At 48.7% G+C, this 42,250-nt stretch carries 45 protein-coding genes, 1 tRNA gene and 4 pseudogenes (1 of these 50 running past the window's edge); 19 read left to right on the top strand and 31 right to left on the bottom strand.

Going from position 1 to position 42,250, the window contains the following annotated elements:
• Nucleotides 1-3: 3 nt before the first annotated feature.
• The 7 genes from AC5I6P_RS16800 to AC5I6P_RS16770 form a co-directional block, all read right to left on the bottom strand.
• Nucleotides 4-360, bottom strand: a complete 357-nt coding sequence (locus AC5I6P_RS16800) for a Crp/Fnr family transcriptional regulator (RefSeq protein WP_495694921.1) — start codon at nucleotides 358-360, stop codon at nucleotides 4-6.
• 371 nt (nucleotides 361-731) lie between these two features.
• Nucleotides 732-1,019, bottom strand: a complete 288-nt coding sequence (locus AC5I6P_RS16795; protein ID WP_495694920.1) for a hypothetical protein — start codon at nucleotides 1,017-1,019, stop codon at nucleotides 732-734.
• A 156-nt stretch (nucleotides 1,020-1,175) separates the two neighbouring features.
• Nucleotides 1,176-1,856: a hypothetical protein gene (locus AC5I6P_RS16790; protein ID WP_495694919.1), complete on the bottom strand. Its 681-nt coding sequence runs from the start codon at nucleotides 1,854-1,856 to the stop codon at nucleotides 1,176-1,178.
• A complete protein-coding gene (locus AC5I6P_RS16785) occupies nucleotides 1,841-2,101 on the bottom strand; it encodes a hypothetical protein (protein ID WP_495694918.1) in 261 nt (86 codons plus the stop codon). The genes AC5I6P_RS16790 and AC5I6P_RS16785 overlap by 16 nt, the downstream gene beginning before the upstream one ends.
• Nucleotides 2,102-2,129: 28 nt before the next feature.
• Entirely contained in the window at nucleotides 2,130-2,615 is a 486-nt protein-coding gene (locus tag AC5I6P_RS16780; protein ID WP_495694917.1) for a hypothetical protein, read from the bottom strand.
• An 11-nt stretch (nucleotides 2,616-2,626) separates the two neighbouring features.
• The gene (locus tag AC5I6P_RS16775) at nucleotides 2,627-3,031 is read right to left on the bottom strand and encodes a hypothetical protein (protein ID WP_495694916.1); all 405 of its coding nucleotides are present in this window, start codon (nucleotides 3,029-3,031) and stop codon (nucleotides 2,627-2,629) included.
• 127 nt (nucleotides 3,032-3,158) lie between these two features.
• Nucleotides 3,159-3,377: a helix-turn-helix transcriptional regulator gene (locus tag AC5I6P_RS16770; RefSeq protein ID WP_495694915.1), complete on the bottom strand. Its 219-nt coding sequence runs from the start codon at nucleotides 3,375-3,377 to the stop codon at nucleotides 3,159-3,161.
• 305 nt (nucleotides 3,378-3,682) lie between these two features.
• Here AC5I6P_RS16770 and AC5I6P_RS16765 point away from each other — a divergent pair, with 305 nt between their 5' ends.
• The 3 genes from AC5I6P_RS16765 to AC5I6P_RS16755 all read left to right on the top strand — a co-directional run bounded on the left by AC5I6P_RS16765 (nucleotide 3,683) and on the right by AC5I6P_RS16755 (nucleotide 6,798).
• Nucleotides 3,683-3,955, top strand: coding sequence for a hypothetical protein (locus tag AC5I6P_RS16765; RefSeq protein WP_495694914.1), 273 nt, complete (start codon nucleotides 3,683-3,685; stop codon nucleotides 3,953-3,955).
• A 130-nt stretch (nucleotides 3,956-4,085) separates the two neighbouring features.
• Entirely contained in the window at nucleotides 4,086-5,966 is a 1,881-nt protein-coding gene (locus tag AC5I6P_RS16760; protein WP_495694913.1) for an AAA family ATPase, read from the top strand.
• A complete protein-coding gene (locus AC5I6P_RS16755; RefSeq protein WP_495694912.1) occupies nucleotides 5,959-6,798 on the top strand; it encodes a site-specific integrase in 840 nt (279 codons plus the stop codon). Before AC5I6P_RS16760 ends, AC5I6P_RS16755 begins: the two co-directional genes overlap by 8 nt.
• Nucleotides 6,799-6,851: 53 nt before the next feature.
• On the opposite strand, the gene AC5I6P_RS16750 is transcribed toward AC5I6P_RS16755, so the two are convergent.
• A tRNA-Glu gene (locus AC5I6P_RS16750) sits at nucleotides 6,852-6,924 on the bottom strand.
• 254 nt (nucleotides 6,925-7,178) lie between these two features.
• On the opposite strand from AC5I6P_RS16750, the gene AC5I6P_RS16745 reads away from it, so the two are divergent.
• On the top strand, nucleotides 7,179-7,997 hold the full coding sequence (locus AC5I6P_RS16745; protein WP_495694911.1) for a lysophospholipid acyltransferase family protein: 819 nt from the start codon (nucleotides 7,179-7,181) through the stop codon (nucleotides 7,995-7,997).
• Between the two features lie 131 nt (nucleotides 7,998-8,128).
• Here the strand turns inward: AC5I6P_RS16745 and AC5I6P_RS16740 are convergent, their stop codons facing one another.
• Nucleotides 8,129-8,644 (bottom strand): hypothetical protein, encoded by a 516-nt coding sequence (locus tag AC5I6P_RS16740; RefSeq protein WP_495694910.1) that lies wholly within the window; start codon nucleotides 8,642-8,644, stop codon nucleotides 8,129-8,131.
• Nucleotides 8,645-8,713: 69 nt separating this feature from the next.
• A complete protein-coding gene (locus AC5I6P_RS16735; RefSeq protein WP_495694909.1) occupies nucleotides 8,714-9,832 on the bottom strand; it encodes a glycerate kinase in 1,119 nt (372 codons plus the stop codon).
• 276 nt (nucleotides 9,833-10,108) lie between these two features.
• On the opposite strand from AC5I6P_RS16735, the pseudogene AC5I6P_RS16730 reads away from it, so the two are divergent.
• A pseudogene (locus AC5I6P_RS16730) lies at nucleotides 10,109-10,911 on the top strand (IS5 family transposase).
• Between the two features lie 134 nt (nucleotides 10,912-11,045).
• On the opposite strand, the gene AC5I6P_RS16725 reads toward AC5I6P_RS16730, so the two are convergent.
• The 6 genes from AC5I6P_RS16725 to AC5I6P_RS16700 form a co-directional block, all read right to left on the bottom strand.
• Entirely contained in the window at nucleotides 11,046-11,489 is a 444-nt protein-coding gene (locus AC5I6P_RS16725) for a hypothetical protein (RefSeq protein WP_495694908.1), read from the bottom strand.
• A 21-nt stretch (nucleotides 11,490-11,510) separates the two neighbouring features.
• A complete protein-coding gene (locus AC5I6P_RS16720) occupies nucleotides 11,511-12,293 on the bottom strand; it encodes a hypothetical protein (RefSeq protein WP_495694907.1) in 783 nt (260 codons plus the stop codon).
• 52 nt (nucleotides 12,294-12,345) lie between these two features.
• The gene (locus tag AC5I6P_RS16715) at nucleotides 12,346-13,074 is read right to left on the bottom strand and encodes a hypothetical protein (protein ID WP_495694906.1); all 729 of its coding nucleotides are present in this window, start codon (nucleotides 13,072-13,074) and stop codon (nucleotides 12,346-12,348) included.
• A gap of 2 nt (nucleotides 13,075-13,076) precedes the next feature.
• Entirely contained in the window at nucleotides 13,077-13,439 is a 363-nt protein-coding gene (locus AC5I6P_RS16710; protein ID WP_495694905.1) for a hypothetical protein, read from the bottom strand.
• A gap of 74 nt (nucleotides 13,440-13,513) precedes the next feature.
• Nucleotides 13,514-13,828, bottom strand: a complete 315-nt coding sequence (locus AC5I6P_RS16705; protein ID WP_495694904.1) for a hypothetical protein — start codon at nucleotides 13,826-13,828, stop codon at nucleotides 13,514-13,516.
• Nucleotides 13,829-14,082: 254 nt separating this feature from the next.
• Nucleotides 14,083-15,705, bottom strand: a complete 1,623-nt coding sequence (locus tag AC5I6P_RS16700; RefSeq protein ID WP_495694903.1) for an FAD-binding oxidoreductase — start codon at nucleotides 15,703-15,705, stop codon at nucleotides 14,083-14,085.
• Between the two features lie 308 nt (nucleotides 15,706-16,013).
• Between AC5I6P_RS16700 and AC5I6P_RS16695 the strand changes: the two genes are divergently transcribed.
• Nucleotides 16,014-16,400 carry a hypothetical protein gene (locus tag AC5I6P_RS16695; protein ID WP_495694902.1) on the top strand — a complete coding sequence of 129 codons (387 nt, stop codon included), beginning with the start codon at nucleotides 16,014-16,016 and terminating at the stop codon, nucleotides 16,398-16,400.
• 55 nt (nucleotides 16,401-16,455) lie between these two features.
• On the top strand, nucleotides 16,456-16,629 hold the full coding sequence (locus tag AC5I6P_RS16690; protein WP_495694901.1) for a hypothetical protein: 174 nt from the start codon (nucleotides 16,456-16,458) through the stop codon (nucleotides 16,627-16,629).
• A gap of 102 nt (nucleotides 16,630-16,731) precedes the next feature.
• Here AC5I6P_RS16690 and AC5I6P_RS16685 read toward each other — a convergent pair whose 3' ends face one another.
• Nucleotides 16,732-17,829, bottom strand: coding sequence for a sensor histidine kinase (locus AC5I6P_RS16685; protein ID WP_495694900.1), 1,098 nt, complete (start codon nucleotides 17,827-17,829; stop codon nucleotides 16,732-16,734).
• A gap of 208 nt (nucleotides 17,830-18,037) precedes the next feature.
• Here AC5I6P_RS16685 and AC5I6P_RS16680 point away from each other — a divergent pair, with 208 nt between their 5' ends.
• Entirely contained in the window at nucleotides 18,038-18,208 is a 171-nt protein-coding gene (locus AC5I6P_RS16680) for a hypothetical protein (RefSeq protein ID WP_495694899.1), read from the top strand.
• Between the two features lie 292 nt (nucleotides 18,209-18,500).
• On the opposite strand, the pseudogene AC5I6P_RS16675 reads toward AC5I6P_RS16680, so the two are convergent.
• Nucleotides 18,501-19,340: pseudogene (locus AC5I6P_RS16675) on the bottom strand (site-specific integrase).
• 479 nt (nucleotides 19,341-19,819) lie between these two features.
• Here AC5I6P_RS16675 and AC5I6P_RS16670 point away from each other — a divergent pair.
• Nucleotides 19,820-20,233: pseudogene (locus AC5I6P_RS16670) on the top strand (transposase); the annotation flags it as partial.
• 61 nt (nucleotides 20,234-20,294) lie between these two features.
• Nucleotides 20,295-20,876: pseudogene (locus tag AC5I6P_RS16665) on the top strand (IS630 family transposase); the annotation flags it as partial.
• A 163-nt stretch (nucleotides 20,877-21,039) separates the two neighbouring features.
• On the opposite strand, the gene AC5I6P_RS16660 reads toward AC5I6P_RS16665, so the two are convergent.
• Complete coding sequence (locus AC5I6P_RS16660) at nucleotides 21,040-22,083, bottom strand: hemerythrin domain-containing protein (protein ID WP_495694898.1); 1,044 nt, start codon at nucleotides 22,081-22,083, stop codon at nucleotides 21,040-21,042.
• 196 nt (nucleotides 22,084-22,279) lie between these two features.
• A complete protein-coding gene (locus tag AC5I6P_RS16655) occupies nucleotides 22,280-23,287 on the bottom strand; it encodes a nucleoside hydrolase (protein WP_495694897.1) in 1,008 nt (335 codons plus the stop codon).
• 86 nt (nucleotides 23,288-23,373) lie between these two features.
• Between AC5I6P_RS16655 and rbsK the strand changes: the two genes are divergently transcribed.
• The 3 genes from rbsK (at nucleotide 23,374) to AC5I6P_RS16640 (ending at nucleotide 26,718) form a co-directional block, all read left to right on the top strand.
• Nucleotides 23,374-24,294 carry a ribokinase gene (gene rbsK / locus AC5I6P_RS16650; RefSeq protein ID WP_495694896.1) on the top strand — a complete coding sequence of 307 codons (921 nt, stop codon included), beginning with the start codon at nucleotides 23,374-23,376 and terminating at the stop codon, nucleotides 24,292-24,294.
• A 46-nt stretch (nucleotides 24,295-24,340) separates the two neighbouring features.
• On the top strand, nucleotides 24,341-25,843 hold the full coding sequence (locus AC5I6P_RS16645; protein WP_495694895.1) for an alpha/beta hydrolase family protein: 1,503 nt from the start codon (nucleotides 24,341-24,343) through the stop codon (nucleotides 25,841-25,843).
• 158 nt (nucleotides 25,844-26,001) lie between these two features.
• Nucleotides 26,002-26,718, top strand: coding sequence for a Crp/Fnr family transcriptional regulator (locus AC5I6P_RS16640; RefSeq protein WP_495694894.1), 717 nt, complete (start codon nucleotides 26,002-26,004; stop codon nucleotides 26,716-26,718).
• Between the two features lie 415 nt (nucleotides 26,719-27,133).
• Here AC5I6P_RS16640 and AC5I6P_RS16635 read toward each other — a convergent pair whose 3' ends face one another.
• Nucleotides 27,134-28,462 (bottom strand): hypothetical protein, encoded by a 1,329-nt coding sequence (locus AC5I6P_RS16635; RefSeq protein WP_495694893.1) that lies wholly within the window; start codon nucleotides 28,460-28,462, stop codon nucleotides 27,134-27,136.
• Between the two features lie 91 nt (nucleotides 28,463-28,553).
• The gene (locus AC5I6P_RS16630; RefSeq protein ID WP_495694892.1) at nucleotides 28,554-29,033 is read right to left on the bottom strand and encodes a MarR family winged helix-turn-helix transcriptional regulator; all 480 of its coding nucleotides are present in this window, start codon (nucleotides 29,031-29,033) and stop codon (nucleotides 28,554-28,556) included.
• A gap of 179 nt (nucleotides 29,034-29,212) precedes the next feature.
• On the opposite strand from AC5I6P_RS16630, the gene AC5I6P_RS16625 reads away from it, so the two are divergent.
• Nucleotides 29,213-30,001, top strand: coding sequence for an MOSC domain-containing protein (locus AC5I6P_RS16625; RefSeq protein ID WP_495694891.1), 789 nt, complete (start codon nucleotides 29,213-29,215; stop codon nucleotides 29,999-30,001).
• 67 nt (nucleotides 30,002-30,068) lie between these two features.
• Here AC5I6P_RS16625 and AC5I6P_RS16620 read toward each other — a convergent pair whose 3' ends face one another.
• From AC5I6P_RS16620 to AC5I6P_RS16605, 4 genes are all read right to left on the bottom strand, one after another.
• Entirely contained in the window at nucleotides 30,069-30,698 is a 630-nt protein-coding gene (locus AC5I6P_RS16620; RefSeq protein ID WP_495694890.1) for a hypothetical protein, read from the bottom strand.
• Between the two features lie 41 nt (nucleotides 30,699-30,739).
• Entirely contained in the window at nucleotides 30,740-30,871 is a 132-nt protein-coding gene (locus AC5I6P_RS16615; RefSeq protein ID WP_495694889.1) for a type II toxin-antitoxin system HicB family antitoxin, read from the bottom strand.
• A gap of 95 nt (nucleotides 30,872-30,966) precedes the next feature.
• The gene (locus tag AC5I6P_RS16610; RefSeq protein WP_495694888.1) at nucleotides 30,967-33,498 is read right to left on the bottom strand and encodes a type I secretion system permease/ATPase; all 2,532 of its coding nucleotides are present in this window, start codon (nucleotides 33,496-33,498) and stop codon (nucleotides 30,967-30,969) included.
• 43 nt (nucleotides 33,499-33,541) lie between these two features.
• Nucleotides 33,542-34,306, bottom strand: coding sequence for a peptidylprolyl isomerase (locus AC5I6P_RS16605; protein WP_495694887.1), 765 nt, complete (start codon nucleotides 34,304-34,306; stop codon nucleotides 33,542-33,544).
• Between the two features lie 458 nt (nucleotides 34,307-34,764).
• Here AC5I6P_RS16605 and AC5I6P_RS16600 point away from each other — a divergent pair, with 458 nt between their 5' ends.
• Together AC5I6P_RS16600 and AC5I6P_RS16595 are read left to right on the top strand one after the other, a co-directional pair.
• On the top strand, nucleotides 34,765-35,400 hold the full coding sequence (locus tag AC5I6P_RS16600) for a peroxiredoxin (protein WP_495694886.1): 636 nt from the start codon (nucleotides 34,765-34,767) through the stop codon (nucleotides 35,398-35,400).
• Nucleotides 35,401-35,691: 291 nt separating this feature from the next.
• Entirely contained in the window at nucleotides 35,692-36,024 is a 333-nt protein-coding gene (locus tag AC5I6P_RS16595) for a lysozyme inhibitor LprI family protein (RefSeq protein ID WP_495694885.1), read from the top strand.
• On the opposite strand, the gene AC5I6P_RS16590 is transcribed toward AC5I6P_RS16595, so the two are convergent.
• The 4 genes from AC5I6P_RS16590 to AC5I6P_RS16575 all read right to left on the bottom strand — a co-directional run bounded on the left by AC5I6P_RS16590 (nucleotide 36,010) and on the right by AC5I6P_RS16575 (nucleotide 39,185).
• Nucleotides 36,010-36,810: a hypothetical protein gene (locus AC5I6P_RS16590; protein WP_495694884.1), complete on the bottom strand. Its 801-nt coding sequence runs from the start codon at nucleotides 36,808-36,810 to the stop codon at nucleotides 36,010-36,012. The two genes, AC5I6P_RS16595 and AC5I6P_RS16590, sit on opposite strands and share 15 nt — an antisense overlap.
• 126 nt (nucleotides 36,811-36,936) lie before the next feature.
• Nucleotides 36,937-38,529 (bottom strand): glucose-6-phosphate isomerase, encoded by a 1,593-nt coding sequence (locus AC5I6P_RS16585; protein ID WP_495694883.1) that lies wholly within the window; start codon nucleotides 38,527-38,529, stop codon nucleotides 36,937-36,939.
• Nucleotides 38,530-38,667: 138 nt separating this feature from the next.
• On the bottom strand, nucleotides 38,668-38,970 hold the full coding sequence (locus tag AC5I6P_RS16580) for a cytotoxic translational repressor of toxin-antitoxin stability system (protein ID WP_495694882.1): 303 nt from the start codon (nucleotides 38,968-38,970) through the stop codon (nucleotides 38,668-38,670).
• Nucleotides 38,967-39,185, bottom strand: a complete 219-nt coding sequence (locus AC5I6P_RS16575; RefSeq protein ID WP_495694881.1) for a hypothetical protein — start codon at nucleotides 39,183-39,185, stop codon at nucleotides 38,967-38,969. The genes AC5I6P_RS16580 and AC5I6P_RS16575 overlap by 4 nt, the downstream gene beginning before the upstream one ends.
• Before the next feature lie 178 nt (nucleotides 39,186-39,363).
• Between AC5I6P_RS16575 and AC5I6P_RS16570 the strand changes: the two genes are divergently transcribed.
• The 3 genes from AC5I6P_RS16570 (at nucleotide 39,364) to AC5I6P_RS16560 (ending at nucleotide 41,810) form a co-directional block, all read left to right on the top strand.
• Entirely contained in the window at nucleotides 39,364-40,494 is a 1,131-nt protein-coding gene (locus AC5I6P_RS16570; RefSeq protein WP_495694880.1) for a branched-chain amino acid ABC transporter permease, read from the top strand.
• A 55-nt stretch (nucleotides 40,495-40,549) separates the two neighbouring features.
• Complete coding sequence (locus AC5I6P_RS16565) at nucleotides 40,550-41,329, top strand: ABC transporter ATP-binding protein (protein ID WP_495694879.1); 780 nt, start codon at nucleotides 40,550-40,552, stop codon at nucleotides 41,327-41,329.
• A gap of 127 nt (nucleotides 41,330-41,456) precedes the next feature.
• The gene (locus AC5I6P_RS16560) at nucleotides 41,457-41,810 is read left to right on the top strand and encodes a DUF6464 family protein (RefSeq protein WP_495694878.1); all 354 of its coding nucleotides are present in this window, start codon (nucleotides 41,457-41,459) and stop codon (nucleotides 41,808-41,810) included.
• A gap of 47 nt (nucleotides 41,811-41,857) precedes the next feature.
• Here the strand turns inward: AC5I6P_RS16560 and fmt are convergent, their stop codons facing one another.
• On the bottom strand, nucleotides 41,858-42,250 hold the 3' portion of the coding sequence (gene fmt, locus AC5I6P_RS16555) for a methionyl-tRNA formyltransferase (protein ID WP_495694877.1). The gene runs 624 nt beyond the window's last position; only the last 393 of its 1,017 coding nucleotides appear in the window; the start codon falls outside the window, past its right edge; the stop codon is at nucleotides 41,858-41,860.

Here is a 42,250-nt window from a genome sequence, read left to right as displayed (position 1 = left end):
TGCTCACGATATTTGTCGCCTCTTTTCCTTTTTGCAATAAATCAGCCCTGCCCCACTATCGGGAGATTGAACCATCATTTGGTGTTGCGCGATCGGGTCGCCTAGAAATACCCCAACGCCTAGCACGCCTTCCTTTCCGATGATTCCACTTTCAACACTCGCTCCGTCTTCTAGAATCGTGACTAATGAAATGATCCCTTGGTTAGGGAAATAGACATAGTCGATCTTGTCACCAGGATCATAGAGAGTTTTCTTTAGAGGGAGATCAACCGCTTCTAAATGTGGCAGAATGCGCTGATATTCCTCGTCGGGTAAGGCGGCGAGCAGTTGATTCTTAGATGGACCGAAATTCTGCAACAAAATAGTCTCCTAAGCCAATAGTGTTAACTAACGGCACAAGGAGGGGAATTCAGAGCCTAGTCCTAGTGGCAATACTTTAGAGTGAAAAGCTCGAAGGCATGAACTTTCAGCAGATGATCTAATTTTAGCCTAGATTTTGATGGTTAAGTGTTGGTAGTTTAAGCCGCAGACAGTGGAAACCCGGGGGCTAGCAACCCTGTAACCAATAGCCTATCTCTGGGAATGGAGGTAATCTCTCTGCTAGCGGAAGAATCTGATGTGAATTGTTTGTGTTCTGTTAACTACATTGCAGCGCCAAATGCTTCCCAATTCTGAAACCTCTTCTCCTCCGGCATTCTGCGGTCTAATGCAGCAGCTCACGAGTCTTTCGCTTATTCTTCTCCAACAGTTTCAACAGTTAGATCAATGTGGCCTACAGCTTTTAGTGCTGATTGTATTAAAACGCATCCAGAAGATGAGCCTTCGGAATGATCCACAAAAACATAATAGTAGGGTTCATTACCGCAATAATCCCACGGGTGAGGCTCATTTATGAGGCTTGCAATCTCGCCAACTTTTCCCACCGTCCACGGTTGTTTGTCATTGTGAAAAATGAGAACCTTTTGATTGAGTTGATATAAATGTTTTGGCAGATGGTCACTCATTTGTTGTTGATTCATGTTGATAGCTGAAACAACCAAAGGTAGAGAGGCAGAATTTTCGGCGTAACCTTCGGCGTCAGTTCGGCGTAACCTTCGGCGTAGAGCTTCGGCGTCCAATCGGCCTAGGGAGTGCCGAATTGGACGCCGAAACGCCGAAACGCCGAAACCGACGATTCAAACTGTTAGTAAAAGACGCCACTCCTTGAGGGAAGAATCGCGCCATTCGCCCAACTGGATGTTACTTAAGGCGATTAGCAATTGCTTCGCATGTTCGGTGTTGAGACCGAAATGTTTACCCCAATTACTCCGCAATTTCTCAACCGAGATCCATCCTTCTCCTTCACAGTATTGAGCACCTTTTCCTGTGATGTATTCCACCAGCGCCCATCCCACATCCCCACAGCACTGCATCACCTCTTGTTGAATTTTGAGCAGAGAATTAGCCTGATCTGCGATGGGCAATCCCGCATGAGGGACAGCGTAACGACCGCTCGCCGGTTCAGTTGGTGCGGGTGGCGCATACAGCTCAGCAAGCGCTTTCAACTCTTGGTCATAGTCCACACCGATCGCCGCCATGTTGACTTGATGCCGGCCCATCACTTGACTATTCCATTCCCGCTCTTTCAGTGAATCGACTAAATCAGCTCGCCGGCCTTCCTTTTGCCATTTTGGGAGCAGTGTTACGGCCACAATAAAACAGACTAGCGGGATAAACATCGTCAGCAGTTGCAAGCCGGGGGGAAGCGAACCGACAAAGCAAACGGCACAAAACCAGGTGAAGCACCCGAGGCCAAACGATACGGCCCACTGCTTACCGTAATTTTCTTGAGGCAACCATTTCAGGAAATTAGCCATCCGACAGCCCCCCCTAGAATGTATGTGCCGGCGATACCGATCGCGATCCCTAGCGTGGTGTCCTCTTCCCATCCGAAATAGCGATCCAATAGGGGGCCGGCGAAGTAGGCCACAAAAACGAGCGCAGCAAGTAATAGAAACACAGTCCACAACCCAATGCTGAGTGGGGGGAGATTTCTAGCCATTAGCCCTAAAAAAGAACTAATGGCTAGACTCAAACCGCCAAAGGTTAAAAGTCTAGCCATCTTAAACATGATTAAATTCTCCTAGAAGTTATCTCCACCGCTTATCTACATCGGTGTGGAGCGCTTTCAGCTCTTGAACTCTCACCGTCGCTTCATCCTGAGCAGCTCCCAAGGAGTAGCCCATGCCGGCATAGACCGGCGTGAGGCCGGCGAGCGTTTTCGCTTTGTTCACGTCGGCCCCTTTCTTCGCAGCCACAGCGCGAGCAACGCCGGTTTGATAGCCACGGAATGCAACCTGATCGCGAGTATCGGCAGTCTCGATCGCTTTCAGCGCGGTGTAGGCTTTAGCATTCGTTTTCGATTGCCGCTTACGAGTTGCGGCCTTGAGTCGCAGTTGATCGACCTCCTTTGTCGTGAAGTTTTGGTGCTTTGAAATTACTTGCTCGGTTCTAATCTCGCTATTGTCTCCAGGATTCCAGGGAGTCGGAGCACCGCTTACAACCTGCATCACATCGTTAGGAGCCATTCCCCCAACTTTGCCGCTTGTACCGTTTCTCGTTTGACCTAATCTCATTGAATTACCTCTTATTTACAGAACGCTAAACATTGGGTGGGTACTACGATTTGCCTTTCTACAACCATTGGCTTCTCAACGACTGTAGGAGCGGGGGCCGCGATTTTGCTGCTGATGATTGCCGTTACACCGGCGATCAGGAGTCCACCAACACCAACGGCTAACCAGGTTCGATCGATCTTCTCGGCTTGCATCCGGTTGAAAACCTCGGTAGGGATAACGTGGTAGTCCTTCCCCGCATGGTTGTAAGTGGGGAAATCATGAGGCCGCGCGGTTTGCCACTGGTACTGTGGCGGCGAGCGATGCTTATCAATGTTTGGCATGATGTTACTAGTGATAAATGAACGAAAAAGAGCGATCGCACTGCTACCAGGGTGCGATCGCTCTTTTGTTAGAAATGAAATTAGAAGATGCATAATTTAATTCTCTGTAGTGGTAACAGAACTACGGAGCGCTGCCGGGGGAAGTGTCTGCTTCCGCTCGGCTCTATAAAGTTTTCAATCTCACCTCCTTAACAATTAAGTAGTGATCGAACGCTGAACCTCATGCCATTTGAGTTTCAGCGTTCTTCATTTCTGGACAAAAACTGTCGGGCAAATCGTCCAAGGTGCATTTGAGGGCAGCGCATAAAGCCTTGGTCTGCTTAATCGTCAGCCTTGGCTCTGCCCTACCCTTTTCCCAATTCCGAATAGTGTGATCAGTTACTCCAAGACGCTCTGCTAAAGCTTCTTGGGTAAGACCGGCTTTTTCTCGAAGTGGCACCAGTGGAGACCTCTTACGTTCTTCCTCCTGCATCTTATCGTAAAAACATTTACCCGTAAAACGTTTTACGCTATCTTGTGAAAGTTACTCGTAAAACGTTTTACGGAGGGACGTGAAACATGGGTAGACAGGACAAAACCCGCCTATTTCTAGGCGTTTCACGGAGTCAGAGGCTTTTGTGAGCAGGGGTCAAGCAAACGGTACTGATGTTTTCTCCCATCAATCCAGAACCTTCCTGCCCTTGTTGCCTCAATTCTCACCCCTTTCAGTGGCTAGAAACTGAAACACAACCAACAACCAACACCATGCAGACTCAATATGACGAACGGTATGCAGATCGAAAGCACAACCTAGCCAGAGACTCAGCAATCCTCGACGTGATCACCGAAGAGTACGGCTCCGACCTCCAGCAACTAAGCGACGGTCAGCGATGGAAACTTCTCTTTGAACTCGCCCAAGACGAGACCGATCGACATCTACCGATTCCCAGCGCGCTCGCTGCCTCCGTGAATCGCCTCTCATACAACGGTCGAATCAAATTACTTAAAGCGATCGCCGTTCATCTCGACGACGAATAAAAACACAAGAGGGGAAAGAGTGTCGCAAGCACCCTTCCCCCTTTTTTTGAATATGTCCATCCGTGTACACCCTTCCATGATGTGACCAACAAAACATCGTGGAATCTACCAACATCAGACTGTCAAGCCAATGATATCAAACTTTTCCAAGCATACTTCCAAGTCAGATGCTCTCGCTGACTTGGAGGCGACAACTCGTGCTCGCTTTGAGGACAGAGTTTTAGAATCGACCGCTCTCAACCTCACTTCTCCAGAGCTTGCCAGAAAAGAACTCGCTCAAATCGGCAGAAGCTACGACATTCCGCTCGAAGTCATGGAGCAGGTCGCTGAGGTCTTAATGAAAGACCGTTTAGGCGTAGACCTGGAAGAACGAGAGTTCACGAGGATGGTGGAAAGCATTCGTGAAATTGAAGCGATCGTCGATGCCGGGCTACGAGAATTCAAACTTGCCAAGCTCGCCAAGCGGCTCAAGATTCCGCAGTCTGCCATGATGAACAGCTATCACAAGGCACTAATCAACCAAGCTCCATTCGTTGCTTACGATATGGATCAGCTCGACGAGCTTTGTGTCCAAGTCAAAGAATGGATTATCAATGGCTGGATTCCCAAAGGCATCGTTCTCCTACTCCATGCTCTCGGTGGCACGGGCAAGTCCCTACTGATTTACGAGCTAATCGAGTGCATCGTCAAAGGGCAGCCGTGGAATGGCTACCCTGTAGCTCAAGGCAGAGTCCTAATCCTGCAATCCGATGAGCCGGTAATCGTCACTAGGGAACGCCTCAAAATTCGAGACCTGGAGAAATCTCATCCCGTGCAGCTCGTCCCCGGCTGGCAAGTCGAGAACATGCCGCGACTAGAAGCCTATCTGAAGCAATACCAGGACACTGGCGACCCGGTGAGATTCTGCATGATCGATTCAGTCACGGCCATCAATCGCAATACCCTAATCAGCGAGAATGACACGGAATACGCTCGTTTCATGCTGCAACTAAACGACTTAGGAGATCGCTACGGCTGCACCTTTGCCGTGGTTCACCACTCCAACTCCGACGGGCAATCACGCGGAACCAAAGCCCTCTACAACTCCGCCTCAGAAGTTTGGGGCATGGGTGTGACCGATGAGCAGAGCGGGGAACGCATCATTCGAGTGCAGAAAACCCGCATGGGACGGCCGCCAGGGCGCTATAAGTTCCAATTCGATGAGGAAACCTTCACCTTTGCCTACGTCGGTCAAGAAGGAGAAGAGAACGAAGAAACCGCTCACACCGAGAAGCGGATTGAGTTGTGGCTGAACGAAGACGGGAATTTCGGAGTTGGGTTTGAGGCAGAAGAGATCGCCCACTACCTGCAACTAAATAAGAACACCGTTCGCAAGGTTCTCAAGGAGATGTGGGCTAAAGGTTTAGTACTGCGGTGTCCAAAGGCACACAGCCGCGCAATGCTCTATCACTGTGGACCTATAACGATCGCGGATAAGGGTCGATCAGTACGCGATCAGTACGCGATCAGTAGCTCCAACGGAGGCCAAATGGACGTTTCAGCCTCTACTGATCGACTGATCGACCAAAACGCGAATTTTTCACTATCAGGAATTGCGAATTTGGCCGATCAGTCGATCAGTAGCACGATTCAAGAGGCAACCAACGGAGTAGATAAAAGGATCGTAGCTACTGATCGACCTACTGATCGACCTACTGATCGACTACTGATCGACCCCCCTGTTATTGACAATGACTTAACAGAAGTTAACGTTGGCGACATAGTAATTGCTACCAGTACGGCTACGTGGTTCCGGTATAAAAGTGATAAACTGCCCTACCGTGAAGTCAAGGATAAGAGCTTTGTTGAAATCAACACCTTGAGTGAGCCACTGTTCTTCGAGTTAATCGAACCCAGTAAGGTGCTGGAGATCAAGACCGATCGCGTCAGAGTCAGGCATCAGAAGACAGGTAGAACGAGTGTCTTCTACCTCAAAGATGTCAGCGTGCTGGAGAAAGCCCATCATGACTAGCTGCCAAGAGTGGATCGATAAATTCCGTGAGGACTATCTACAGCGTGGTAGCAGCGAAACGACTTGGAAGACTGAGTATCAGAAGATTCTGAATCGTTTACCCGCGCAAGCAACGTTAACGGCAGCGCTGCTGCATCAAACGGTGATTGATACTCCGGTCAATACCAAAACTCGCAAGCGCTGCTGTATGGTCACAGGTGCGATCGCCCGGTTCGCAGGCATCCAGTACGACCCATCCCCCTATGCTGGCAAGTACTCACCCAAAGCAGTGCAGCCGCGTGATCTGCCCTCTGACACTGCGATCGCAGAAAACTATAGTCAACTGACGAATCTAGGATGGAAGTGGGTTTACGGCATGATTGCAACCTACGGCCTGCGTCCGCATGAAGTGTTTAGGCTCAACCTAGAGGAAATTCAGCGGGGGAATCCAATCGTCTTTGTGGGGGACAACACGAAGACGGGTTCGCGTTCGGTTTGGGCCTTTCATCCCGAATGGTTTACAGAGTTTCGGCTCTGGGATGTGCAGCTCCCCCGAATTAAGCTCAACCGGCCCAATATCGACGTGGGCCATTCAGCTACCAGTTACTTTCGTGGGTTTGGGCTACCGTTCCATCTCTACGACCTGCGACACTCCTATGCCATTCGAGCCACACTAACCTACGGCATGGATTACAAACTCGTAGCCAAGATGATGGGCCACAGCTACCAGGTGCATGAAGAGATTTATCACCGATGGCTGAATTTGGATGTGTTTCAGACGGCCTATGACGCGGCGATTAATCGAAGCGATCGCCCATTTCCACCGTCTGTAGATACTTCAAAAACCCAATAAAAAGAAGGCTAGAAATGAGATTCTACTCTCGCTTCTAGCCTTGCTTTTTGATATACCCCCAGGGGAATTCGAATCCCCGTCGCCTCCGTGAAAGGGAGGTGTCCTAGGCCTCTAGACGATGGGGGCTTGAAGACCAGCACCGTTTGCTCGACATTTATCAATGTAGCTGATGAAACTGTGACTGTCAACACTTTTAGCTACTTTTCTTTAACGAAACTAACGTCAGAATCTCTCCGAAGTCTCTCCGAAGATAGACCCAATAGCCAGACTTAGAAGTGTCCCCAAGTAGAAGCGCGACCTGTGGAAACCCAGTACGGTATGACACATAGGGTATCTTACCGCCCGCCATACGAAGCTTTTTGTTGTTTCCTATTGCGACCATGATCTCGATCGACCCCATAATGTTGCTGCATTCTTCTAAGCGCAATGGCAATGCGACTAGCCCCCAATCCTTTCAAACTTCCGTGGAGACACCTATTCACTCCGCAGAGCCTACTCACTCTGTAGAGCCTGCTCAAGGTAAGCCCGAAGTAGAATCAGTTGGTTCAAATGGTTCTCCGTGGCTTACGGCTTTGGCATACCCATTAGCGCGTTATCTGTTACTTCCTCTCTATTTTCGACGCATTGAGGTGTCAGGGCGAGAGAATGTTCCACGGACAGGACCTGTGATCTTAGCTCCGACTCATCGATCGCGCTGGGATGCATTTATGGTCCCCTATGCCGCTGGGCAAGACGTAACGGGGCGAACCTTGCGGTTTATGGTAACAGCCGACGAAATGAAAGGTCTGCAAGGATGGTTTATTCGCCGGCTAGGGGGATTTCCCGTTGATACGCAGCGTCCTACGATCGCGACGCTTCGCCATAGCCTAACCTTACTTCAACAAGGCGAAGCGCTCGTTATTTTCCCAGAAGGAAATATATTCCGAGAGTGCAAACCTCTTAAACCGGGTCTTGCCCGTCTAGCTTTACAAGCAGAAGCTAGTCAGCCCAACCTAGGCGTTCAAATTGTGCCGATCGATATCCAGTACAGCAAGCCTCTGGTTCCATGGCGTTCTGCCGTTAAAATTCGCGTTCATCCTCCAATTCCTGTAGCGAACTATAGTTCGGAGAATCCAAAGCAGAGCGCTAAGCGCTTGACACACGATTTAGAGCAAGTGTTCAAGTCGCTGTGTGGCTTGCTGCACCAGAAGGTTTATTAGATTAAATTGCACTATAAAATTGCACCGATGTATTGCAGCAGTTCCTTTAGAACCAAGCTTTGACTTTAATCAAGCTTTGAATGCTCGCGTATTTTTCAATAGGCGTCAATTCATGGCTCTCTACCCTCAAGTTATCCATCACTTGTGTCTGAATAACTTTGAATGTTCTCAATGTCATACTGCTGCAAAATTTTATTTGCTTTGCGAGTTAACGATTCGGTGCCGCTTACAACCACTAGATATTTTCCAGCATTCAGTCGATTGCGGTAGGGCAAAGCATCGCTGCTGCCTATAATTAGCCCGGTGCCACCGCCCACTAACACGCCACCTAACGCCCCTGACACGGCTCCCAAAAGACCTGCGATCGCAAGACTCCCGGTTTCTCCTGCCCAAGCAAAGGTATCGAGTCCAGTAATTGCGTTGAAGCTGGCTCCTCCTATAAAGCCAAAGGGAATGAGCCAACTTGCCATGAGCTTCACCTGCTTTAGAACTTGCTCGTTCGGATCAATCAAGCCAAATTCGTCGACGCTTTTATAGCCTTTGCCTAAGATGGCAATCTTATCGGTAGGCAGTCCTTCGCGCTCTAGGGTGGAGTAAGCTTCTTCGGCTTTGATGCGATCGCTTAATACCGCTACAAGATAATTCATTACTTCTATTGATAGATCTGCTTCTCATCAGATTAACAGGGTTTATGATGCGGAATTTAGGTCATGCCCTCACTTACAACGTAGAGAATTGTTGAACGAGGGAGTGTAGATCGCTCCTGGCTGATGATCGGGATTGATTTCAAGGATGAGGCTGACGCGATCTGAATCTCTCAACAAAGGTTGAAGAAACAGTTGGGGATGCAATGCTTTCCAGAAATACTCGACAAAATCATCAATTTCAGAGTCGATCATGCCAGCCTTGCCTTGATTGATCATCTTGTGTTCAGCGTGTTTGCGCCACTGTTTACTTAACTGATAGTTTGGAGAATAAAGAACAATCAGACGGTCTAAAAGATTCCACAACGGTAAGTAGTCACGTAATTGTTCATTCATATCACGCGCAAATTGGCGATCGCGTGCTGTCACAATTGGCGCGGGTGCAGCCTCAAACGAACTTGGATCAATTGGTGGCACACCCACAAACCAGCCTTCAAACAAGACGATATCTGCTTCTGTTACAAGGATTGGCGCTGTGCGATCGCCTGCTCCATTAAACGCTGACTTATCAAACTGAGGAATCGCAACCGGAAACTGGTTTTGCCGAAGCTGTTGTAGAACGCGCAACCCTAATTCAATATCATGGGTTCCGGGCGGTCCTCGACGAATCAGGCGCGGATCGTGCTGCTGGAGTTGGAGGCGATCGCGGTAAGGCAAATATAAATCATCGAGTGAAAAACTGATGGTTTGATGACCGAGGTGACGCAGAATTAGCGTCAGTAGTTTTGTAAGAGTGGTTTTGCCAACGCCTTGACCTCCTAAAAATCCTTGAATTAGTGGGCGAGATTGCTGGGGTTCCAGCAGAGTTGCGTGTTGTGCGAATCGCCAATCGCCAATTTGAAGACTCAACGGAAGCCATACGCTCCAAAGAGACTCAATTGGAAGCGGTGACAGTTTGAGATGTTCACAAAGCTGAACAAATTCAAAATAGACTGATTGAAGTAATTCCAGTCGTTGGATGATTGCGGCCTCAACCGTGTCAGGACTAATGTTGAATGCATTGGCACGGGATGGGTTTTGCCATTCTAAATCGATTAGCGCTGCGATCACTTCGGGATGATATAAAGCGCTAATCGTATTCTCGATGTTGATACCTTCAGCTAATCGTTGAAATAGTAACGCTATGTTCATTTATGGTTGAGCAATTTACTCTTTCAGTATTGGAAATATCACGTTGAAAATACTATCAAAATTAAGAAAAAGATAACTCATTCTTGTAAGCAACAGCGTTAGCTGGTAGCGAATTTTATAGTGGATGCAACCGATCTTCTCCGCTATCTATAGCATTTTCCAGTCTAGTGAGGCGTATTTATATACTAATTTAGTATGTTTATTTTATTCTCGATCAAGTGCAACCATACTCACTAGAGAGTGTTATGCACTTTTAGGATGCGCTAGAGTGGGAGGATGGAAAGGAAAGCATACCCGACGGATGTGAGTGATGAGGAATGGGCATTTGTCGCTCCCTATCTGACCTTAATGACCGAAGACGCCCCGCAACGAGAACACAGCTTGTGCGAAGTATTCAACGGACTGCGCTGGATCACTCGTTCCGGGAGTGCATGGCGGCTCATGCCGCATGACCTGCCGCCCTGGGCAGCCGTGTATCAGCAAGCGCAACGTTGGTAGAGAGCAGGCGTGAGGCAATCGTGGACGACCTAAGAGTGTTGTTGCGGCTTGCCGAAGGGCGAAGTGAACAGCCCACTGCGGTAATCCTCGATAGTCGCACCTTACAATCGACGCCTGAAAGTGGAGGACGGGCTGGATATGATGGCGGGAAACGTAAAAAAGGGAGTAAGGTTCATATTGCTGTGGATACACTGGGGTATCTGTTAGGGCTAGTGGTCACCCCCGCTAATGAGCAGGATCGTGCTCAAGTGCAAGAATTAGCGCAACAGGTGCAAGACATCACTGGCGAGAATGTAGAAATAGCCTTTGTAGACCAGGGTTATACGGGTGAACAAGCAGCACAAGATGCAACGGCGCAGGGCATTCAACTGCAAGTGGTGAAACTGCCAGAAGCGAAGAAGGGATTTGTGCTGCTGCCGCGTCGCTGGGTCGTGGAGCGCAGTTTTGCTTGAGCTGGGCGGTTCAGGCGACTGGCAAGAGACTATGAGCGATTAGGAGAAACTTTGGTCGGTTTTCATCTCGTCGCCTTTGCGCTTCTGATGCTCAGACAGTTTGTTGAGCTGTCAGCTCAAAGTTCATAACACCCTCTAGTCGCAATCCTCGCGAGCGTCGGCGGAATGCCTGCCAATGGCTGTAGTAGGGTTGAGACAGCGCTGATCGCTTGCAGTACAGATGAAAAGTCAGGTTTGGGAATGACCGCCTGAGTGGTTGGAATTCAAGCGATCGAGGCTTTAAGGTCGGTCAGTTGGCTCTGAATTGGGGAGAGGTCTACCTTTGGCGCACCGGTTGGAAGTCTGGAAATAGAACTCTTAAGGTCGGTCAGTTGGCTTTGAATTGGGGAGAGATCTACTTTCTGACCCGTGGCACTGGTGGGAAGCTTGGCAATGGAACTCTTAAGGTTGGTCAATTGCCCCTGAATTGGCCTTAAATCAACTTTCCCAGCCGTCGTAGGGATTCGAGCCACAGATGCTTTAAGGTCGGTCAATTGCCCCTGAATTGGGCTTAGATCGACCTTCTGACCGCTTGAAGTGCTGAGCTTATCAAGTTGGCTTTGAATCACCCCTAGCTTGCCGTCTAAGGGAGAAAGGTCTACTTTCTGCCCATTCTGGCTACCAGATCCGAGATTGCGGAGCTGCCCTTCAATGCGATCTAGTCTCAAATCTAATTCTGTGTAGTTGAATCATCGTAACGTTTCTTTAATTGCGGTTTGCTCGCGTGCTAGAACGGCGAGTCTATCATTCTGAATTTTCATCAAATCATAGGCCGCTTTGCTGTCTCTCCCCTGCTGATTCAAGGCTATAAGCTGCGTCTTTTGGGCCTCAATCGTCTTAAATATCTCGTTCGCTGAAAGCATATCGAACACCAGGCCGATGATCGGTAGCACCTTCAGAAGCGTTCCTGAAATTTTGCCCAAAACACGAACGGCTGGGATGACATCCTCTGCCATTTTGCCAACACTTCTAGAGGTGTCTGCGACACTGCCCAACGTTCGAGAAGCGGTACGCTCTAAGCCTCTCAAATCCCCTACAATTTTGCGTAAGTATTGCCCCGCAGAATCAACAGCTTTGTTGATGGGACGAAGCCAACCGGATAACACGCGATCTGCTGCTCTAAACCCGTCGTTTAACGTCCTGGACAGTGGTTTGAAGGCGATTTCATCGATCGACTTTGCAACTGGTTTTAGAATCAAATTATCAAACGTTTTAGTAATCGGTTCGATAATCCACTTCTTAAAGAAACTGTCTGGTTTTTGAACAAATTCCTTTACCTTTTGATCGTTGACTACATCTGTAACTGGCTTGATTTGATTTTCTAGATTTTTTCTGATTATGTCTAGGTTGTCCCCTACACCACTTTTCTTGTATATTTTCTCAAACGCTTTTTTAGTTGCCTCAAAATCACCCGTCATTCTCTGACGTATATTATCACTTAACTCTTGAAGCGTTAAGCCGTTATTCGACATGTATTTCTATCTCTATTCGCTTTAGGTGTCAATCTCTACATACACAAGTGAATCACTTTTTATCGTCACTAGTGACCTTTAGACAATTGTTTGCGCATTGGTCGCAGTCTACAAATATTCCTTGAGATTGTGATGAAAAACTAAGCTTAAATACCTCTTCGTATGTTTCTGCTACTATTTCTGCTACTATTAACTGCCATGTAGTATTGTTTACTTCTCCACCTAAATTGATTCTATTGCCGTTCTCATCCAGCACATACGATTCTAATATTTCCACTTCACCGTAAGTTTGACCGCTATAGATGGGCTGCGAATAGCTTTGAATAAATTCGATCTCTTCGTCGTAGTTCTCCTCATACGGTATCCACTGCTCTGTCACTTCGTCGTAGGTTTGCCCATAGGTGACACCTCTCACAAGTGTTGTCCACATGTAAGAGGTGATGCCGTTAGGATCGGTTCCCTGCAATTTGAGATAGGGGGCCGTGGGCGCACCGTAAGCTAAAAGCTCACCAATTAGCGGGTTTCCGTCACCATCCGTGTCTCTCCACTCTGTATTTGGCCCCCCTACCGCTTGGTTGTATTCCTTAATTCGATAGCGATAGAAAAAGCTGTAATAGTTGTATCTGCTGAGCTCGCCCCCCTGCTCAGGCTGGGCGATGAACACTTTGATCGGGGTGAAGATGGTCTTGTAGGTGTTCGGCAGCTCGAAATTTTGAGAAGTCCACGTCACCAGGGCCGCGTCTTGTCCCTGGCAACCTTGATAGACTAGCTGTTTTGCCATGCCTAGACCACACTATCAGGGTCAAATTCTGCGGGCGTTGTGTCGGCTGTGTAAACAGTCACACTGTAGTCGTGGCCTATCTTCTGAGTGTTGCCACGGGTCACAAAGGTTTTTCGTGGGGTTCCCACTTCGATCCCACTCTCTTCATCGGTGTCAGCCTGAGTGAAGACACGGGCCAGTTTGAGAATGGCCCCAAACACCTTATCTGGATCGCTCATACTGGCTGCATCATCTAGGCCAGCGCTGGCGAGGGCATCGAACGGAATTATTAGAACTGGGGCCGTGGGGGAAGCTGTGATCGATTGGGTTGAATCAATCACCGTTGCTGTCGAGCCAAAGTAGGACGTGATCACGGGTTGGGTCATTTTCGGTAGCTACTGGTAAACAGATGTATCAAGAGTAGCCGCACACTGAAAAATTGGATCACCTGATTGAGCCCTCACAAGCCTCGACGCCGATCGCGCTGCAAATCCCAAAGCGCTTTGTCGCAACACCACTTCAGTGATTTTTTGGGGTGTTGTGACTGAATATGCTTGATCAGCCGATTGGCTGTCTTAGTATTACCGCATAACCTCACCAGTTCTGAGTGCTCGTCACCATGAGCTGTTGAATGTGTCGGAAAGAAAATGGCGGCGAGTAGGCAGTAGAGAAAGAGTAATCCAATCAGAACGAGGCAGATGGCAAGGAACGTTTTGAGCCATCCGACCGACCAAAGGAGGAGAAGCAAATGCAACAGATTAATGACGGTAGACATGGGAATCCTAGCAACATTAGATATCAAAGCCCTTCCGTTTCCAGAAAGGGCTTTTACTAAAATTCCCTCTACAGGCGATGACGCAATCTCACACGCCGAAAGTCTTGATTAGTACGCATGACTCATAGCCCAAATTACGCTTTAGGAATGCACTCGAAAGAAAAATCGCGGTTTTGGTCTTGCTAGAATTTTGACTATTGGAGGAGTTGAAAACTCGATCGCATGGGCTTCCGCCCCTGTATGCCGATGTTTTTCTACTGCCTCATTCGGCAACTTGTGCAGAACTGGTCGATCGCATCACGTCTCTGTCGCAGGAGCAGGTGGCGATCGCTTGGCTTAGTTGTGCTGGTCGGTTTGATCACACTCGAACTGCGAGCTTGAGGCGACCCGTACTTGAGATAGAACTGATTTTGAAACAGTTGATGAGGATCATACTTGCGTTTGAATTGGAAAAACTCTCGCCCTTGCGGATAAGCACGATCAAACTGCTCAGGTGTCGCATGAAGTCGATACGGTAGATAGTAGCGTCCTCCAACTGCCAGTGCTGCCTCAATCAGTTCTTGAGTCATCGCTTGCATTTTCGCATCTTCGGCTGGAGTCCGAGCTTGATGAAATAGCATTACTAGCCCAAACACTTCTCGATCGGCGTAGCGCAAAAAGCTATCGGAATCAGGATGCACATTCCGAATCGTCACATTCAGCAAATCAGCTTGGCATGCCGGAATAATCTGACGACACTGCTCTAGAAATTGCTCTAGCGATTCTGGTGGAATGAAATACTCGTGTAGGATCTCTGTCTTTGCCTGCTGATGATTCTCGAACAGTGTAGACGGACGGTTGAGGATTTGATTGCGAGAAACTTCTGTCCCGGCTTCTCCACCGCTCATTTTCTCCAGTTGCCAGCGCAGCGACTTTCCATAGTCACTGCCCACGCTGCCGCGAAACACAGTACGGGAAAGTCCCGGTTCTGAGGAAGTTGTGAGGGATGCTTGGGGTGCAGTCGGAACCGAATCGTAAACCGTCAAAATCGCTTCTTGTAAAAAGTTTTCGGGGGCGATTGACAACCTTCCATACGCCATTCCGGTTTGAGTCGGAACCTTGCTGCGATATGTCTCGACATAAACTCGGCTCGGAATAACCGTACGGTGTGCGATATACGATTGATTTGGCACCACTTTGAGATTGACCTCAAGCACAATGCCAAAGAGTCCATAGCCACCTAAGACAAGAGAAAAGAGTTCTGCGTTTTCTTGCCTAGAGCAATGAACGACTGTGCCATCTGCCAGCATTAACTGGAAACTTTCAACGGTGCTAGCAAACGGGGGATGATCGTGCTGCCATCCATGCGCATTGGCGCTCATGGTGCCGCCGATCGAGAAATCATTGTTCGACTGCATCACGGTAACCGAGAAGCCGTGTTGATTCAAGTAAGGAATGACGGCTGCCCAAGTTGCGCCAGACTGCACCGTTAGAATTCCGGTGGTCGGATTCAATCGCATTTGATTGAACTCGGTCATATCCAGTGCGATGCCATTGGAATAAATCGTTTGACCGCCCATGGTGTGACGTGAACCAGAAGTCATTACCTTCTTGCCTTGCGATTTTGCATCCTTCAACGCCTGTCGTAGTTGCAATTTTGCGATCGCAGAATCGCTCGAAATCTTGACCATCATCATGCGGGTTTGATTCAGTCGGCTGGCATCATCGACGAAGTCTGAGGGCAAGGGAACTCTTTCATCTTGGTCATTCTGAGCAGTTTGTACCAAATGCAGGACAGGTCGAGCTGCAATGCTTGAAAGAATCGTAATCCCGGCTAGCAGAATGGATAGGATAATTTTAATTTGAAAGCGAATTGGACGAAGAAGTTGACGTGACATGAAGATCATCAGAGGTGGCTTGATTGATGGATACTCCTGACAACTCATGCTGCACGGGGAGCATGTGGCGCTTCTTCTTCTGCCCACTCGTAAGGAATGAGGACAACTCTAAGGATCATGAATTAAATAAAGGGCAATTTTGAGGTTTGGCAGTATAGTTCCATTGAGACAAGTCCTCGTCGAAGCAACCCAATCTGGCGGTTCTCATAAGCCCAAGTTAGGCTTTAGGAATGCACTCGAAAGAAAAATTGCGGGTTTGGGTCTTGCTAGAATTTTGAAGAAGTTGATTACTACGATACGGGTTCACATTGAAGCAGAAACGGTCAAAGTTCTTGCTCTTAGCCTTACTCAATGCTCTGGCTGATTTTGATGGAGAGCTATCCCAAGAGGCGATCGCGCTATTGGAGGAGTTGAAAACACGATCGCATGGGCTTCCACCCCTGTATGCCGATGTTTTTCTACTGCCTCATTCGGCAACCTGTGCAGAACTGGTCGATCGCATCACGTCTCTGTCTCAGGAGCAGGTGGCGATCGCCAGTTATGCGTTTCAAATTTTTCGCTACTATGAACAGATTTTGAGAGCGAGTCCTAGTGATGGGTCGCCGGAACAGAAGGCAGCTTACGAGTCCCAGGTAGAGCGAATTCGCCTTTCGGTGGCTCGAACGAAAGCAGCGTTGGCGGAATCCTTTGGGTAAGGGTGGAAGAAACACTACAATGAACGGCTAGCACCCTCAGGAAACAATAATTGCTATGTCTTCTCTTAACCGTCAGCAATCCGATCGCCTTGAGCAATACAGCAACGGGGTTGAACAACTGTTAGCTGAGGTGGATGAAGCAGGAGCGGAGGAGATTTTGGATGAACTCTACATGCTCATCACTAAAGTATTTGAGCAGTTTCCTCAGCTAGATAAGGACGAGGATTGAGGTTAAGACAGGTCTGTACTACCACAGGGTGATAGAAGACTTTACTCCGTAGACCTCACTTGCCTATAAGGAGAGACTCAATCTATTGGCAACTAAGCCAACTTAGAGAGGAGCTTTTGGTAACTTAATGACAAAGCTTGTCCCTTTGCCCTCCGCACTTTCGATCGTAATTGTCCCTTGATGCGCCTCAATGATACTCTTTGCTAAAAATAGTCCTAATCCCCATCCCGTCTGGTCCTCAGCAGCGATGGTTCGACGAAATTGTTGAAATAGGATTGATTGAGCGTCTAGGGCAATCGGATCGCCTTCATTATGAACAGTTAGGCTGACTTGCGTTGAAGTTTGCTGGAGCGTAAGTGTAATCGGCGTGTCAGGCGCACCATATTTCACAGCATTAATGGCTAAGTTCTCAATCACCCGCCGTATTTCTTTATGGCTGCAATAACTCTTGATACCAGAACCAGAAACCACGACAAACCGCTTTCCATAAGCGAAGCTCAAATCCTCCACTACGTCCTGGACTAGCTTCTCTAAATCGCATTCTTCAAATTTAAGCTTCAAGCTCTGCCCTGTCCGCAGCCGGCTCGCATCGAGCAGATTTTGAATCATCGAATCTAGTCGATCGACCGCACTGAGCATCTTCGTTGCCACATCAGCGTGAGTATCTCCTCGTTCAAGCCGTCGCAGAGTCAGTTGAATTCCCATTTTTATGACATTAATGGGATTTCTGAGATCATGAGTTATCGTCACCATAAGTAGCTCTTGAATATCTTGCAGCGTTCGGGAGAACTGAGTGGCAGCGTCATTAACGGCTTGCTCAATGGAGCCGATAATAATGTCTCGATCCTGCACTTCCAAAGGTGCTTCTTCCTCTAAAACTTGAAAGATGACTTGACGGAGGATGTGATACTCAAAAATGAGTTGATTCATGGAGTAGTCCGCATACCCCGCCCGTTCATGCCCATGCAGCTTGCCAATTCGCCTGCTTTCTACCTCGTCGGCTGCGATTCGGGCAGATGTCCTGTTAATCTTGTTTGAAAGTTCATCTGCCAGTTGGCCTAAGTACAGAGGTAGCGAATCTTGCAAGACAAGAGAGGACTGATGCATTGATGCACCGACTTCATCACGTGCCCGCTCTTCCCACATCTGCATGATTCTTTGAGCATTTTGCTTAAGACGCTCAGAGGCTTGGTTAGACATCGTTTTGATTTTCGGTATGAGTGGCAGTGGAAGCGCATTTCTAAAGCGTGGGTTTGAGCGGTGTTTCCGTGCGATGCACAATGCGCATACCAGAATAAGCCGAAAGCAAGATGCAGAAACGATTTTGAGTATCAATATTCTACAGGCATTGCGTCAGATGATGCCAATCATCCAAATTTTCATTCCTTAGAAACTTGGGAGGGAAGCGGTGTCTAAATTAGTCTATTCAGAACGCCTGCAAATGCTACTTGAGGACTGCGATCGCTACCGAGTGAATCGCAAGCCAAGCCTCCTGCAGAGCCCCAACCAGATCAGCCATGAGATTTTCACCAGAACTGAAAAGACAATTGCGGGAGGCAATGCTTTCGTATATGGCTAAAAAAGCCGAAGCAGAGGCGCAATCCCCGGCAGAATCCAGCGGTCGTCGCTTGCTAGATTTGCTGAGGTAACAGACCTCAATGCAACCGCAATCAAAGGCGATTACAGCCCCAAGCGTTCAACCCCGCGAGATTTATCAACCCAAGGTCGGACTAGAGCCACGATCGCTGATGACAGAATCTGAAAGCTCATAGCATAGAGTTGAATCTATGGTCGTGGCTTCGAATTCCCCTGGGGGTATATCAAGCATGAGGCTAGAAATGAGAGTCAAATCTCATTTCTAGCCTTTTTGTTTAGTCAGGATTTGAAGCGCCTACAGATGGTGGAAGTGGGCGATTGCTCCGGTTGATCGCCGCGTCATAGGCGTTCTGAAACACATCCATATTCAGCCATCGGTGATAGATATTCTCATGCACTTGGTAGCTGTGGCCCATCATCTTCGCCACAAGCTTGTAATCCATGCCGTAGGTGAGCGTGGCGCGAATGGCGTAGGCATGTCGCAGATCATAGAGATGGAAGGGCAGACCGAACCCGCGAAAGTAGCTTGTGGCTGAATGCCCAACGTTGATGTTGGGACGATTCAGCTTGATGGGTGGAATCTGCACATCCCAGAGCCGGAACTGACCCACCCACTCAGGATGAAATGCCCAGACCGGACGCGAACCCGTTTTAGTGTTATCTCCTACGAAGACGATTGGATTCCCGTTCTGAATTTCCTCTAGGTTGAGTCGGAACACCTCATGGGGACGTAAACCATACGTGGCAATCATTCCATAAACCCACTTCCACCCAAGGTTAATCAAGCGATCGTGGTTCTCTGCAATTACAGCATCAGAGGGCAAATCACGCGGCTGCACGGCTTTCGGTGAGTACTTGCCTGCATAGGGAGAGGGGTCGTAGTCAATGCCTGCGAACCGCGCGATCGCACCTGTGACCATGCAGCATCGCTTGCGAGTTTTGGTATTGACCGGAGTTTCTAACACCGTCTGATGCAGCAACGACGCTTACAGCGTCGCTTGCGCGGGTAAACGGTTGAGAATCTTCTGATAGTCAGTCTTCCAGGTCGTTTCACTACTACCGCGCTGTAGATAGTCCTCACGAAATTTATCGATCCACTCTTGGCAGCTAGTCATGATGGGCTTTCTCCAGCACGCTCACATCTTTAAGATAGAAAACACTTGTTCTACCTGTTTTCTGGTGCCTCACCCTGACGCGATCAGTCTTAATCTCTAGCACCTTACTGGGTTCAATCAATTCAAAGAACAGTGGCTCGCTCAAGGTGTTGATTTCGACAAAGCTCTTATCCTCGATTTCACGTAGGGAAGCTTGTCACTTTTATACCAAAACCACGTAGCCGTACTGGTAGCAATTACTATGTCACCAACGTTAACTTCTGTTAAGCCATTGTCAATAACAGGGGGGTCGATCAGTAGGTGATCAGTAGGTCGATCAGTAGCTGTGATCCTTTTATCCCTCTTTCATCACTCTCGCTGAAGTGAACTCTGAAACCTAGCTCCAGTGCGAGTTTCCTATTTTGACGGCTCGAAGATGACAAAAGAGCAAAACGCAGGTGCAGCAAAGCTTTCAGCTTTTGCTCCTACCAAAGTGATGAAAGAGGGATATGGCTGTGGACAGGTTAGGTCAGTTGTTAGCTCTGCACGTTACCCCAGCGAACGAGCAAGACCGAGCGCAAGTTGAAGTCTTAGCACAACAAGTGCAGCAAATGACTGGAGAATCGGTAGAAGTTGCCTTTGTGGATCAAGGCTACACCGGAACACCAGTGGCTCAAGCTGCCGAGGAACAGGGGATTCGATTGGAAGTCGTGAAACTGCCCGAAGCCCGCAAAGGGTTTGTGCTACTTCCGCGTCGGTGGGTGGTCGAGCGGAGTTTTGGTTGGATGTCACGTTTCCGGCGATTAGCACGAGATTATGAGCGATTAGCAGAAACGTTAGTGGGCTTTCACCTGATTGCGTTTGTCATGCTGATGGTCAGGCAGTATGTCAGTATCGGATTCAAAAGTGCATAACACCCTCTAGAGAAACTGAACTTAACGCTCAAAAAAAACGCTTCATCCCGACGAAAAAGAAACTGAGCGAGTACAAACTGAACGCGTCGAATTTTGGCAACTGGTTCAAAGATTTCTCGCTCAAGACTTGATCTTCATTGACGAATCTGGCGTGGACTTAGCCTTGACCCGACTCCGGGCGCGTGCACCGAAAGGACGACGAGCCCACGGCAAGCGTCCTAGCAAGCGAGGGAGACGAGTCTCGATGCTCAGTGCGATTAGTTTGGGAAAGGTTCTTACTTATTGCAATCTGCTGGGTTCAACCGATGGTCTCACCTTTGAAGCCTTCATTTCCCAGAAACTCGTTCCTCAGTTGTGGAAAGGAGCCTGTGTCATTATGGATAACTGCTCCATTCATCTCGGTGAAGAGGTGAGAAAGTTGATTGAGGATGCAGGAGCCAAGCTGATTTTCCTACCGCCTTACTCGCCAGACTTTTCGCCTATTGAAAATTGCTTTTCAAAGATTAAGAGCATTTTGCGTCCGATTGGGGCACGGAGTTATCCAGAGCTTGCCAAAGCCATTGATGACCCTTTCTCCCAAGTGTCACTGAGCGATCTCAGGAATTGGTTCGCTCAGTGCTGTTACTGCGCCTCACTAGAATGAAAAACGCTGTATCACGTCTAGAGAGGTCTCCAATTTCTTCAAAAAAATTAGAGATCTAAATATGCTATTGAATAATGCGAGATGATTGCTCAGCGCAATAGAATTGGTCAAACAAAAGGGGCGCTATTTGCGCCCCTAAATCAATTCAATCCAGCAAACTTAACTATTTCGTAGAAGCTGCAAGTTCATCTTGAATTTTGCTCTTAGCAGCCTTAAATTGAGTTGCTAATTGCTCGCTTTCAGCACTGCTGAAGTTATCCCGGATCGCAGCAAAGTAGGTGCTTTCTTCTTGGCGCACATGATCCATCACAATGTCACGCAAACGGCGCACAGCATTGAGGAATTCTTCAGAGGAAGGATTCAATCCACGAATCTCATCCATGATGACCTTCATCTCAGCTTGCTCGTCGTACAATTCCTTCAGGTCGCCTTCAGGATATCTGCCTCGAACCGCCGGATAAGCTACTTCCTCTTCAGCACGGGCATGAGCCGTTAGATCCTTGAAGATCTGACCGAAGTATTCTTGGCGCTTTTGCGGATCGGTGGTTTGCTCAACTTCTCCAAACAAGATGTTCACCTTCTGGTGATCCATCCGAATGACATCTTGCAGGTTCATGTCAGACTTGTCAGTGTTGTGAGTAACAACGCTACCTGCAACTCCCGTCAGTGCAGCAACAGCGTCTTGTACCCGCGACCACAGACCTTGATCTGCATCCATGCCAGTCAATTCACGCACGCCCAGATTTTCTAGCACGCCCTTGAGTTGCTCTTGGTGAGCGCGGTTCTCGAAGTTAACAGTGTTGAGCGGTGTGATAGCGGCCTCGATGTCTGCTCCAACTTTTTGAGCCGCTTTGTGAATCACGATCCCCGTCATTGTCTGTTCATGCTTCAGCAATTCATGCTGGAACACTTTCTCGTACACTGTCAATTCAGAGCCAGACATGAGCTTATCAATTGCCTGAATCATCTGAGTAACGGTTTCTTTAGGCTCTGACTTTACGCCGTACTGAACAATTACTGTGTCCAAGACACCCAGATTCTTCTGGTCGTCTCTCAGCATGTCCTGAAAGCGCTTAGCAATTTCAGAATCTGTTATTGCCGGAATAAGTTTTTGTTCGTTGGCAATAATTAGTTCTTGGATTGCTTTTAAATCGGCGAGCTTTGTAGCGATCGCCATGCGCTTTGTATCGTCAATTGTCATTACCATTTCGTATTCTCCAATTCTTGAATAGTCTGGATCGGCATCCTACACCACAAGGTTCGCGTAGGATTGGCTACAATTCATCTTTCGGATGGTTGACCTTGAAGAGAGTAAAAACGCCCAATGATCAGACTCTGGGTATAAGGAAAAGGGAAGATCGAGGCCCAGCAGGAAAGGTGAAGTAAAGCTCAGTACGTTCTGCTCAGCACGTAAGGTCTTTCAAATCTTCAAGCATTGCAGCTAACACAGAAACACAATCCACTGCTGAAGCGATCCAAGCATTGGCTGAAGATTTGGTGCTATGACGACTATCGATTATGGTTTTGCCGCGTGTCCATCGGCCTTCAGTTTCAATGTCCACCTGAGCGCGACGAAACGTGAGGGTTTCTGGATAAAACAAATAGGCAAGCGTTGCCGCATCGTGCACCAGAAATCCTTGGGCTCCTCGCGTCTCGCGATAGGTCAATGATGTTCGAGTCATGAAATCGCAAAGAGCAACAATAAAGTGTGTGAGTGGCGATGAGTGTAATGATTTCGGAGTCGCGTTCTTCCAAGGATACTGAAGTTGGGCTGCCATTTCAGGCGTAAAGATTAACTGATGAGTCACATCGAGCGGAATGACCACCAGATCGTCTCGGCTAGCAAACACGATTTGCGCGGCTTCTGGATCGAAAGCAATGTTAAATTCTGCCTGTGACGTAACATTGCCGTGGGTTTGAAACGCACCACCCATGATGACGATTTCCTTGGCACGTTTTAGAATACCGGGTGATTTTTTCTCAGCCGAGGCAAGATTCGTAAGCGGCGCGATCGCCACGATCGTAATTTCTCCCGGCATCGCTTGCAGTGTTTCAATCAAAATATCGTCTGAGTCTCGTGCTGTAGCAAACGATCGCCCAGCGGCAGGAAGCGTGTGAGACAGGTTTCCCATGCCGTCTGCTCCATGAATGTAAGCTGCATCCGCAATGTCTTCTACCGCTCGGCGCACTCCTCGTCCGACTTCTACCGCATCGAAGCCACCCAAGTGCAAAAGCTGAGCCGCGCTTTGAAAGGTTTGCTGAGCGCTGACATTGCCCTCGGCAGTTGTAATGGCAGTGATTTCGGCTAACCCTCGTTTGGCTAAGCTTTGCAACCAAAGTAATGCAAAAGCATCATCGCCTCCAGGATCGGTATCGACAACGATTTTGCGAATAGAAAGGTGGCGATTCATAAGCAAGATTTAACTGACTGAAGCAAAGCTAAAGTGATATTAAGTCCCAGCCGCCTCTTTAATCTAATTCCTAACCCTAAATTCCTATGAGCGCGATCGTATTTGGCAGCATCAACATGGATCTCGTGACCCGGACTCCTCGCCTGCCCGTTGCTGGCGAAACGTTGACCGGACATTCGTTTGAAACGATATCGGGAGGCAAAGGAGCCAATCAAGCCGTTGCGGTGGCTCGATTGGGCGTGGCGACCGAGTTAATTGGACGAGTGGGAAATGATCCGTTTGGGCAGGACTTATTGGCTGGATTAATGGCCAATGGGGTCGGGTGCGATCGCGTCTTGGTCGATGCGTCGATTGGTTCTGGTGTGGCCACGATCGCGGTTGATGATACCAGCGAAAACAACATTATTGTCGTTCCTGGTGCGAATGGGCGAGTCGGGCGGGCTGACCTAGAGCGATTGCAGGAGGTTTTGCCACAGGCACAGGTACTCCTGTTACAGCTTGAAATTCCGTTAGAAGCCGTCGTGGCGGCGGCTCAAGCTGCAAAACAGGCAGGGGTGACGGTTATTCTCGATCCGGCTCCGGCTCAAACGATACCAATGGAACTGTATTCGTGGGTTGATGTCATGACGCCAAACCAAGTAGAAGCTAGTCAACTCGTCGGATTTACGGTAGATGATCAAGAGAGTGCAATGCGAGCCGCAACGCTAATTCACCAGCGCGGGGTTGCAACCGTGATCATAAAACTAGGTAAATTGGGTGCATTCTGTTTAACCGAAAATGAAACCTTTTTGACTCCTAGTTTTCCGGTCAAAGCAGTAGATACTGTTGCGGCTGGAGACGCGTTTAATGGAGGTTTGGCAGCGGGTTTAGCCGCAGGTTTACCACTCCAGAAAGCAACGATCCAAGCGTCTGCGATCGCGGCTTTATCGGTGACTAAAGCTGGAGCGCAAGCGTCTTTGCCGACTCGCGAAGAACTCACGACATTTCTATCGGCACACGGCAATTAGACCTTGATGAATTAATCTCAAAGAGTCGTTGATGCTCTAGATCCGCATGATTCGGTTCACTCGCTGGCAACTGCTGCGATCCTTCCTTGCTGTTCTGCTTATTTTGATCTCGTGGGCAGGCATTGCCGCTGCTCAAACCGGACTCACCATCCGTTTTTTTGAACGGGAAACGGTTCCGTTGCTATACATTGCGCCAAAACAAGCCCAAGCTGCACCCGGCGTTTTGGTTGCCCACGGCTTTGCAGGCTCGAAACAATTGATGTTGGGCTATGGGTATGTATTGGCGCGAGCAGGCTATGCCGTTATGCTGTGGGATTTTGATGGGCATGGAGCCAATCCGAACCCGTTGGGAGGAGTTGATGGTAACGCCCTTCAGAAGAATCTTCAGGTGGCGTTGCGATCGCTCACGGAGCAACCCGGAGTCGATGCGAGTCGTTTAGCACTGCTGGGGCATTCGATGGGCGGATCAGCCGTTCTTTCAGCAGGAGTGAATGACGTAAATCGGTTTGCGGCGACGATCGCGGTGTCTTCTGCGGGGGGAAGCATGACGCCGCAAGCACCTCGCAATCTGCAATTGCAGGTTGGCACTTGGGAAGGACGGCTGATTCCGTATGCTGAGAGAGCGCTGGCTCAAGCAGGAGGAGCGAATTCGCAGTTCGAGCAAGGCAGGGCGCGAGAGCTAATCGTTGTGCCAAGCGTTGAACACATCACGATTTTGTTTAATGGAGGCAGCCATCAAGCGGCGTTGAAGTGGCTAGATGCCTCGTTTAATCGACAATCTACAAGTCACTATGTCGATCGCCGTATGATTTGGTACTTTTTACATTTATTTGGGTGGCTATTGGCGTTGGGTGTGATTGCACCGAAATTTGCAGCATCAACCTTAACCGATTCACTAATCACCGATTCACCAACCAAAGTACCGACCAAAGTTCCAATTATCAGAAGTGCGATCGGGCTGATTGGCTCAGCGATCGCAGCCGTCGGAGGACTGTTGTTACTCAATTCTTCCGTTCAACTGCAATCCTTAGGAGGAGTGCAAGTTGGCGGCGCGGTAGGCGTTTGGTTTTTGATTGCAGGACTCGTGTGGTTATTGGCTCTCGGTCGATTTCCCCGTCCGACTCTGCGAACAGTCGGAATTGGGCTTGCTGTGTTTGCGCTGCTTTGGATTGCGTTTGGGCTGATGGCCCAATTCGTCTGGCTTCAGTGGTGGCTGATTTTACCCCGATTGAAAGTTTGGTTGCCGATTGCGATCGCGTGTTTCCCGTGGTTTCTCGCGTCTGGCATTGTTCAACAAGATATCCGTACTAAAAGCCGTTTCCTGTGGTGGTTAGGACAAAGCTTGGTACTGATTGGCGGATTTATTCTAGTGATTTCTGTAGTACCCAAATTAGGATTTATGTTTCTACTATTGCCACTGTTTCCAGTGTTAATAGGATTGTTATCGTTTGTTGAATCACTGTTAAATGAAGCGTGGATTTATGCGATCGCGAGTTCGCTATTGTTTGCATGGTTGCTGGCCGCCGGGTTTCCACTGTCTGCGGCTTAAACTACCAACACTGAGCCATCAAAATCTAGGCTAAAATTAGATTATCGGTTAAAAGTTCATGCCTTCGAGCTTTTCACTCTAAAGTATTGCCACTAGGACTAGGCTCTGAATTCCCCTCCTTGTGCCGTTAGTTAACACTATTGGCTTAGGAGACTATTTTGTTGCAGAATTTCGGTCCATCTAAGAATCAACTGCTCGCCGCCTTACCCGACGAGGAATATCAGCGCATTCTGCCACATTTAGAAGCGGTTGATCTCCCTCTAAAGAAAACTCTCTATGATCCTGGTGACAAGATCGACTATGTCTATTTCCCTAACCAAGGGATCATTTCATTAGTCACGATTCTAGAAGACGGAGCGAGTATTGAAGTCGGGATCATCGGAAACGAAGGCGTGCTAGGCGTTGAGGTGTTTTTAGGCGACCCGATCGCGCAATACGAAATGGTCGTTCAGTCCCCCGATAGTGGGATCCGCATGGCAGCAGCACCCTTTAAGGCAGAGTTTGAGCGAGGAGGACCGCTGCAACGCCTGCTGCTAAGGTACATGCAGACTCTATTTTTTCAGGTAGCACAGGGGGCAGCCTGCTTCCGCCGCCATAGCATTGAAGAACGGTTAGCGCGGTGGCTGCTGATGGTCAGCGATCGCATCAATTCTAATGACCTCCCGCTCACTCAAGAATTTATTTCTCATATGCTCGGCACCCGGAGGGCAGGTGTGACGATCGCGGCGGGAACACTGCAACAGGCAGGACTCATTCGCTATCACCGAGGCAACATTACTATAGTGGATCGCGAACATTTAGAAGAAGCGTCCTGTGAGTGTTATCGAATGATTAAAGCGATGACTGAGCGATCGCTGCCCATTCAGTACAAGTAGATGCATAACTTTGACCTTTTGTCTACAGCGCGTACTAAATCGTACCGACACTAAGGGAGATGAGCATTACAGTTATGAATAGGCTATTCCACTCTGAAACGCATAAAAACCTATAATACGAAAGCTGGAACTCCAACAAAAAAGCTTTCGACCATAAACAACAAAATCAGAGAAATAGCAGAGACGGGTGGCAATGCCGCCCGTCTCTTTTAGCAAGTAACTAAGATTTGTTCTACAGGACTTAGGCATGAGCAACGAGAAACTTCGCGTAAGTTCTGCTCTGTCGCGATCGCGACACAAATGTTGCCTCGGTTGAGAAGCCGTTTCAACGGTACTGCCTATAGTCTGTCAAGAAGAAAAACGCGCCCCGCAGAATCCACTCGACAAACTACTAGCTGTCGCCATCAAACTCTTGCTAACGCTGAAAGCCTTTAGCAGATTTCTTATCGCTCTTCTCTTTCGCTTTTGTTTTGCTCACCTCAGCTAATGCTTCTTGAAACAAATTATGCAGATGGAGCGGAACGCTGGCAATTTCGGGCAGTTCAGGTTCTAGAGGCTTTTGGTGCGATCGCAGCAGATCATCCAAATCTCGCCCAAGCTCAAAGTCGGGTTGCTGCAAGAATTCGCGTAACACTGTTTCTAATTGGGTCGGGTAATCTTTCGCTAATTGCTTCCAGACATACGTATTGATTTCAGGACTTTCAAGATACTTGCGAATCAGTTTGTCTGACCCTTTCATCGTCTTCCAATCGTCGGATTTGAGCAGATCAATAAACTGCTGATGATTCGGCAAAATCATTTGCCCCCAGCGAGGATGCGCCAAAATCGTGACTTCCTCTGCTTTCTTCAGTTCGGGAGGCAATTCGATCTGAGGCGTCACCATTTTCGCCGCCGCTTTGTCGGTCATCATTTTGGCGGCAGTGTCTGCATCCATTCCCATCGCTTCTGCCATTTCTGCGATTTCTTCATCGCTGACGCCTGCTTCTTGCGCCAGTTCAGTCATCGATTTGTTGCGATCGACGCCTGCTTCATCGAGTCGCCGTTCTGTCAGAAAATCTTGAAACTCAGGAATCTTTTTACTCAGTTGATAGCCCGGTAAGCTCACTTCTGCACCACCAAAAAAGTCGAGAAAATCTTGGTGATAGCGTTCCACCGATTTCCACGCTTCTTCTAACAACTCTGGAGCGTCGCCGTAAAGTTCGGATTTGTAGTTCTGTTTAAAGTTACCGATCGCAACCGCTAACTTTGGCTTTCCTAAACTACCCAACTGAACGTATGGACTAAAGAACATCCACGCGTCTTCTGTCACCGGTGCAATCCGGCTCAGCAGAATTTCTCCTGGCTTTAACCGTGCCATTGCTTCTAGCGTTGCTTCATCGGTTGGCTTGACGACATAGGTATTTGTCGTGAGCCAATTCATTAGCTTAAAGCCATCGGGTAGAATGTGCTGAATTACAAATAGTCCAGCAAAATTGCGCTTCCAGCCGAGAACAAGCGCGCGATCGCTCTCCGACAATTCCGATTCGTTAACAAACAACTCTAGCGGTGTCTGATCGCCAACCTGGCCCTGACCGAGAAACGAATCGACCGCCAGATCGCGCTGCTTGCGATCTTTGGACTGAGATTTGGATAACTGCTCAGCGACAAATGCCTCTAAAGCGGTTGCTAACTCTCCTTCCGCGTCATACACAAAATCGACTAATGCTTGCTTTAGCTCCTGCGATCGCTTTAAACGTTGATCCACGCGCTCATCCTCTTTTTGTTCTTCGACACGATAGGGCTCACTTTAGCGAAAGGTAAGCCCCTTACGATAGATTTCGATATTAGTTAGAAAATCAATTAAAAATTTGTCGCAATCGCTGCAACGCAGATTCGATTTGCTCTAATTCTGCGGCATCGAGTTGGTCAAATCGCTCCTTCAGATAGCTGATATGAGCCGGAAACACGTCTTGAAAGACCTGCTCGCCCTCAGGCGTCAACACAATGAGAAAGCAGCGCCGATTTTCTGGCGGCACTTCTCGACGGACTAACCCTTTTTGTTCTAAGCGATCAATAATGCCGGTCAACGTTCCTTTTGTAACCAAGGTTCGCTCTGCCAATTGATGCATGAACATGCCCGAGGTGTTTCCCAATGTACACAGCACATCAAACTGAGGCGGCGTTAATCCGAGTTCACGAATATGCGGCTCATCGTAAGCACAAAAGGCTTGATAGGTGGTAGTTAGCGATCGCAGCGTTTTCATAAAAGGCTGTTTCGCGGCGCTTTGAGGATTTAGTTTGGCTAGTTTTTCTGATGTTATTGATTTTTTCGACATTTACGTTTTTCTAAATTCGTCTTTCTAGTATTGCATATCAAACAGTCCTAGTTAAAACTATTGGTTTCAAACTGCTCGAACCTTGTAAACTGTAGCTTGAGGACGAGATTAGGTAAAACCCAGATAAGTAAAACTCAGAGTAGAAGCAGCCTTCATAGATTGAACGATAGGGACAAACCATGCCAACCCTCGATCGCATCTTTATCCATCCGATCAAATCGTTAGACGCGGTGGAAGTTAGGCACGCAAAAATTTTAGAGAGTGGCGCATTAGAGGGCGATCGCGAGTTTTGCATGGTGGACTCTAACGGAAAATGGGTCAACGGCAAACGCACTGCCAAGGTTCATCAGATTCGATCGCAGTTCAATCTCCCAGCAAGATTAGTAACGCTTTCGATTCAAGGCAACAATCCGGTGAGTTTTCATCTGGATCATGCCCGAAGCGCGATCGCGGCATGGCTGAGCGACTATTTCGGATTTCCTATCAGCCTGCAACAAGATCGAACTACCGGATTTCCAGACGACGAAGCTTCGCCTGGGCCAACTCTGATTAGCACCGCGACTTTAGAAGCATCGGCAGGTTGGTTTGATGGAGTGACGGTAGAGGGAATGCGATCGCGCCTCCGCACCAATCTCGAAATTGGTCAAACCCTGGCATTTTGGGAAGATGGACTTTACACCAAAACTGAAGAACCGTTGCTCTTTCAAATTGGTGATGTGCAGGTGCAAGGCATCAATCCCTGTTTGCGATGCGTCGTGCCAACCCGCGATGCCATCTCTGGAGAAGCTACACCGCAGTTTCAAAAAACCTTTGCCGTCAAGCGAGAAGAAACCCTCCCAAATTGGGTAGCCAGCAATCGGTTCAAATCGTTTTACCGAATGGCGGTTAATACTCGAATTGCCCCGTCCGAAGCCGGAAAATACCTACGTGTGGGTGATGAGTTGAATGCAACATCTTTCAAAATATGAAGTGAGATCGCGAGTTAACAAAGCCTTTGCGATCTCAACTTAGCTTTCGGTGCAGCGCAGATTAGCTTCAATTAATTCCAACCAATATCTCTTCACGTGCGGCAGCAGCTTCAAGATAAAGCCTTTTCCAATACCAGAACTGCCTTGCGTACCACCATCCCTCGAAAGCGTCTTCTATATCTGGATCGTCCCAATTCCAATCTTCAGCATCTTCATCAACGTTAAAGAGAGAATGCAGCTTGATCCCGCTGAGAATTCTTGCTCCCTGTTGAACAATTGGAAGCGATACAAGGTTCAAGTCTTGACGAACTCCAGGAAACCAATGAGGAGCAAAGTCGCGATCTCCAAACAACAGACTCGATAAAAATGCAACATCGCTACTTTGTCTTCTGTTTAACTCTTGGGTGAGGCGCTTCTCAATTTCTACCGAGCTTGATTCAAAGTAAGCAACTTTAATTTGAGTACGTTCCACCTCAGCTTGGAAGTCGTCAACTAACTGCCTCGTCTCAACCTTGGATTTAAAGACATCTGAATAGCCATTCATCAAGATCTCCAAAGTTTCTTCATCAGCATCCTCTGGTTCTTCGTATTCGCTCATGACCTTAAAGCAGCAATCAAAAGAATGCACCATTAGGATATACATTGCTTTTTCTTGTTGCAGCCGTGCATACAGCCTACTTTGAGGAGAAATCGCCATGTAGTAAATAGTGTGACTCATAGAATGGCAATCATTATTGATCAAGCAGCAACAAAAACCGTGCTGGGTTCCGGCAAGGATTCTCCAGTGACTTCGTATGCCATAACCAACGATTCGAGGGCTCCAATTCCGTTAGTGACAGCTTCCTCATAGCTATCACCATGGTGCGCCATTGCTGCTCCGGAAAATCTGGAAAACAAACCAGGAAACAATCATCCTCTTCTGACCATTGAATCACCATCTGATATTTAAGCTGGGTCATCATTATCTAAACCGAGGCTTGCTGACGCTGATAAAGCGACCAGTACAATCCCTTCGACTTCAGCAACTGATCGTGAGTCCCTTTCTCGGCAATCACGCCTTTTTCCATCACTAGAATTAAATCTGCCTTTTTGAGTGGTGCGAAGCGGTGAGCAATTAAGAAGACCGTACGATCGCTCGCCACCTGCTGAAGATTGTGCAGTACTTGTTGTTCGGTCTCACTATCGAGCGCACTCGTCGCTTCATCCAACACCAGCACCGGAGCATTAGACAAAAACAATCGGGCTAGAGCAATCCGTTGACGTTGACCTCCTGAAAGGGCTGTGCCTCGCTCTCCTGTGTTGGTCTCATAGCCCTGAGGCAGTTCGCTGATAAAGTCATGGGCAACCGCGAGTCGAGCCGCTTCTACTACATCTTCGGCACTAATATCTGGGCGTCCAAGAGTAATGTTGTCAACGATCGTCCCATTGAAAATTAGATCTTCTTGCAAGACAACGCCCATCTGACTCCGCAACGAATGCAGATCGACGCTCTTGACATCAAATCCATCGACTAAAATTCGACCTGCTTCCGGTAAATAAAGCCGTTGCAACAGTTTAGACAGCGTACTCTTCCCTGAACCGCTCCGACCGACGACGCCGACGAGCATTCCAGGCTCAGTCGTAAACGAGATGCCCTTGAGAACAGGTTCTTGATTGGGGTTGTACCGGAAGAACACTTGATCGAACGTCACTTGCCCCTTAAGCGGCGGCAAGACTAGCCCTGATCCCGGCTCAGCTTCGGGAGGAACGTTGAGAATGTCTCCAATCCGATCAACCGATAGCAACACCTGCTGCAAGTTCTGCCAAAGCTGAACCAATCTCAGCAACGGACCTGTCACCCGTCCCGACAACATCTGAAACGCAACGAGTTGACCAATGGTCAGGTTCTGCCCAATCACCTGATGCGCCCCGACCCACAAAATCAGCAGGTAGGAAAAATTCGTGAGGAAGTCAGCTAAGTTGTTGCTGATATTCGACGTTGTAGAGGCTTTAAAGCTGGTGCGAATGTAGCGAGCAAATAATCCTTCCCAGCGATCGCGCGAGGGTTTTTCCGCCGCGTGCGCTTTGACCGAATGAATTCCTGTCACCGTCTCGACAAGGAATGACTGACTATCGGCACTGCGGTTAAACGTCTCGTTCAGCCAGTTCCGCAAAATTGGAGTCGTAGTCAGCGTCAAGGCCGCATACAAGGGCAACACTGCCAGTGCCACAGCCGTCAGCGGAATGCTGTAGAAAAACATCAACGCCAAATACACGACTGAGAAAATTGAATCCAGTACAACCGTCAGTGCCGTTCCCGTCAAAAACTGACGAATGTTTTCCAACTCCTGAACCCGCGCCACGGTATCTCCCACCCGACGAGATTCAAAATATGCCAGAGGCAACCGCATCAAATGACGAAATAATTGTGCCGAAAGACTCAGATCCAAGCGGCGGGCAGTGTGCGTGAAAATAAAGAGGCGAAGAATACCGAGAACCGCCTCAAAAATCGCAACGCCCAGTAGCGCGAACGCCATGACATCTAGCGTTGAAACGCTACCTTGCACCATGACGCGATCGATGACGACTTGAGTAATCAACGGCGTCGCCAAACCCACAATCTGCAATGTGATTGAGGCAACCAGTACCTCGATCAATAGCCCGCGATATTTCCACACCGCAGGCAAAAACCAACTGAGGTTAAACCGCTCCTGCTTCTGAATCGCTTCGACTTGCCAGAGTGTCCCGTTCCAAGATTGCTGCACCGCCGAGCGATGAATCGCCTCACACGTCATGGTGGGATTCATCGGGTCAGCAATGATTAAGCGATCGCCTCTGACACCATAAGCCACGACCCAGTGTGGCTCACTATTTGGCGTTCCCCATTGCATCAGTGCCGGAAAATTCAGCAGCCGTAAGTTCTGCCAGGTAGACTCAATGCGCCGTAACTGTAGCCCCAATTTCTCAGCCGCATCAACTAAATTTGTGGGGCGTTGTCCTCTCAACTGCCGTTGCACCCACTCCAGTTGAGCCGGATTTTGCAGATGGTTAGCCACCATCGTCAGACACGCCGCTCCCGAATTCATGCCCGAGACAAACGGAAAGCTTGTGACAGGTTGGGGAGAAACATCGGTTTGGGGCTGGTAGCGATCGCGCTGAATTGCCCAGAACCGCTCAATATCGGCGGAAGACAACGATGCCCACGTCTCTGCCCGCCACTGCACGACAACGACATCATTACTTGCCGCCCGTGCCTTCCATCCCGGCAGATCGAGCAATTCGCCAACCCATTCCCCAGGCTTGAGCAAAATGGTCTTCTCTTCTTCCGAAACCAGCCGAACTTTTCCACTCAGTACCACTAATTGGACACCCGGCGTTTCCTCTGACCACAGCAATTGTCCTAACCGATACCGTTGGATGACTGCTTTTGTCTTAAATTGAACTTGCTGATCAGGGCTAAGGAAGCACAGGGGCGGCGCTTCCCACGGAAGATTGGCGGTAATGTCGTTTGTAAGCATCTAACACTCAGAACTGGGGGACAGCAGATCAAAACGGTCGCGATTATTCTTCACCAACTTGCAGTTTGACGCTCATTTTCTGGATTTTCTCACCCATCCACCGATCAAACAACTCATTTCGCAGCATCTGGCTCAATTGAGGATTATCGAGTGATGCAGGTAACACTTGCTCGACCCGGAACAGCGCCCAGCGATTGTCGATCTCAAGCGGCCCAACCAGATCACCTTCATTCGCAGAATCGATCGCGGCTCGAACAATATCGGGCATGGTTCCTCGGCTGACGGGTCCCATCATGCCATTGGCAATGCGATCGTCCGCTACCGAATGCTCTCGTGCCAACTCTTCAAAGCTGGCTCCCTCTTTCACCTGAATTTTGAGTTCTTCGGCGAGCTCCTGATTTTCTACCATGATGCGAGACAGCACCACGCGATCGAGAAAAACCTTGCGTTCAATAAAATACTCTTGCAGCTTCGGTTCAGTCGCAACTTGCTTAAGCTTTTCTGTTTTGAAGTTAGATGAAATTTGATTATGAAACGTAGAGTAGTCTAAACCATTACGATTAAGCCAGTCCTGAAACACTTTCGGATCGGTAAGCTGTTGCTGGAGGCGAAAATCAATAACGGCTTGCTCAATGACAGCAGGATTAATGGCTAAGTCTTCGCGGGTGTTGAGTTCTTGCTCCAAAACATACTGACGTAAAATATCGCCCAGGAAGCCTTGCAGCTTACCTGATGTCTGTAAATAGCGGAGGCACTGTTTCAGAGAGAGGGCTTCCTCATCGACTGTTAGAAAAGCTTTAGCGTCCATGAATCTCAATTCTGTGAGGGTCTCAATCAGATAGTATCTTGCCCAGGGCAAATGGGACTTTAATAAAAAATTAGAGCTGGTTAAGGAATTTAACGTAAGCCAATGTGATTAAACTCTAAAACCCGATCACTTAGACTCAGCAATTTCAACCAATTGCTAAAACTTTCTAAAAGAGTTTGACTGCCCTTACCGAACATGTTTGAGTATTTGAACGGAGCATGACAAAAACCTGACCTAAGTAAATTCTCTATAACTAATTGCTCTCATCAAAAGCAAATGAGAGTCTTTGCTTCAGGGAGAAGGCCAGATTCTTAATTTGAGGCTGTATTAGATCCTTGAGATTTGTCCCATTAATTCGCTAAAATCGTGAATAGATCTAAACTCCGACCGGAAAACCGGAGTTTTATGGCATGATCAGTTAGTCACTATCTGCGATCGCAAAGGAAAACAAGAACATTATGGCTCTCCGACTTGGCGACACCGTTCCCAACTTTACACAAGACTCCTCTGAAGGAACCATCGATTTTTACGACTGGGCTGGTGATAGCTGGGTTGTACTTTTCTCCCACCCGGCTGACTTCACCCCAGTTTGCACGACCGAACTAGGCCAAGTAGCAAAGCTCAAGCCCGAATTCGATAAGCGCAACGTCAAGACGATCGCACTGAGCGTCGATACAGCTGAGTCTCACCAAGGCTGGATTGGAGATATCAACGAAACCCAAAGCTGTAGTGTGAACTACCCGATTTTGGCTGATCCCGATCGCAAGGTTTCTGACCTCTATGACATGATCCATCCCAACGCTAATAATACGCTGACGGTGCGATCGGTGTTTATTATCGACAACAACAAAAAGCTTCGGCTCACCTTCACCTATCCTGCTAGTACTGGGCGCAACTTTGAAGAAATTTTGCGGGTGATTGATTCGTTGCAACTGACGGACAACTATAGCGTGGCCACTCCAGCAAACTGGACGGATGGCGGCGATGTGGTAGTTGTGCCATCGATTCCGACCGATGCCGCGCGGGAGAAATTCCCGAAAGGGGTGACAGAAGTGAAACCCTATTTGCGGATGACCCCTCAACCGAACCGTTAGAGGATATCGCTTCAGCGTTTTTTTACTGTGATTTTAGGATGGGTGAGCAATGCTCACCCATTTTTTTGGTCTTTCAATGACTTTGATCGTTCAATGACATAGTCTTACTTGCTAAACAAGTTAGGTTCTACGGCAATTTACCTAACCCATTGCCAAGGATCGTGTGAAATCTGAGACAATCTCCTGAGACACTCTAAACAATACAACCAAGACCCTGTTTCAATGAGAAAACCTTTGTTTCAACTCATAGGGTGGATAACCTGCTGTAGCGTTGTCATCCTGACTAAACCCGTGAATGCCGAACTTATGGCAAGGCAACCCAATTGTAGAGATCCGCAAACTCAGGAAGACATGAACCTCTGTGCCGCCAATGCAGCGCAAGCCGCTGATCGCGCTCTCAATCAGGTGTATCGACGAGTTCAGTCAACCTACGATCGCACCGCACTAGGAAATCTGTTGGTTGAGGCTCAACTCGCTTGGATTAAATTTCGAGATGAAAACTGCAAATTTGCCCAGCAGAGATTTGCAGGGGGTTCGATCGCACCGATGATAGAGCAAAGTTGTATTGAACGGCTCACTCGGCAACGTACCGAAGAACTAGAAAGCTTTTTAGAAAGAGGATGATTGGCGTTGTTCAGCCTGTCGAACAGTTTGGGAAGAGGAGCCGGGTTGTTCAGCGTCTCGAACGTAGCTGTCAAACGCAAACTCCTCCTCCCGAATCGCACCAGACACAATTCTCACTGTCCGTTGGCTCAAGGCAGGAAAAGACCCAGTTTCAGGCTCAATAATGTAGATCCCTTCCAATAGCTGAAGTTGAAACTCTCCCTGATTATCTGTTCTAATGCGTACACGCTGGGTGCGATCCAAGCTAACGACATTCAGCGTACCCACGTAAGGACGGGCAACGCAATCTGTCACAGATACAACCGAGCAGATGGGTTTAACCGTTACTTGACCTCTAATCCCCCCTACCGCGCCAGTTGGAGTGGGTTCATAACGCCGAATTTTGGGTTGAGGTTGACGACGGCGGGGCGGAAGTTGAAAGGGATCTTGGTCTTTTTGGCGGACTTGGGGAGTCTCGTCTATCTGCCGTTGACGAACCTGCGGAATTCCATCCGCTTCTTTCTGGCGAATTTGAGGGTTGGAATTTGGTTGAACAAAGTCTGGCGATCGCTGCGTCCTTAATGGATCTTGCGTCGCCCCTAGCGAATTTGAAGGGGTTCCTGATGGAAGTTGGAGCGGTCCTAGCGGCGAGGGATTGAGTTGCGACGGTGAACCCAGCGTTGTTTGCAGCGGAGTTAGCCTAATGGAAGATGGAACTGGATCAGCCGCAATGGTGTCACTCGCCGCTAAAGCGGTTGACGCCAACAAGGAAGCTAAGAAAACGCTTGATCGAAGTGAGTTACGCATCCAAAAAACCTCTAGAACAGTAGCGTTCCATCTCATGAAAAGAATAGCAAGTCACTGTTCTAGAAGGGGCAAACTTCACGAACTTTTGATGAAACCTTCATCAGTCATGGATTTAATAGATCAAACTCATAGACTTACGGTTAAACGTCCTGGCTGTCCAGCACTGCCGTGAAGCTTGACGCCGCGATCGTTTGCCGCTAAGTGCCGGATGATTTTGTAAACTGCTTCTGCTTCATCGGGCGCACCTGCTTTGGTGGCTAGGGCGTCTATCGTAATGGGGCGGCTTTCTTGTTTCAACGCCTGAATCACGTTGCGTTGCAACTCTAAAATGACTGCCGCCGCTTTCTTACCCGCTTCGACACCGGGTTGGTGATAGGCATTGACGTTGACTAAAAAGCCGTAAAGCCCTACAGCGCGTTCGTACAGCGCTATCAGTGCGCCAACGTGACGGGGAGTCACTTCCGGGATCGTCACGGTAATCGAATCGCGATCGTTGTCATAAATGGCTTTGCGCGTGCCTTGGAGTAAACCCGATAGGTAGTCTCCCGAAGTCACACCTGGCTCGACTTCAATGGCGGAAGCAACAGACGTGCCTTGACGATCATGCAAGACTTCGATAAAGGTGAGAAAGAAGTTTGGGACGCCTTCTCGGAGTTGCTGCACGTAGGCATGTTGGTCTGTTGTACCTTTGTTGCCATAGACAGCAATGCCCTGATGAACAACGTTTCCGTCTAGATCTTTCTCTTTACCGAGCGACTCCATTACCAATTGCTGAAGATATCGACTAAAGAGAAGCAGGCTATCCTTGTAAGGCAAGACCACCATGTCTTTCTCGCCTTTGCCATTGCCTGCGAAATACCAAGAGAGCGCCAGCAGGGCAGCAGGATTCTCCTTAATTTTGGGCACACGAGTGGCGACATCCATTTCTTTGGCACCAGAAAGCATCGCTTGAATATCAGTGCCTTGCAGAGCGGCTGGAAGTAGACCGACCGCCGAAAGTTCTGATGTTCGTCCACCAACCCAATCGTGCATTGGAAACGTCGTCAGCCAGCCTTGAGATTTGGCGAGTTTGTCAAGTTCGCTACCGTATCCAGTCACGGCCACCGCGTGTCTGCCAAAGTCCAAGCCCTGCTGCTGATAAGCGCGTTGAGCTTCTAACATGCCATTGCGGGGTTCAGGCGTGCCGCCGGACTTGGAAATGACGAGAACGAGTGTGCTTCGCAGACGATCGCCCAGCCCGGATAGAACCCGATCGAAGCCTGCTGGATCGGTGTTGTCAAAAAAGTGAATCGCCATGGGTGGCGATGCGGCAAGCGCTTGGGACACAAATTGCGGTCCTAACGCTGATCCGCCGATGCCAATCGATAGAATATCGGTAAATTTCTCGGCTTGGGGAGGACGAATTTCACCGAGATGAATTTTGCGCGTAAAACTTTCAATGTCTTGAATCGTCTGAATAATGTCTTGTTTGAGGTCTTCGTTGGGTGCAAGGTCAGGATCGCGCAGCCAGTAATGGCCAACCATGCGATGTTCGTCAGGATTTGCGATCGCGCCTCCCTCTAGGGCTGCCATGTCTTGAAAGGCTTTCTCAAACTTAGGTTGCATCTGCTCAACAAAGCGATCGTCAAATCGCATCCGGCTGACATCGAGATACACCTCCAAGCCGTCATGGTAGTAAAGCCAGTCTTGGTAGCGTTGCCAAAGTGCCACAGCATTCATATCAAAGCCCCTTGCGTCATTTCTCTGTTCAGTTTATAAGCGCAACGTTCAGTTTATAAGGGCAACAGACACCGAACTAGGGACTAGAGGGGGAAATTTAAGAAATTCGTCATATCGCGCTACCCAAGGACGCCATTTCTAGACAGTCGGCTTGGGCAGAATTCGTAAAAATTTGATGATCTGTCCCGTTATCTCAACACTAATCAAATAGGTGTCGATTGTAAATCGATAAAAAATCTCGCTGGTGCCAAGTGGTTGAAATTCTGCTAATTCTTGCAGTTGGCCAGTCTGGAAAAACTCGTTAAATACAAACTGCTGAATGCGCTGAAAAGCTGCCGTTTCTAAGCCTTTTAGATCCAGGAGAAAGGCGCGATCGTAGCGGACTTCAAGCCGGGACGGGAGAATCGTGCCTCCCATTGTCAAAGGTTTAGTGATGTTCATAGGGTGCGGGGTGCGCTCTGGAGGAGGGGCAGGAGCCGAATTGCTTCTTCGCGGGTGAGTGTATCGCCGGGATTGTGAGCCCGTTTAGCGGTTTGAATTGCTCTTAGCATGTAGAGATCGCAGTAGAGCGGTTCGAGGACTCCCCACAGAGTTTCTAATTCGTCATCAGAGAGATGCTCAATAAGATTGTGAGCGCGACTACGAAAGAAGTTCATAAGGGCAGAAGAGAGAGTGGGTGTGCGCAACGAACGCAGGCGAGGCATGGTTTCAGAGTGCCCATTGCTCCAATGGAAATTGCGCTAAACGTAGCTGCCTTCGTAAGCTTTCGTAGCAATTTCTACGGTTCGTGTTCCTCATTACGATAGGATTTCAGAATCGTTCATTGCTATATCTGTGTTCAACTATCTGTTCTCGTTTGACACGGGCATCATTGGCTATCTCGTCTTTCTAATCACGTCGGTTGCCCTGTATGGACTCTTCAGCCTGGGACTCAATCTCCAATGGGGCTACACCGGACTGATTAATTTTGGTCATGTCGCATTCATGACTGTGGGGGCCTATAGCACGACTTTGCTCAGTTTGGCGGGTGTGCCATTGCTAGTCGCAGTTCCGATTGGAGCGATGTTAGCGGCATTGCTGGGGTTGCTGATGGGGTTTTCGACGCTGCGATTGAGGGAGGATTATCTTGCGATCGTTACGATTGGGGTGTCGGAACTCGTGCGATTAATTGCGTTGAACGAAGGATGGCTCACTAAAGGTGCGTTTGGGGTGCAAAGTTTTCCGCTGCCCTTGGAGAATTTTCGTCCGACCGTTGCGACTCGGATCGGCATGGTTGCTGTGATCACCGCTATTTTTGGGCTGGCGTTGTGGAAATTAGGCAGGCGGTTTTTTCACCAAATCCGAGGGGCAAAGAATTGGCAGAAGCGGATCGTGGCGATTGGCTCCGGGCTGTTGGTGTTGCTGGGAGTTCGGCTTTGGCTCGTCAGTGCGATCGCGCTTTACAATTTCCGCAGTAGCCCAGCCGCAAATGGTTTGCTGTTCGTGTCGTTGATCACGGTCGCGATCGTCTTCTGGGCGCTAGAACGATTGGTCAAATCGCCGTGGGGACGGGTGCTAAAAGCCATTCGGGAAGACGAAGAAGTCGCGAAAGCCTTGGGTAAAAATGTGTTTGCCTACAAACTGCAATCGCTGATGCTGGGTGGCTTTATTGCGGGGATTGCGGGTGCGTTTTTTGCGTGGCAGTTGAGTACCGTGTACCCGACCAATTTTGAACCCCTAGTGACGTTTCAAGCTTGGATTATCATGATTCTGGGCGGTGCTGGAAACAATGCCGGAACGCTGTTGGGTGCGGGAATTTATTGGGCATATACGGCCTTAACACGAGACTTAGAACGGCTCCCGATCGCAGCTGATCAGGTGGGCGCACTGCGAATTATGGTGATCGGCCTAATTCTAATGGTGCTGATGATCTGGCGTCCTCAAGGCGTGTTAGGCAATAAAGACGAACTGACCCTCGGTAAGTAATTGACCCTTGGTCAGTAATTAAATTGAAGACGTAATTGGATTGAAGCAAAGCACGATGACTGACCTTTCCAAATCGCCCATGCCAGTTCTGTCTGCAACAGGATTGATGAAAAGTTTTGGTGGCGTAAAAGCGGTAAATGATGCATCGATTGAGGTGGCCCAAGGCAGCATTACTGGATTAATTGGTCCAAATGGAGCCGGAAAGACAACCTTGTTTAATCTATTGTCAAATTTCATCGAACCGGATCAGGGGCGCGTGTTGTTTGATGGAGAGCCAATTGAGCGATTGCGACCCTACCAAATTGCTCAACGAGGCATGACTCGCACGTTTCAGGTGGCGCGGGTTTTATCGCGGCTCTCGGTGATGGATAACATGTTGTTGGCCGCGCAGCAGCAAACTGGGGAGAAATTTTGGAGTACGTGGTTTTTGCCGGGACGCATTGCCCAAGAAGAACGGGACGCCCGCGATCGCGCTTTAGAAATTCTCGAATCGGTTGGACTCGCGGCGAAAGCAAACGACTATGCGGGCGCATTATCGGGCGGACAGCGCAAACTGTTAGAGATCTCACGGGCGCTGATGACGCGCCCAAAATTAATTCTGCTTGATGAACCTGCGGCGGGCGTGAACCCGACGTTAATCAAGCAAATTTGTGAATACATTACCTATTGGAATCGCCAGGGTCTCACCTTTCTCGTGATTGAACACAATATGGACGTGATTATGTCGATCTGCGATCGCGTGTGGGTGTTAGCAGAAGGTAAAAATCTTGCAGAAGGGACACCAACGGAAATCCAAACAAATTCTCAAGTTCTAGAAGCGTATTTAGGCAAGTAAAGTCTGGGTCAGTAAAGTCATTGGCATTCCTCATTACGAGTTGCGAATTTTGTATTGTGAAGTAATCGCGCTACCATCGAGAAGATTCTGAGCTGTTGACAACACACTTTTTCAACCACGATTTCTCATGGAGCAAACTACTCTGCCAACAGAGGTTATTCTGACTCATCCAAAGCAGTCCCTTGGAAACGTACATCTCGATTGGTCTCCGCAACCGGGCACTTACTTTGATTTAGAGGGTCAGACGTATACGGTTTTAGAACGTCGGCATCGCTATCAGTTGAGGTCTGGACGCTATCGATTGCACAAGATTGCTATTTATGTTCAGAAAACGCAACATCCGGTAGAACGGAGTTTGGTTGCAGGGCGTTGGGTGTTGGGCGATGCAACCTGCGCGTATAGTGCGCGATCGGAGATTGTGCGATGTGCAGTGAATCCAGAAGGTCCGTGTGAAGGATGCCGCTATTACGATCCTGCGTAGGCAATTCGGTTGAATTACGCCTTCACGGGTTCACCCAGGGGCAACGTTCAATCACGAGTAATCTGTTCGCCCACTTCTAACCGCACGCCGTTAGCAAAATCCCACCCAGACTGAGCACGTTTACCGGCTTGCTGAACGGCCCTTAGCAACAATAGTCCGTCTCCCGTTTGCACGACAGCTCCACGATTTTTAAGAATCGCCACAATCGTTCCGGGTGGAGCTATCGTTCCGGGTGGGTCTATTGAAGTCAGACTAGAGGTTTCTTGCTGAAGTGTGGCAAACTCTGACGGAAGCTGAGTTAGCAACGTGGGTTCGAGGGGAATGGTTGCCATGACTTTAAGCGCACTGCCGCGAAAGGTCGTGGTGCAGTTGGGGAAGAACCCCCGGATTTGATTGTGCAGCGCGATCGCACTCTTCGACCAATCCAATTCATAATCGGC

Source organism: Myxacorys sp. (assembly GCF_059501405.1).
Note: the sequence above shows the minus strand (reverse complement) of the source record. Positions and strands in the feature narration are given on the sequence as shown.

What these genes read in the sequence shown, in the direction of transcription:
- AC5I6P_RS16690 (WP_495694901.1), top strand. Translation starts at nt 16,456, where the DNA reads ATGTCTTCTCTTAACCGTCAGCAATCCGATCGCCTTGAGCAATACAGC.
- AC5I6P_RS16615 (WP_495694889.1), bottom strand. Translation starts at nt 30,871, where the DNA reads ATGGCGCACCATGGTGATAGCTATGAGGAAGCTGTCACTAACGGAATT.
- AC5I6P_RS16580 (WP_495694882.1), bottom strand. Translation starts at nt 38,970, where the DNA reads ATGAACATCACTAAACCTTTGACAATGGGAGGCACGATTCTCCCGTCC.
- AC5I6P_RS16660 (WP_495694898.1), bottom strand. Translation starts at nt 22,083, where the DNA reads ATGGTAATGACAATTGACGATACAAAGCGCATGGCGATCGCTACAAAG.
- AC5I6P_RS16740 (WP_495694910.1), bottom strand. Translation starts at nt 8,644, where the DNA reads ATGAATTATCTTGTAGCGGTATTAAGCGATCGCATCAAAGCCGAAGAA.
- AC5I6P_RS16785 (WP_495694918.1), bottom strand. Translation starts at nt 2,101, where the DNA reads ATGGCTAGACTTTTAACCTTTGGCGGTTTGAGTCTAGCCATTAGTTCT.
- AC5I6P_RS16775 (WP_495694916.1), bottom strand. Translation starts at nt 3,031, where the DNA reads ATGCATCTTCTAATTTCATTTCTAACAAAAGAGCGATCGCACCCTGGT.
- AC5I6P_RS16560 (WP_495694878.1), top strand. Translation starts at nt 41,457, where the DNA reads ATGGAGCAAACTACTCTGCCAACAGAGGTTATTCTGACTCATCCAAAG.
- AC5I6P_RS16610 (WP_495694888.1), bottom strand. Translation starts at nt 33,498, where the DNA reads ATGCTTACAAACGACATTACCGCCAATCTTCCGTGGGAAGCGCCGCCC.
- AC5I6P_RS16755 (WP_495694912.1), top strand. Translation starts at nt 5,959, where the DNA reads ATGACTAGCTGCCAAGAGTGGATCGATAAATTCCGTGAGGACTATCTA.
- AC5I6P_RS16700 (WP_495694903.1), bottom strand. Translation starts at nt 15,705, where the DNA reads ATGTCACGTCAACTTCTTCGTCCAATTCGCTTTCAAATTAAAATTATC.
- AC5I6P_RS16795 (WP_495694920.1), bottom strand. Translation starts at nt 1,019, where the DNA reads ATGAATCAACAACAAATGAGTGACCATCTGCCAAAACATTTATATCAA.
- AC5I6P_RS16585 (WP_495694883.1), bottom strand. Translation starts at nt 38,529, where the DNA reads ATGAATGCTGTGGCACTTTGGCAACGCTACCAAGACTGGCTTTACTAC.
- AC5I6P_RS16575 (WP_495694881.1), bottom strand. Translation starts at nt 39,185, where the DNA reads ATGAACTTCTTTCGTAGTCGCGCTCACAATCTTATTGAGCATCTCTCT.
- rbsK (WP_495694896.1), top strand. Translation starts at nt 23,374, where the DNA reads ATGAGCGCGATCGTATTTGGCAGCATCAACATGGATCTCGTGACCCGG.
- AC5I6P_RS16735 (WP_495694909.1), bottom strand. Translation starts at nt 9,832, where the DNA reads ATGAACATAGCGTTACTATTTCAACGATTAGCTGAAGGTATCAACATC.
- AC5I6P_RS16780 (WP_495694917.1), bottom strand. Translation starts at nt 2,615, where the DNA reads ATGAGATTAGGTCAAACGAGAAACGGTACAAGCGGCAAAGTTGGGGGA.
- AC5I6P_RS16720 (WP_495694907.1), bottom strand. Translation starts at nt 12,293, where the DNA reads ATGTCGAATAACGGCTTAACGCTTCAAGAGTTAAGTGATAATATACGT.
- AC5I6P_RS16630 (WP_495694892.1), bottom strand. Translation starts at nt 29,033, where the DNA reads ATGTCGAAAAAATCAATAACATCAGAAAAACTAGCCAAACTAAATCCT.
- AC5I6P_RS16655 (WP_495694897.1), bottom strand. Translation starts at nt 23,287, where the DNA reads ATGAATCGCCACCTTTCTATTCGCAAAATCGTTGTCGATACCGATCCT.
- AC5I6P_RS16625 (WP_495694891.1), top strand. Translation starts at nt 29,213, where the DNA reads ATGCCAACCCTCGATCGCATCTTTATCCATCCGATCAAATCGTTAGAC.
- AC5I6P_RS16565 (WP_495694879.1), top strand. Translation starts at nt 40,550, where the DNA reads ATGACTGACCTTTCCAAATCGCCCATGCCAGTTCTGTCTGCAACAGGA.
- AC5I6P_RS16710 (WP_495694905.1), bottom strand. Translation starts at nt 13,439, where the DNA reads ATGACCCAACCCGTGATCACGTCCTACTTTGGCTCGACAGCAACGGTG.
- AC5I6P_RS16600 (WP_495694886.1), top strand. Translation starts at nt 34,765, where the DNA reads ATGGCTCTCCGACTTGGCGACACCGTTCCCAACTTTACACAAGACTCC.
- AC5I6P_RS16685 (WP_495694900.1), bottom strand. Translation starts at nt 17,829, where the DNA reads ATGTCTAACCAAGCCTCTGAGCGTCTTAAGCAAAATGCTCAAAGAATC.
- AC5I6P_RS16745 (WP_495694911.1), top strand. Translation starts at nt 7,179, where the DNA reads ATGATCTCGATCGACCCCATAATGTTGCTGCATTCTTCTAAGCGCAAT.
- AC5I6P_RS16790 (WP_495694919.1), bottom strand. Translation starts at nt 1,856, where the DNA reads ATGGCTAATTTCCTGAAATGGTTGCCTCAAGAAAATTACGGTAAGCAG.
- AC5I6P_RS16645 (WP_495694895.1), top strand. Translation starts at nt 24,341, where the DNA reads ATGATTCGGTTCACTCGCTGGCAACTGCTGCGATCCTTCCTTGCTGTT.
- AC5I6P_RS16705 (WP_495694904.1), bottom strand. Translation starts at nt 13,828, where the DNA reads ATGTCTACCGTCATTAATCTGTTGCATTTGCTTCTCCTCCTTTGGTCG.
- AC5I6P_RS16765 (WP_495694914.1), top strand. Translation starts at nt 3,683, where the DNA reads ATGCAGACTCAATATGACGAACGGTATGCAGATCGAAAGCACAACCTA.
- AC5I6P_RS16715 (WP_495694906.1), bottom strand. Translation starts at nt 13,074, where the DNA reads ATGGCAAAACAGCTAGTCTATCAAGGTTGCCAGGGACAAGACGCGGCC.
- AC5I6P_RS16760 (WP_495694913.1), top strand. Translation starts at nt 4,086, where the DNA reads ATGATATCAAACTTTTCCAAGCATACTTCCAAGTCAGATGCTCTCGCT.
- AC5I6P_RS16605 (WP_495694887.1), bottom strand. Translation starts at nt 34,306, where the DNA reads ATGGACGCTAAAGCTTTTCTAACAGTCGATGAGGAAGCCCTCTCTCTG.
- AC5I6P_RS16620 (WP_495694890.1), bottom strand. Translation starts at nt 30,698, where the DNA reads ATGGCGATTTCTCCTCAAAGTAGGCTGTATGCACGGCTGCAACAAGAA.
- AC5I6P_RS16590 (WP_495694884.1), bottom strand. Translation starts at nt 36,810, where the DNA reads ATGCGTAACTCACTTCGATCAAGCGTTTTCTTAGCTTCCTTGTTGGCG.